45 protein-coding genes, 3 tRNA genes and 1 pseudogene (1 of these 49 only partly in view) are annotated in these 47,195 nt (G+C 69.2%); 20 read left to right on the forward strand and 29 right to left on the reverse strand.

Annotated elements, in window-relative coordinates; genetic code table 11:
* Positions 1 to 102 carry the 5' portion of a CBS domain-containing protein gene (locus J8J14_RS10545; protein WP_209379460.1) on the reverse strand. It extends 330 nt beyond the left edge of the window, so the window shows 102 of its 432 coding nt (coding positions 1-102); its start codon is at positions 100 to 102; the stop codon falls past the left edge of the window.
* Between the two features lie 114 nt (positions 103 to 216).
* Positions 217 to 1,998: a glucan ABC transporter ATP-binding protein/ permease gene (locus J8J14_RS10550; protein ID WP_209379461.1), complete on the reverse strand. Its 1,782-nt coding sequence runs from the start codon at positions 1,996 to 1,998 to the stop codon at positions 217 to 219.
* 193 nt (positions 1,999 to 2,191) lie between these two features.
* Between J8J14_RS10550 and J8J14_RS10555 the strand changes: the two genes are divergently transcribed.
* Positions 2,192 to 3,193, forward strand: coding sequence for a Bug family tripartite tricarboxylate transporter substrate binding protein (locus J8J14_RS10555; protein ID WP_209379462.1), 1,002 nt, complete (start codon positions 2,192 to 2,194; stop codon positions 3,191 to 3,193).
* A gap of 5 nt (positions 3,194 to 3,198) precedes the next feature.
* On the forward strand, positions 3,199 to 4,185 hold the full coding sequence (locus tag J8J14_RS10560) for a Bug family tripartite tricarboxylate transporter substrate binding protein (RefSeq protein WP_209379463.1): 987 nt from the start codon (positions 3,199 to 3,201) through the stop codon (positions 4,183 to 4,185).
* Between the two features lie 55 nt (positions 4,186 to 4,240).
* Here J8J14_RS10560 and J8J14_RS10565 read toward each other — a convergent pair whose 3' ends face one another.
* The gene (locus J8J14_RS10565) at positions 4,241 to 4,906 is read right to left on the reverse strand and encodes a glutathione S-transferase (protein WP_209379464.1); all 666 of its coding nucleotides are present in this window, start codon (positions 4,904 to 4,906) and stop codon (positions 4,241 to 4,243) included.
* A 237-nt stretch (positions 4,907 to 5,143) separates the two neighbouring features.
* On the opposite strand from J8J14_RS10565, the gene J8J14_RS10570 reads away from it, so the two are divergent.
* Positions 5,144 to 6,373 carry a polyhydroxyalkanoate depolymerase gene (locus J8J14_RS10570; RefSeq protein ID WP_209379465.1) on the forward strand — a complete coding sequence of 410 codons (1,230 nt, stop codon included), beginning with the start codon at positions 5,144 to 5,146 and terminating at the stop codon, positions 6,371 to 6,373.
* A gap of 108 nt (positions 6,374 to 6,481) precedes the next feature.
* On the opposite strand, the gene J8J14_RS10575 is transcribed toward J8J14_RS10570, so the two are convergent.
* Positions 6,482 to 6,673 (reverse strand): CsbD family protein, encoded by a 192-nt coding sequence (locus tag J8J14_RS10575; RefSeq protein WP_245215637.1) that lies wholly within the window; start codon positions 6,671 to 6,673, stop codon positions 6,482 to 6,484.
* Between the two features lie 101 nt (positions 6,674 to 6,774).
* Here J8J14_RS10575 and J8J14_RS10580 point away from each other — a divergent pair, with 101 nt between their 5' ends.
* Positions 6,775 to 7,521 carry an SOS response-associated peptidase gene (locus tag J8J14_RS10580; RefSeq protein ID WP_209379466.1) on the forward strand — a complete coding sequence of 249 codons (747 nt, stop codon included), beginning with the start codon at positions 6,775 to 6,777 and terminating at the stop codon, positions 7,519 to 7,521.
* Here the strand turns inward: J8J14_RS10580 and uraH are convergent.
* Positions 7,506 to 7,853 (reverse strand): hydroxyisourate hydrolase, encoded by a 348-nt coding sequence (gene uraH / locus J8J14_RS10585; protein ID WP_209379467.1) that lies wholly within the window; start codon positions 7,851 to 7,853, stop codon positions 7,506 to 7,508. The two genes, J8J14_RS10580 and uraH, sit on opposite strands and share 16 nt — an antisense overlap.
* Positions 7,850 to 9,286, reverse strand: coding sequence for a SidA/IucD/PvdA family monooxygenase (locus J8J14_RS10590; protein ID WP_209379468.1), 1,437 nt, complete (start codon positions 9,284 to 9,286; stop codon positions 7,850 to 7,852). Before J8J14_RS10590 ends, uraH begins: the two co-directional genes overlap by 4 nt.
* Positions 9,287 to 9,429: 143 nt before the next feature.
* Between J8J14_RS10590 and J8J14_RS10595 the strand changes: the two genes are divergently transcribed.
* Both J8J14_RS10595 and J8J14_RS10600 read left to right on the forward strand, forming a co-directional pair.
* Positions 9,430 to 10,698 carry a M20 family metallo-hydrolase gene (locus J8J14_RS10595; protein ID WP_209379469.1) on the forward strand — a complete coding sequence of 423 codons (1,269 nt, stop codon included), beginning with the start codon at positions 9,430 to 9,432 and terminating at the stop codon, positions 10,696 to 10,698.
* 133 nt (positions 10,699 to 10,831) lie between these two features.
* Positions 10,832 to 11,449, forward strand: coding sequence for an HD-GYP domain-containing protein (locus J8J14_RS10600; protein WP_245215654.1), 618 nt, complete (start codon positions 10,832 to 10,834; stop codon positions 11,447 to 11,449).
* Positions 11,450 to 11,526: 77 nt separating this feature from the next.
* Here the strand turns inward: J8J14_RS10600 and cysE are convergent, their stop codons facing one another.
* The 11 genes from cysE to J8J14_RS10655 form a co-directional block, all read right to left on the reverse strand.
* Positions 11,527 to 12,162 (reverse strand): serine O-acetyltransferase, encoded by a 636-nt coding sequence (gene cysE, locus J8J14_RS10605; RefSeq protein ID WP_209379471.1) that lies wholly within the window; start codon positions 12,160 to 12,162, stop codon positions 11,527 to 11,529.
* Between the two features lie 9 nt (positions 12,163 to 12,171).
* Positions 12,172 to 13,161, reverse strand: coding sequence for a cysteine synthase A (locus tag J8J14_RS10610; protein ID WP_209379472.1), 990 nt, complete (start codon positions 13,159 to 13,161; stop codon positions 12,172 to 12,174).
* A gap of 4 nt (positions 13,162 to 13,165) precedes the next feature.
* Complete coding sequence (locus tag J8J14_RS10615) at positions 13,166 to 13,807, reverse strand: peroxiredoxin (RefSeq protein ID WP_209379473.1); 642 nt, start codon at positions 13,805 to 13,807, stop codon at positions 13,166 to 13,168.
* Between the two features lie 148 nt (positions 13,808 to 13,955).
* Positions 13,956 to 15,266 carry a D-amino acid dehydrogenase gene (locus J8J14_RS10620; RefSeq protein WP_342452430.1) on the reverse strand — a complete coding sequence of 437 codons (1,311 nt, stop codon included), beginning with the start codon at positions 15,264 to 15,266 and terminating at the stop codon, positions 13,956 to 13,958.
* Between the two features lie 95 nt (positions 15,267 to 15,361).
* Positions 15,362 to 15,438 (reverse strand) — tRNA-Met (locus J8J14_RS10625).
* Positions 15,439 to 15,468: 30 nt separating this feature from the next.
* Positions 15,469 to 16,569, reverse strand: coding sequence for a tRNA 2-thiouridine(34) synthase MnmA (mnmA, locus tag J8J14_RS10630; protein ID WP_209379475.1), 1,101 nt, complete (start codon positions 16,567 to 16,569; stop codon positions 15,469 to 15,471).
* Entirely contained in the window at positions 16,566 to 17,258 is a 693-nt protein-coding gene (gene tenA / locus J8J14_RS10635) for a thiaminase II (RefSeq protein WP_209379476.1), read from the reverse strand. Before tenA ends, mnmA begins: the two co-directional genes overlap by 4 nt.
* Entirely contained in the window at positions 17,258 to 17,584 is a 327-nt protein-coding gene (locus tag J8J14_RS10640) for a ferredoxin family 2Fe-2S iron-sulfur cluster binding protein (RefSeq protein ID WP_209379477.1), read from the reverse strand. The genes tenA and J8J14_RS10640 overlap by 1 nt, the downstream gene beginning before the upstream one ends.
* 9 nt (positions 17,585 to 17,593) lie before the next feature.
* A complete protein-coding gene (locus J8J14_RS10645) occupies positions 17,594 to 18,817 on the reverse strand; it encodes a cysteine desulfurase family protein (protein WP_245215638.1) in 1,224 nt (407 codons plus the stop codon).
* A gap of 57 nt (positions 18,818 to 18,874) precedes the next feature.
* Positions 18,875 to 19,954 (reverse strand): cysteine desulfurase family protein, encoded by a 1,080-nt coding sequence (locus J8J14_RS10650; RefSeq protein ID WP_209379478.1) that lies wholly within the window; start codon positions 19,952 to 19,954, stop codon positions 18,875 to 18,877.
* On the reverse strand, positions 19,951 to 20,412 hold the full coding sequence (locus J8J14_RS10655; RefSeq protein WP_209379479.1) for an Rrf2 family transcriptional regulator: 462 nt from the start codon (positions 20,410 to 20,412) through the stop codon (positions 19,951 to 19,953). The genes J8J14_RS10650 and J8J14_RS10655 overlap by 4 nt, the downstream gene beginning before the upstream one ends.
* A 443-nt stretch (positions 20,413 to 20,855) precedes the next feature.
* Here J8J14_RS10655 and J8J14_RS10660 point away from each other — a divergent pair, with 443 nt between their 5' ends.
* A complete protein-coding gene (locus tag J8J14_RS10660; RefSeq protein WP_209379480.1) occupies positions 20,856 to 21,524 on the forward strand; it encodes an alpha/beta hydrolase in 669 nt (222 codons plus the stop codon).
* A 247-nt stretch (positions 21,525 to 21,771) separates the two neighbouring features.
* Here J8J14_RS10660 and J8J14_RS10665 read toward each other — a convergent pair whose 3' ends face one another.
* Positions 21,772 to 22,878: an anhydro-N-acetylmuramic acid kinase gene (locus J8J14_RS10665; protein ID WP_209379510.1), complete on the reverse strand. Its 1,107-nt coding sequence runs from the start codon at positions 22,876 to 22,878 to the stop codon at positions 21,772 to 21,774.
* A 55-nt stretch (positions 22,879 to 22,933) separates the two neighbouring features.
* On the opposite strand from J8J14_RS10665, the gene tyrS reads away from it, so the two are divergent.
* A complete protein-coding gene (gene tyrS / locus J8J14_RS10670) occupies positions 22,934 to 24,157 on the forward strand; it encodes a tyrosine--tRNA ligase (RefSeq protein ID WP_209379511.1) in 1,224 nt (407 codons plus the stop codon).
* A 64-nt stretch (positions 24,158 to 24,221) separates the two neighbouring features.
* On the opposite strand, the gene J8J14_RS10675 is transcribed toward tyrS, so the two are convergent.
* On the reverse strand, positions 24,222 to 25,277 hold the full coding sequence (locus J8J14_RS10675) for an SAM-dependent methyltransferase (RefSeq protein WP_209379481.1): 1,056 nt from the start codon (positions 25,275 to 25,277) through the stop codon (positions 24,222 to 24,224).
* A 227-nt stretch (positions 25,278 to 25,504) separates the two neighbouring features.
* Here J8J14_RS10675 and J8J14_RS10680 point away from each other — a divergent pair, with 227 nt between their 5' ends.
* Positions 25,505 to 25,672: a hypothetical protein gene (locus J8J14_RS10680; protein WP_209379482.1), complete on the forward strand. Its 168-nt coding sequence runs from the start codon at positions 25,505 to 25,507 to the stop codon at positions 25,670 to 25,672.
* Between the two features lie 142 nt (positions 25,673 to 25,814).
* Here the strand turns inward: J8J14_RS10680 and J8J14_RS10685 are convergent, their stop codons facing one another.
* Together J8J14_RS10685 and J8J14_RS10690 are read right to left on the reverse strand one after the other, a co-directional pair.
* Complete coding sequence (locus J8J14_RS10685; RefSeq protein ID WP_209379483.1) at positions 25,815 to 26,099, reverse strand: PilZ domain-containing protein; 285 nt, start codon at positions 26,097 to 26,099, stop codon at positions 25,815 to 25,817.
* Positions 26,100 to 26,301: 202 nt separating this feature from the next.
* A tRNA-Val gene (locus J8J14_RS10690) sits at positions 26,302 to 26,376 on the reverse strand.
* Positions 26,377 to 26,518: 142 nt separating this feature from the next.
* Here J8J14_RS10690 and J8J14_RS10695 point away from each other — a divergent pair.
* Positions 26,519 to 27,397 carry an N-formylglutamate amidohydrolase gene (locus J8J14_RS10695; protein WP_209379484.1) on the forward strand — a complete coding sequence of 293 codons (879 nt, stop codon included), beginning with the start codon at positions 26,519 to 26,521 and terminating at the stop codon, positions 27,395 to 27,397.
* Between the two features lie 230 nt (positions 27,398 to 27,627).
* Positions 27,628 to 28,410 carry a lytic transglycosylase domain-containing protein gene (locus J8J14_RS10700; RefSeq protein WP_209379485.1) on the forward strand — a complete coding sequence of 261 codons (783 nt, stop codon included), beginning with the start codon at positions 27,628 to 27,630 and terminating at the stop codon, positions 28,408 to 28,410.
* Between the two features lie 31 nt (positions 28,411 to 28,441).
* Here J8J14_RS10700 and J8J14_RS10705 read toward each other — a convergent pair whose 3' ends face one another.
* Complete coding sequence (locus J8J14_RS10705; RefSeq protein ID WP_209379486.1) at positions 28,442 to 29,347, reverse strand: LysR substrate-binding domain-containing protein; 906 nt, start codon at positions 29,345 to 29,347, stop codon at positions 28,442 to 28,444.
* A gap of 391 nt (positions 29,348 to 29,738) precedes the next feature.
* Here J8J14_RS10705 and J8J14_RS10710 point away from each other — a divergent pair, with 391 nt between their 5' ends.
* Positions 29,739 to 31,079, forward strand: coding sequence for a cytochrome P450 (locus J8J14_RS10710; RefSeq protein ID WP_209379487.1), 1,341 nt, complete (start codon positions 29,739 to 29,741; stop codon positions 31,077 to 31,079).
* A gap of 12 nt (positions 31,080 to 31,091) precedes the next feature.
* Here the strand turns inward: J8J14_RS10710 and J8J14_RS10715 are convergent, their stop codons facing one another.
* The 5 genes from J8J14_RS10715 to J8J14_RS10735 form a co-directional block, all read right to left on the reverse strand.
* Complete coding sequence (locus J8J14_RS10715; protein ID WP_209379488.1) at positions 31,092 to 32,546, reverse strand: N-acyl-D-amino-acid deacylase family protein; 1,455 nt, start codon at positions 32,544 to 32,546, stop codon at positions 31,092 to 31,094.
* A gap of 79 nt (positions 32,547 to 32,625) precedes the next feature.
* The gene (locus J8J14_RS10720) at positions 32,626 to 33,099 is read right to left on the reverse strand and encodes a YaiI/YqxD family protein (protein WP_342452431.1); all 474 of its coding nucleotides are present in this window, start codon (positions 33,097 to 33,099) and stop codon (positions 32,626 to 32,628) included.
* A 17-nt stretch (positions 33,100 to 33,116) separates the two neighbouring features.
* Positions 33,117 to 34,745, reverse strand: coding sequence for a hydantoinase B/oxoprolinase family protein (locus J8J14_RS10725; RefSeq protein WP_209379489.1), 1,629 nt, complete (start codon positions 34,743 to 34,745; stop codon positions 33,117 to 33,119).
* Positions 34,742 to 36,820 carry a hydantoinase/oxoprolinase family protein gene (locus J8J14_RS10730; protein WP_209379490.1) on the reverse strand — a complete coding sequence of 693 codons (2,079 nt, stop codon included), beginning with the start codon at positions 36,818 to 36,820 and terminating at the stop codon, positions 34,742 to 34,744. Before J8J14_RS10730 ends, J8J14_RS10725 begins: the two co-directional genes overlap by 4 nt.
* 18 nt (positions 36,821 to 36,838) lie before the next feature.
* The gene (locus J8J14_RS10735) at positions 36,839 to 37,627 is read right to left on the reverse strand and encodes an SDR family oxidoreductase (protein WP_209379491.1); all 789 of its coding nucleotides are present in this window, start codon (positions 37,625 to 37,627) and stop codon (positions 36,839 to 36,841) included.
* Positions 37,628 to 37,744: 117 nt separating this feature from the next.
* Here J8J14_RS10735 and J8J14_RS10740 point away from each other — a divergent pair, with 117 nt between their 5' ends.
* The 5 genes and pseudogenes from J8J14_RS10740 (at position 37,745) to J8J14_RS10760 (ending at position 40,999) form a co-directional block, all read left to right on the forward strand.
* Positions 37,745 to 38,713, forward strand: coding sequence for a 2-hydroxyacid dehydrogenase (locus J8J14_RS10740; RefSeq protein WP_209379492.1), 969 nt, complete (start codon positions 37,745 to 37,747; stop codon positions 38,711 to 38,713).
* A gap of 10 nt (positions 38,714 to 38,723) precedes the next feature.
* A complete protein-coding gene (locus J8J14_RS10745; RefSeq protein WP_209379493.1) occupies positions 38,724 to 39,377 on the forward strand; it encodes a flavin reductase family protein in 654 nt (217 codons plus the stop codon).
* A gap of 74 nt (positions 39,378 to 39,451) precedes the next feature.
* Complete coding sequence (locus tag J8J14_RS10750; protein WP_209379494.1) at positions 39,452 to 40,015, forward strand: nucleoside 2-deoxyribosyltransferase; 564 nt, start codon at positions 39,452 to 39,454, stop codon at positions 40,013 to 40,015.
* A gap of 46 nt (positions 40,016 to 40,061) precedes the next feature.
* Positions 40,062 to 40,152: transfer RNA gene (locus J8J14_RS10755), tRNA-Ser, on the forward strand.
* Between the two features lie 185 nt (positions 40,153 to 40,337).
* Positions 40,338 to 40,999: pseudogene (locus J8J14_RS10760) on the forward strand (IS6 family transposase).
* Positions 41,000 to 41,224: 225 nt separating this feature from the next.
* On the opposite strand, the gene J8J14_RS10765 reads toward J8J14_RS10760, so the two are convergent.
* Positions 41,225 to 41,884 carry a response regulator transcription factor gene (locus tag J8J14_RS10765; RefSeq protein ID WP_209379495.1) on the reverse strand — a complete coding sequence of 220 codons (660 nt, stop codon included), beginning with the start codon at positions 41,882 to 41,884 and terminating at the stop codon, positions 41,225 to 41,227.
* A gap of 460 nt (positions 41,885 to 42,344) precedes the next feature.
* The gene (locus J8J14_RS25610; protein WP_209379496.1) at positions 42,345 to 44,435 is read right to left on the reverse strand and encodes a sensor histidine kinase; all 2,091 of its coding nucleotides are present in this window, start codon (positions 44,433 to 44,435) and stop codon (positions 42,345 to 42,347) included.
* A gap of 665 nt (positions 44,436 to 45,100) precedes the next feature.
* Here J8J14_RS25610 and J8J14_RS10775 point away from each other — a divergent pair.
* From J8J14_RS10775 to J8J14_RS10785, 3 genes are all read left to right on the forward strand, one after another.
* Positions 45,101 to 45,517, forward strand: a complete 417-nt coding sequence (locus J8J14_RS10775; RefSeq protein WP_209379497.1) for a hypothetical protein — start codon at positions 45,101 to 45,103, stop codon at positions 45,515 to 45,517.
* A 58-nt stretch (positions 45,518 to 45,575) separates the two neighbouring features.
* Complete coding sequence (locus J8J14_RS10780; protein ID WP_209379498.1) at positions 45,576 to 46,703, forward strand: PRC-barrel domain-containing protein; 1,128 nt, start codon at positions 45,576 to 45,578, stop codon at positions 46,701 to 46,703.
* 127 nt (positions 46,704 to 46,830) lie between these two features.
* Positions 46,831 to 47,195: hypothetical protein (locus J8J14_RS10785; RefSeq protein ID WP_209379499.1), on the forward strand; the 365-nt coding region annotated here is incomplete at its 3' end.

Genomic DNA, 47,195 nt, shown 5'->3' on the forward strand with positions numbered 1-47,195 from the left:
ACGGTGGCGCACCAGGGTCCGGGCCACCTCCCCCAGCTTCTCGCCGGGCTTCACGTTCACCACCTCCCGGCCCTTGCTCCGCAGGATTGACGCGACGGTCATGGCTGCCTCCACCGGCATAACATGCAGGATGGTGGCAGCCGGCCAGGGGGCGCGGGCAAGCGGAAAGAGTGGCTCTCACAGCGGCGTGAAGGCGCTGCCGAACGGGGCGGCGCTTCACGTCGCCACGGGGTCGGGCTTCTTCGTCTCCGGGCCTGAAAGCTGGGTTCGCACAAGTTCCGCGAAGCGCCCGCCCAGCGCCACCAGCTCGCTGAAACTGCCGCGCTCGACGATCTTGCCATGCTCGAACACCAGGATCTCGTCGGCATCGCGGATGGTGGAGAGGCGATGGGCGATGATGAAGGTGGTGCGCCCGTTCATCAGCACCTGCAGCGCCTTCTGCACCCGCGCCTCCGTGGCCGCGTCCAGGGCGCTGGTCGCCTCGTCCAGAATGAGGATCGGCGGATCCTTCATCAGGGCGCGGGCGATGGACAGGCGCTGCTTCTGCCCGCCGGAAAGGCTCGCTCCGCGCTCCCCCACCCGTGTGTCGTAGCCCTGGGGCTGGCGGATGATGAAGTCATGCGCCTCGGCCATGCGGCAGGCCTGCTCGATTTCCTCCTGCGTCGCATCCGGGCGGCCGATCAGCAGGTTCTCGCGGATGGTTCGGTTGAACAGCATGGCATCCTGGAACACCACGCCGACATTCCGCCGCAGGCTCTCCAGCGAGATGTCCCGGAGGTCATGGCCGTCGATGGTGATCCTGCCATCCACCGGGTCCCACAGGCGCTGCAGCAGCGACATGGCCGTGGACTTGCCCGCGCCGGTCTGACCCACCAGGGCCACGGTCTTCCCGGGCGCCGCCTCGAAGCTCACATCGTTCAGGATCAACCCGCCGCCGGGATAGCCGAAGGCGACATGCTCGAACACCACCTCGCCCTGAGCCCGCGGAAGATCGAGCGCGCCGGGCTTCTCCGGCACGCTGGTACGGGCATCAAGAACGGAGAAGACCTCCCGCAGGCCGGGCACCTGCATCAGCAGCCGGGAAACGAAGCCTACCGCTCCCTCCAGCCGGCCGATCAGCATGGTGGCGAAGCCCATGAAGGTGACGATCTCGCCCACGCTGGCTTGGCCGTTCATGTGCAGCCAGGTACCGAGCATGAAAATGGTGATCACGCTGATCGTGCTCGCGGAACTCGTGAGCACCGACACCACCGCCCACCAGTTCAGCACGGGAAACTGGTGGTCCAGCACCTGCCGCATGATATCGCCGAACAGCTTCGCCTCGGCCGTTATGCGCGTGAAGGATTGCACCACCACCACGTTGGAGAGCGCATCCTGCGCATTGCCGGCCAGGCGGCTCTGGTAATCCTCCACCTTCTCCTGCGCTTCCTGGGTCCGGCTGACCACGAAGGCAGCAACGATGATGAAGACGATCACCAGCGCCAGCAGCACGAGAGCCAGCCGCCAGTTCATGAGGAAGGTCAGGGGCAGCAGCACAAGGCCAGTGATGAAGGTGACAAGGTGCTCGCGGAAGAAGGAAAGCCATATCGCGAAGAGGTGGTCCGTGCCCACCAGCATGATTTTCATCAGCCGGCCGGAAGCCGTGTCCCCGTGAAAGGAGAGCGGCATGGCGAGCACATGCTGGAAATAGCGGTGCATCACGGCCAGCCGGTTGCGGTGCGCCATGCGGTCCGCCAGGAGGCTGACCGCGACATTGGCCGCTATCCCGGTAAGGCCGACCGCCGCCCAGACCACGAGGAGGGAGATGGCCTGGCGCCACACCTCATCCTCGGGCAGCCGGCTCGCGCTGGAGAGCACGTCCACCACACGGCCGAACAGCACAGGCTCAAGGAACTGCAGCCCGGCGAGGGCCAGGGCGGCCAAAGCCAGCCCCATGGCCACCCACTTGTCGGGGGCAAGCAGCCCGAGCACCCGTGCATAGGTCTGCAGAAACCCCATGCCCTTCCGTTCCCCTTCGCAGGCCGCCGAACCCGAACACGGGGCGAACGCCACAGCGCGGGATCGGATGCAGCAGGGAAGGACGGTCGGCTTGCCCTTGCAAGGAGGGCCGAGGCACGGCACCTGTTCCCCCGAACGGCCGCGACTCGAAGAAGGGGATAACCCCGCCTGCGGCACCCTTGAGGAGGATGTCATGACCCTGTCCCGCCGCGCGGCCCTCGCCGCGCCCGCCCTCGCGCTCCTGCCCGGCCTCGCCCGCGCGCAATCCGGGGCCTCCGCCTATCCCACCCGGCCCGTGCGGCTCGTCGTGCCCTTCACCCCGGCCGGGACCACCGATGTGGCGGCGCGGATCATGGCCGAGCGGCTCCAGTCCCGCCTCGGCCAGCCCTTCACGGTGGAGAACCGCCCGGGCGCCGGCGGCAATGTGGGCTCGGACTTCGTCGCGAAGGCGGAGCCGGACGGCTACACGCTGCTGATGCAGACCGTCTCCAGCGGCGCGATCAACTACACGCTCTATGAGGGCCGCATCCCCTACAAGCCGGACGACCTGGTCGAGGTGGGGCTGGTGACGCGAGTGCCGAACGTGATCTTCGTCACCCCTTCCCTGCCCGTGAAGACCCTCCGGGAACTGGTGGCCTATGCGAAGGCCAACCCGAACAAGCTGAATTTCGGTTCCTCGGGCGCCGGCACCTCGCTGCACGTCACGGGCGAGCTGCTGAAGATGGAAGCGGGCGTGCAGATCGCCCATGTTCCCTTCCGCGGCGCCGGCCCCATGATGATCGACGTGATGGCCGGGCGCATCGAGGTAGGGGTGGACAACCTGCCCTCCGCCATCGGCCATATCCGGGACGGGCGCCTGCGAGCCCTGGCCGTAACCACGAAGTCCCGCACCCCGGCCCTGCCCGATGTGCCCACCACCGCCGAGGAAGGTTTCCCCGGCGTGGAGGCCACGGGCTGGTTCGGCATCCAGGCGCCGGCCCGCACCCCCCGCCCCATCGTGGAGAAGCTGGGGGCGGAGATCGACGCTATCCTCAAGGAGCCGGCCACGAAGGCGAAGATCGCCGATCTGGGCGGCATGACCCCCGACCTGACTCCGGATGGCGGCACCTCGCCCGCCGCCTACACCAACTTCGTGCGGGCCGAGATCCGCAAATGGGGTGACGTGGTCCGGAAGTCGGGCGCACAGGTGGAGTAAACCAGATGACGCTAGGACCCATCACGCGGCGCAGCACGCTGCTTGCCCTGCCCGCCCTCGCCGCCCCGGCAACGCTGCGGGCGCAGGGATCCAACTATCCAAGCCGCTCCATCCGCATGGTTGTTCCCTTCCCCGCGGGTGGCGCGACGGACCTGACGGCGCGGGTGGTGTCCGAGCGTCTGGCCACCCTGCTCGGCCAGCCCGTGGTGATCGACAATCGCCCGGGCGCGGGTGGCAACATCGGCAGCGACATGGTCGCGAAGGCCGACCCGGATGGCTACACGCTGCTGACCTGCACCATCGGCACGGCCAGCATCAACCAGTTCCTTTACACGCGCCTGCCCTATGACCCGGCCAAGGACCTGACGAGCATCGCGCTGATCAACGAGGTGGCGAACGTCATCGCCGTCAGCGCGAGCTCCCCGCACCGGACGCTGCAAGACCTCCTGACTGCCGCGAAGGCCAAGCCGGGGGAGCTGAACTACGGGACACCGGGCAACGGGACCTCCGGCCATCTGAGCGGTGAGTACCTGAAGACCAAGACGGGGGTGAACCTCACTCATATCCCCTATCGGGGCACCTCCCAGATCGTCCCCGACCTCCTGGCCGGGCGCGTGGACCTCTCGGTCGACAATCTTCCGAGCTACCTGCCCCATATCAGGGAGGGCCGCCTGCGCGCCCTGGCCGTGACCTCGGCGAACCGCTGGTTCTCCCTTCCGGAGGTGCCGACGGTGCAGGAGGCTGGCGTCTCGGGCTTCGAGGCGGTGGCCTGGTTCGGCTTCCAGGCCCCGGCCCGCACCCCGCGCCCGATCGTCGAGAGGCTGTCGGGGCTCGTGGCCCAGATCCTGGCCGAGCCGGCCGTGGTCGAGCGGTTGCGCGAGATCGGCAGCAACCCGAAGCCCCTCGGCCCGGCCGAGTTCGACCGCTACATCGCCGCCGAGAATGACAAATGGCGCGAGGTGGTGAAGGCGGCCGGGGCAAAGCTCGACTGATCCGGCAGGCGGCGGCCCGGGGAAGCGCCTTTCCCCGGGCCCCGTCTCAGGCGGCTCAGAACTCCGCCTCTACCTCCAGCTCATGGATCGGGGGCTCCGGCTCCTCCTTCGCGGCGGCCACCCACTCCGCCATCGGCGCCCATTCCATCACGGTCCGGGCATAGGCGGCGCAGCCCCCCTCCAGCTTCACGTCATAGGTGAGAAAGCGGGTCACCACGGGGGCGTACATGGCGTCCCCCATGCAGGGGCTCTCCCCGAAAAGCCAGGGACCACCCCAGTTTCCCAGGCAGTCCCGCCAGATGGAGAGGATACGGTCGATATCGGCCCGGGGCCCGGCCCATACCCGGAAGCCCTGCCGATGCGCCCGCAGATTCATCGGCAGGGAGGCCCGGAGCGCCTGGAAGCCCGCATGCATCTCGCCGGAGATGGAGCGGCACCGGGCACGCGCCGCCCGGTCCCGGGGCAATAGCCCTGCCTCGGGGCGGATCTCGTCCAGGTAGCCGGCGATCGCCATCGTGTCCCAGATCCGCAGATCCTCATGCAGCAGGCAGGGGATGCGGATCGAGGATGCCTGGAGGAGCAGTTCCGCCCGTGCCACGGCATCCTCGATGTCCACCCTTTCCACCCGGAAGTCGAGCCCGGCCAGCCGTGCCAGGAGAAAGCCGCGCAGCGACCAGGATGAGTAGTTTCGGCTGCTGATCAGGAGCCGGGCCTGTTCCATCGCGTAAATTCCCCTTGCCGGCGCCATTTCCCGCGGGCGCCCAGGGCTTTGCATGCCAGAACCGTTCCAGCCCTTCCTTGAGCCAGCGCAAGGGACAGAGAGGCTCCCGGCCCGGCAGCTGGAGCCTGGGCGTTGACCCGGACGTGCGAAGTCACCACCATACGGAACCGTGAGCAAACCAGAAGCGTGGTATGGCCGTTCCAATCACATGCGCCTGAACCGACCGTTCCCGACTGCATGATCTACCAGCTCTGGCAGGCGCAGCAGGATATCCAGTTCCCTATCCAGGCCTTCGCGGAAAGCGCTGGCCGGCTTCTGCGGCACTGGGAGCCACTGACGGCCACCTTCCCGCTCGCCGCCCCTCTCCTCCGCAGCGCCAGCGCCACCATGGAAATGGTTGCCCAGGCCCGCACCACCCACACCCGCCCCTCATACGGCTTCACCACCGCCCGGGTGGGAAACCGGGAGGTTGAGGTCACGGAGGAGGTGGTGGACGAGACGCCCTTCGGCAGCCTTCTCCGCTTCGCCAAGGACAGCCCGGTCCAGCAGCCGCGTATCCTGGTGGTCGCGCCGATGTCCGGGCATTTCTCCACCCTGCTGCGCGGCACGGTGGAGGTGCTGCTGCCTGATCACGATGTCTACATCACGGATTGGGTGAACGCCCGGGACATCCCCCTCTCCGCCGGGGAATTCGGCTTCGACGACTTCACGGACCACATCATCCGCTTCCTGGAGGTGATCGGGCCCGGCGGTCATGTCCTTGCCGTCTGCCAGCCCGCGCCCGCCACCCTCGCCGCCGTCTCCATCATGGCGGAGGACCGCAACCGCGCCACCCCCGCCACCATGACGCTGATGGCCGGGCCGATCGACACCCGAGTCAGCCCGACCAAGGTGAACGAGCTGGCGAACTCCAAGCCCATCGGCTGGTTCGAGCGGAACCTGATCGGCACCGTGCCGGCGCGCTATGCCGGCGCCGGGCGCCGGGTCTATCCCGGCGCGGTCCAGCTGCAGGCCTTCATGTCCATGAACATGGACCGGCACCTGAAGGCGCACCGGACCCAGTTCGACAACATCGTCGCCGGCAATACCGAGGCGGCAGAGGCCCACCGGCGCTTCTACGATGAGTATTTCGCGGTCATGGACCTGCCGGCGGAATACTACCTGGAGACCGTGCGCCGCATCTTCCAGGATCATGACCTGCCCCGCGGGGAGCTGATCCATCGGGGCCGGGTTGTCCGCCCCGAGGCCATCCGCCGCACGGCGCTGATGACGGTGGAGGGCGAGCGGGACGATATCTGCGCCGTCGGTCAAACCATGGCCGCGCTGGATCTCTGCCCCAATATCCCCCTGGCCAACCGCCACCACCACCTGCAGACCGGTGCAGGCCATTACGGGGTGTTCAGCGGGCGGCGCTGGAAGAACGAGGTCTATCCCAAGGTGCGCGCCATGATCGAGGCGCATTCCTGAGGCGCCAGGCGGTCCATCCCTCTACCTCAGGTGGGATTGGTGAGCGCAGCCATGGAAAAGGCGGGCCGTCCAGGGGACGACCCGCCTTCACCGATGGGTGCGCTGGTGTCAGCGAGTGTTGGTCGCGTCGCGCACCGCGTCCTTGGCGCCGCCAGCGGCGTTCTGGACCTTGCCCTCGGCGCGCTTGGCCGCGCCCTCGGCCTCCATCTTCTTGTCACCGACCGCCGCGCCAACATTCTCCTTGATGGCGCCGCCAGCCTGCTTGAGGGAACCCTCGACCCGATCCTTGTCGATCGCCATAACCGATCTCCTCTTGTTTAACCTGGATCAAGAACGGTCCGGACGGGCCTTGGGTTGCCCGCCGATACGTGTTGCAACATCACGGAGGGAAACGGGGCCAGATGTGCGGGCGGTATTTCCTTCAGCGCGATCCGGCCGGGCTGGCGCGCTACTATGACCTGCCGGCCGGCAGCCCGCTGCCGAACTTCGCCCCGAACTGGAACATGGCGCCGACCCAGGATGGGGCGGTGCTGCGCCGCCATCCTGAGACGGGCGAGCGGCGGATCGACTTGCTGCGCTGGGGCTTGGTGCCGCGCTGGGCAAAGGACGCGAAGGATGGCGCGCGGCTGATCAATGCGCGGGCGGACGGTGTGGCCGAGAAGCCCTCCTTCCGCGATGCCTTCGCCCGCCGCCGCTGCATCGTGCCCGCGGACGGCTTCTATGAATGGCTCTCCCCCAAGGAGGCGCGGCCAAGGGACCCGAAGCAGCCCTTCGCCGTGGCGCTGGCGAATGGGGAGCCGATGAGCTTCGCCGGCATCTGGGAGGGCTGGAAGGACCCGGAGGGCAACTGGCTCCGGACCTATTCCATCATCACCACCGAGGCGAACCCGAAGCAGGCGCCCCTGCACCACCGCATGCCCGTGATCCTGCCGCGTGAGGCCTGGGCGGCCTGGCTGGGCGAGGAAGCGGCGGAACCGGAGGCGCTGCAGGACCTGCTGCGTCCCTGCCCGCCCGAATGGCTGGCCTGCTGGCCTGTGGACAAGCGGGCGAACAAGGTTTCCGAGAATGACGCGGCGCTGATCCTGCCCGACCGGAGCGTGGGGGCACCGGAAGGGCTGGATGATCCCTCTCCCTATGAGCCCCGATAGGTGGAATAGGACCAGGGCGAGCAGAGCAGCGGCACATGGTAGTGCCCAGATCCCTCGCGCAGCCCGACATTGATCACCACCGTGCCGAGATAACCGGCATCCTCCCCGCGCGCGGCGAAATACCCGCCCACGTCGAAGCGCAGCTCGTAGCGCCCGGGGCGGAACCCTTCTGGGGAAAGCAGTGGCGCGTCGGTCCGGCCATCGGCATTGGTCACGGCCTGGGCGAGCAGCACGGGCACGGGCTCCATGCGCCAGAATTCCAGCGCCATGCCCGCGGCGGGGATGCCATTCGCCGTGTCCAGCACATGGGTGGAAAGGGCGGAGGGCTTCATTCGGCGGCCAGGGCAGGCAGTTCCTGTGGGATCACGCAGGTCAGCTCCTCTTCGGCATAGGTCAGCAGGCTTTCCAGGTGATGGCCGGCATCCTCCAGCCAGAGCCGGCGGGAGATCCCGTCCACCAGGCGCGCGGTGCCGTATTTCATGCCGCTGATCGAGGCGCCGGAAAGCCCCATCGAGGCCACGGAGCCGTAGTTGATCATGTGGATATGCTGCAGGAACGGCGCGGCACCCGGTGATTTCTCCCGCAGCGAGAAGTCCTCCCGCAGATAGGGGCAGGCACCCAGGGCCGCATGCTCCAGGCCCGGCGGCGGCACATAGGCATCGCGCCAGAGGAGCACCTGGTCCGCGAGTCCCGCCAGCTCCGGCCGGAGCGAAAGATCGAAGGCGGTGCCGGTGCCGATGATGACGTGATCCGCCCGATGCTCCCCGTGCGGGGTGGTCACCACCACCTCCCCCGCCTCCTCGCGCAGGTCGAGGACCGGGCTGCCCATGTGAAGCTCGAAGCGTGGGTCCTGGCAGATGCGATCCCAGGATTCCTGCGGCGGCGGCTGGTTCAGGGCGAAGATGTGCTGCATGAAGCGCCAGCGCAGCGCATCCGGCATGGCATAGAGCTGGCCGAGGAAGCCGGACTGCTCCATCCAGCGGAAGGGGTTCACCCGGGGCATCCGGGCACGGCGCACAAGCATGATGCCTCTGCCGGCACCCGCCTCCAGCGCCGTGGCGAGATTGTCGAAGGCCGATGCGCCCGCCCCGACGACCAGCACGCGCTTGCCCGCGAGCGCGGCGAAATCCACGGGGCCGGAGGTGTGGGAGACCCTGGCAGCCGGAAGCCTGTCGAAGGGCGCGGGAACCACCCAGCCGCCCATGCCATCCATTCCGGTGGCCAACACCAGCTTCCGGGCACGCAGCACCACCTCTCCCGCGGCCGTGCCGAAGACCAGCTCCAGCGGGTCCTGCGGACCCGTTCGCCCGATCCGCAGCAGGCGATGGCCATGCGTGACCGGCAATCCGAGGGTCGCCTGAAGCCAGTCCAGATAGGCCTGCCAGTCCACCCGCCCGATCTTGTGCAGCGCCTCCCAGGCTTCCGCTCCATCTCGGGCCGAGAAGAAGGCACGCGGGGTAAGCGCGGGGATGCCGAGATCCGGCCCGGTGACATGCTTGGGCGTCCGCAGCGTCCGCATCCGGGCAAAGGTGGTCCACACCCCCGTGCCGCCCTCTGGGGCGGCATCGAAGACCCGGACATGTTGCACCCTTTCCCGCAGCAGGCCGAAGGCGGTCACCAGCCCGGTCTGCCCCGCGCCGATGATCGCCACGTCGAGAACGTCCTCCCCATGGGACGGAACCCAGGGGTGGCGGGGATAGTCGAGCAGGGCGAGTTGTTGCCTTGCCTCCTCGGCCAGTCGGGAAAGGGCGGTCGGGTCCGGCATGCTGGTTTCCGGGTGTTCGGGTTACGGCCAGGGTCTAGCATGGCCCGTGCCGGGGGCGGCTTGCCCGAAAACGTCATGGGCGGGTTGATCTCGCGGGCTGGCGCGCCGCAAATGCCGGAACCCTACCCGCCGGAAGGACACCGATGAGCGCCAGCACCGCCCCCAACCTGATCGCGGCCGTGGATGAGGCCCGGCAATGGGACCGGCTGATGCAGATGGCCAAACTCGGCGCCATCACCGGCGCCGATGGCGCGCCGGGCGTGAACCGCGCCTGCCTCACCCCGCTGGACCGCGAGGCGCGGCGCCTTCTCATCGACTGGGCGGAAGGCCTGGGCCTTTCGGTTTCGGCCGATGAGATCGGCAACCTCTTTCTCCGGCACGAGGGCACGGATCCCGGCGCAGCCCCGGTGATGACGGGCAGCCATATGGACACCCAGCCGAATGGCGGCCGCTTCGACGGTATCTGGGGCGTGATCGCGGGGCTGGAGGCGGTGCAGGCCATCCGCGAGGCCGGCATCGCCACCCAGCGCCCGATCGAGATCGTGGCCTGGACGAATGAGGAGGGCGGCCGCTTCGCCCCGGGCTGCATGGGGAGCATGGCCTATGCCCATTACAAGCCCTCCAACAGCTGGGATGCCGTGACGGATCCCGAGGGCATTTCCTTCCGTCAGGCCCTGGACGAGCATCTGAAAGCCGAGGCCGACATCGCGCGCCGCCCCCTAGGCGGGAAGCCCTTCGCCTATGTGGAGGCCCATATCGAGCAGGGCCCGCGGCTGGAAGTGGAAGGCAAGGATATCGGCGTGGTCACCGGCATCCAGGGCAGCCGCTGGTTCCTCGTGGAATTGCGCGGCGAGACGGCCCATGCCGGCACCGCCCCCCTCTCCCTCCGCAAGGACGCGGTGCAGGACATGATCCGCGCGGTGACCGCGCTGAACGCGTTGATGACCGACCCGACGGATGTGCTGCGCTTCACCGTCGGCCGCATCGAGGTCCTGCCCAATACCTCCAACACCGTGGCCGATATCGTGCGCTTCACAATCGATTTCCGCCACCCGGACAAGGACATGCTGATCGCCAATGGCGACGCGATCGAACCGACGATCCGCAGCGCCATCAAGGGCTGCGAGGTGACGGTGACCGAGCGCTTCCACGCCCTGCCCGTGGAGTTCGACGGTCTGGTGACCGATGCGGTGGAGGATGCGGCCGCCGCCCAGGGTCTCTCCAGCATCCGCCTGCCGAGCGGCGCCTTCCACGACGCGCAGTTCATGGTGCCGATCTGCCCCACCGGCATGATCTTCGTGCCCTGCCGGAACGGCGTGAGCCACAATCCGGCCGAGTATTCGGAACCCGGTCAGCTGGCGGCGGGCGCGCGGGTACTGGCCGCGACCCTGGCCAAGCTGGCCAACAGCTAGGTGGCGGGGCGGCTGCCGCCCCGCCATCCGATCCTCTTAAGTAGATGTCCTGACTTGGCCGCAGCAAGCGGTCGCAGGCAGAGGGGTGGCGCGTGGCGACAGCGTGTCGCCCCGGCCTGCCGAAAGCAGCGTGATGATATCAGACTTCGCAAAGGCCGTTCGGGGCTCCCTCGCCGCGGCTGAGCGCCTCCGTTCGCGGAAGCTGCTCGACCATGAGGAGCGCGTCGGTCGGCTTTGCGGCGTCCTCGGCGGCCTGCTCGGGCTGGAGGCAGGGCATGTGGAGGTGCTGGCCTTCACCGCCAGCCTGCATGACATCGGCAAGCTGGTGATCCCTGAATCCGTCCTCTCCAAGCCAGGCCGGCTCGACGAGGAGGAATGGCGGATCATGCGCCGGCATTCCGCCTTCGGGGCGGAGATCCTGCGGGAATCCGGCGATCCCGTCGGGATGCTCGCGGCCGACATCGCGCTGCAGCACCATGAGTGCTGGGACGGATCCGGCTATCCCGACGGGCTGCGCGGAACGGGCATCCTGCGGGAGGCCCGGATCGCCGGGATCTGCGACGTGTATGACGCGATCCGGGAGGAGCGCCCCTACAAGGCGCCGGTCTGCCACGAGCAGGCCATGCGCCTCATCCTTGAGGGCGATGCGAACGGGCGGACGCTGCCCGCGAAATTCGATCCTGAACTCCTGGGCGTGTTCGCGGCCCATTCCGAGGTCTTCCGCAGGACCTACGAAGCCGGGCGAAGCTGATACCAAGGGCGGGCTGGCGGGAGACGGACGGCGCCGGCCTCCGGGAGCGGAGAGGCACCGGCGGCGTCCCGTGCCCGTCAGGCGCGGAGGGAATCCCGCTCCCTCATGGCCGCGATTTCCGCGCGCAAGGCCGCGATCTGCTCGGCCACGGGATCGGGGATACCCGGTGCGATCCCATAACCCGCCGTGGGATCCGTGCAGGGGCGGCCCGGTGGCCGGGCGGGGATGCCCACCACCGTCACCCCGTCAGGCACGGCATCGACGCAGACGGCGTTCGCCCCCACGCGCGCGTGGCGCCCGATGCGGATCGGCCCCAGCACCTGCGCCCCGGCGCCGATGATCACGCCATCTTCCAGCGTGGGGTGCCGCTTGCCGGGCTGCGTGGTCAGGCCGCCCAGGGTCACGCCGTGATAGATCAGCACGTCGTCGCCGATCTCCGCCGTCTCCCCGATCACGACGCCCATGCCGTGGTCAATAAAGAGCCGCCTTCCGATCCGCGCGCCCGGATGGATCTCGATGCCCGTCAGGAAGCGGGAGAAATGGGAGACGCAGCGTGCCGGCGCGCGGAAACCCGCGCGCCAGAGCCGGTTGGCAAGGCGATGCCAGATGACGGCGTGCAGTCCCGCATAACAGAGGATGGACTCGGCGAAGGTCGGCTGCGCCGGATCCCGTGCCCTGATGCTGCGCGCGATATCCAGCGTTTCGCGGAACATGCGGGAAGGTCAGGCCAGCCAGGACGGAACGGGCAGGTTCCGCTCGCGCAGGAAATCCGGGTTGAAAAGCTTGGACTGGTAGCGCGCCCCGCCATCGCAAAGCACCGTCACCACCCTGTGCCCGGGCCCCAGATCCCTGGCCACGCGGATCGCCGCGGCGACATTCAACCCGGCCGAGCCGCCAACGCTCAGCCCCTCCTCCTTCAGAAGGGAAAAGCACTGCTCCAGCGCCTCCGCATCGGAGATGCGGACGGCGTCGTCGATCGGCGCGCCCTCCAGCACGCCGGGCACCTTGCTGGCCTGGCCAATGCCCTCGGTGATGGAATTCCCCTCGGCGGAGACGGTGCCGTTCTTGACCCAGGAATAGAGGCCAGAGCCATGCGGATCGGCCAGCACGATCTTCACGCCGGGCTTCTTCGCCTTGAGCGCGCGAGCCGTGCCATGCAGCGTGCCGCCCGTGCCGCAGGAGCAGGTGAAGGCATCGATCTTCCCGCCCGTCTGCTCCCAGATCTCAACGCCCGTGGTCATCTCATGCGCCGTGGCATTGGCGCTGTTGCCGAACTGATTCGCCCAGACCGCGCCCATCTCCTCCGCCAAGCGGCGGGAATAGTTCACGTAGTGGTTCGGATCGGCCAGCGGCTTCGGGTCCACCAGCCGCAGGTCGGCGCCGATCATGCGCAGGAAGTCCAGCTTCTCCTGGCTCTGCGTGCGCGGCACAACGATGACCGACTTCCAGCCCCGCGCATTGGCCGCGAGCGCCAGCCCGATCCCGGTGTTTCCCGCCGTCCCCTCCACCACCGTCCCGGGCTGGAACGGGGTGAGGAGGCCCCGCTTCACCGCCTCCCCGAGAATCCCGATGGCCGCGCGGTCCTTCACGCTGCCGCCGGGATTCATGAACTCGGCCTTGCCGAGGATCTCGCAGCCCGTTTCCTCGGAGGCGCGGCGGAGCCGGATGAGCGGCGTATTGCCCACCGCGTCCCAGAAGTCGGTTGCGATCACGGTTTCAGGCCTTGCTCTCGTTGATGTCCACCCAGCGCAGATAGGGCTTCTCGGCGGTGAAGCCCTGGGGGAACTGCTTCTTCGCGTCCTCGTCGGACAGGCTGGCGAGCACGATGGCCCTTTCGCCCGGGCGCCAGTTCACAGGGGTGGCCACCTTGTGCCTGTCGGTCGTCTGGAGGCTGTCGATCACCCGCAGCACCTCATCGAAGTTGCGGCCGGCACTGGGCGGATAGATCAGCATGAGGCGGATCTTCTTGTTCGGGTCGATCACGAAGACCGTCCGCACCGTCACGCTCGCATCCGCCTCGGGATGGATCATGCCGTAAAGGGTCGCGACCTTCTTGTCGGGGTCCGAGATCATGGGGAAGTTCACCGGCGTCCCCTGCGTCTCGGCGATATCCTGGTTCCAGCCCTCATGCCGGTCCAGCGTATCGACCGAGAGGCCGATCACCTTCACGCCGCGCTTGTCGAATTCCGGCTTCAGCTTGGCGGTGTAACCGAGCTCGGTCGTGCAGACCGGCGTGTAGTCCTTCGGATGGCTGAAAATCACGCCCCAGGCGTTGCCAAGCCACTCATGGAACCGGATCCGGCCCTCCGTGGTCTCGGCCTCGAAATCCGGTGCGACCTGCCCGAGCTGAAGCGTCATGCGAAATTCCTCCGTGGTTCCGGCGATTTCACGACGCTAGCACGGGGTCAATCCACTTTTCCACCCGCCGCCAGCGCGCAACTCCGGCTCCTCGGCCCCGGATGTCGGCAGTCCGGACGCGCCTTCCAAGGGGCGCGCCCTGGCCGGATCAGCCGTAGCGCGAGAGGCCGAGATCCGTCACATCGATGTCAGGGCTGCGGCCGGAGACGATATCGGCCAGCACCCGCCCGGAGCCGCAGGCCATGGTCCAACCCAGCGTGCCATGGCCGGTATTGGTGAAGAGATTGGCCAGGGGGGTCTGGCCGATGATGGGGGTGCCGTCCGGGGTCATGGGCCGCAGCCCCGTCCAGAAGCGGGCGGCACCGATATCGCCCCCATCGGGGAAGAGGTCGCGCACGGAATGCTCCAGCGTCTCGCGCCGTGGCTTGCGGAGCGATGTGCTGAAGCCCGCGATCTCCGCCGTGCCGCCGACGCGGATCCGGTCGCCCAGCCGGGTGATGGCGATCTTGTAGGTCTCGTCCATCACCGTGGAGACGGGCGCCGCGGCCTCTTCCGTCACGGGCAGCGTCAGGGAATAGCCCTTGATCGGATAGACCGGCAGATGCAGCCCCAGGGGACGCAGCATGGCCGGGGTGTGGCTGCCCAGTGCCGCCACATAGGCATCCGCGGTGAAGTCACCATGATCGGTCTCCACCGCCACCACGCGGCCGCCCTCGGCGCGGATTCCGGCGATGCCGACGCCCAGATGGAAGGCCACTCCCTTTTCCCGCGCCCTCTCCGCCAGGCGTTGGGTGAAGAGGAAGGCATCGCCGGTTTCGTCCTGCGGCAGGCGCAGCCCACCCACGAAACGGTCCTTCACGCGGGCCAGGGCGGGCTCGGCCGCGATGCAGGCGGCGGGGTCCAGCAATTCCCAGGGCACGCCATACTCGTCCAGCACGGCCGTGTCGCCGCCCACATGGTCCAGCTGCTTCTGCGTGCGGAAAAGCTGCACCGTGCCGCGCGCGCGGTGGTCGAACTCGATCCCGGTCTCGGCGCGCAGCGCGGCGAGGGCCACGCGGCTGTACTCGGCCACGCGCACCATCCGCCCCTTGTTCCGGCGATAGGCGCGCTCCGTGCAGTTCGCCGCCATGCGGGCGAGCCAGGAGAGCATCTCCCAGTCCGGGCGCGGCCAGAGGACGAAGGGGCGGTGATGCATCAGCAGCCACTTCACCGCCTTCATCGGCACGCCGGGCCCTGCCCAGGGAGAGGAATATCCGTAGGAGAGCTGCCCTGCATTGGCGAAGCTCGTCTCCTTCCCGGCACCGTCCTGGCGGTCGATCACCACCACCTCGTGTCCCGCCTGGGCGAGATACCAGGCGGTTGTGACGCCGATCACCCCGCTGCCGAGGACCAGGACCTTCATCGACGACTCCCGCAGTCTGACAAGCCGGCAGGTTGCGGGTTTCGGGGCGGAAGGCAACCGCACCCGGCCGACCGTTCGCCGCGAGGGTGTTACCGGCCGAGGCACAAGGCCGCCAGGATCGATGATGGGGAAATCCGGCAGGTGGCTGAAGGTGGTAGCGGGAACCGGACTTGAACCGGTGACCCCGGCATTATGAGTGCCGTGCTCTAACCAGCTGAGCTACCCCGCCAGAAACAGCCACCTGCCGGGGTGCCGCGAATTAGGCTGCCGGCGCTTCCGCGTCAACCACCGGGGCGCGGGTTGCACGAATGAATCCGCCGCAGAGAACCCGGTCCCCATCATAGAGGACGCAGCCCTGGCCGGGGGCGGAGATCACCGGCGTGTCCGGGCGCACCAGCAGGCGCCCGGAAGCCGCGTCCCATTCGGCGGTGACGGGCTGCGGCACCTCGCGGGCGCGGAACTTGGCCTCGGCCCGGAACGGCGCCGCGGGCGGATCCATCAGCCAGTTCACCTCCGCGACCGGCACTTCGGCAACGGGGATGGAGGCGGCAGGCGCCACGACGATGCGGCGCCGGCCGGCATCCAGCGCGGCGACGCGGAGGCCGGCATCGCCCGGCAGGCCGAGTCCCCTCGCCTGCCCCACCGTGTAGCGGGCCATGCCCTGGTGCTGGCCGAGCACGCGGCCCGCGGTGTCCACGATCTCCCCGGCCTGTGCCGCCTCGGGCCGAAGCTTGGCGACGAGGTCGTGGTAGCGACCGGTTGGCACGAAGCAGATATCCTGGCTGTCAGCCTTCTCGGCCACGGCGAGGCCGAGCCGCGCCGCCTCGCGCCGCACCGCCGCCTTGTCGGGCATGTCGCCCAGGGGGAAGCGGGCGAAGCCCAGCTGCTCCCGCGTGGTGGCGAACAGGAAATAGGACTGGTCCCGGGCGGGATCGGCTGCGCGGTGCAGCTCGGGCCCTCCGGGGCCCTCCACCCGGCGCGCATAATGGCCGGTGGCCAGCGCGTCGCAGCCAAGATCCCGCGCCAGGGCCACCAGGTCCTGGAACTTCACGGTCTGGTTGCAGCGGACGCATGGAATGGGCGTCTCCCCGCGCGCGTAGCTGTCCGCGAAATCGCCGATCACCGCATCGCGGAAGCGGCTCTCCCGGTCCAGAACGTAATGGGGGATGCCAAGCCGGTCCGCCACGTCCCGCGCATCATGGATATCCTGGCCGGCGCAGCAGGCGCCCTTCTTCTGCACCGCCGCGCCATGGTCGTAGAGCTGGAGCGTGGCGCCGATGACATCATGCCCCTGCTCCGCCAGGAGCCCGGCGACGACGCTGCTGTCCACGCCGCCGGACATGGCGACCATGATCCTCATGGCGCTGCGTTCAGCCCCATCTGCCAGAAATCGGCTTCCAGGCGGGACGCCTCCGCGAAGACCCGGGTCAGGGAGGCGATGCGGGCCGCCCCGCCATGGCTTTCGCCCAGCCGGTCCAGCCGATCCGCCGCCCCGCGCGCCACGGCCTGGTAATCGGCCCCGGCATACTGGGTGATCCAGTTCTCATAGGGGTTGCCGTCGCGCACCCGGCCGGGATGGGCCTCGATCCGCATGGCCACCTCGCCATAGCCGATGGTGCAGGGCGCCAGTGCCACTTCGAGGTCCAGGATATCGCCCCGGAAACCCTGGTCCATCACCCAGCGGGTGTAGCAGACCGTCTCCGGCGCCTCCGGCTCGGCCAGCACGGCGGCCTCGTCCAGGCCCCATTCGCGGCAATAGACAAGGTGCAGCTTTGTCTCGTCCAGGATGGCCTGCACCACGGCACCCTTGGCCCGCATGGCCTCCAGGCTCTCGGCCTTCACCACCGCCAGGGCCTGGGCCCGGGCGAACTGCACGAGGAAGAGATAGTCCTGGACGAGGTAGCGGCGGAAGGCGGCCAGGGGCAGCGTGCCCTCGGCCAGCCCCTGCACGAAGGGATGCCAGCAATAGGCATCCCATTGCCGCGCGGCCCCGGTGCGCAGGGCCCGGAACAGCCCACCTTCGGCGCCGTAGGGCGCGATCCTGTTCATCAGCCCGCGTTGCGGCTGCCGGCGGGCAGCTTCACCACCAGCCCGTCCAGCTTGTCCGTCATGATGAGCTGGCAGCCCAGCCGGCTGGTTTCCTGGAGGTCGAAGGCGAGGTCGAGCATGTCCTCCTCGTCCTCGGTCGGGCTCTCCAGCTTGCCGAACCAGGACGCGTCCACGATGACGTGGCAGGTGGAGCAGGCCAGGCTGCCCTCGCAGGCGCCCTCGATGTCCACGCCATGCTTGTGGGCGATCTCCAGCACCGAAAGACCCAGCGGCGCATCCACTTCGCGGCGCGTGCCGTCACGCTCGACGAAGGTCATCTTCGGCATCGATCTCTCCTACTCGGCGGCCGCGCGTTCGCGAACCAGATTCCAGGCACGCGCCAGCTCCGCCGCCGCCCTGTCCACATCGGCGGGCGAGGTAAAGCGACCAATCCCGATCCGCAAGGTTGCGCGTGCCTCCGCCTCCGGCAAGCCGAGGGCCCGCAGGACATAGGAGGGTTCGATACTGGCGGAAGAGCAGGCGCTGCCGGTGGAGACGCAAACCCCCGGCGCCGCCGCCATCACCGCCTGGGCATCCACGCCGCCGGGCAGGGTGATATTGACATTCCCGGCCACGCGCCGCTCGGGATGGCCATTCACGCGGAGCCCGGGGATGCCGGCCGAGAGCGCATCCAGGAAGCGCTGGCGCTGCCCGGCGATCCGGCCCTCATCCAGCGCCATCTCCAGCCGGGCGACCCGCGCCGCCTCCCCGAACCCGACCACCAGCGGGGTGGCGAGGGTGCCGGAGCGGAGTCCCCGCTCCTGCCCGCCGCCGGAGATCAGCGGCGCCAGCCGCACCCGCGGGCGCCGGCGGACATACAGGGCGCCGATCCCCTTGGGGCCGTAGAGCTTGTGGGCGGACAGGGAGAGTAGATCGATCCCCATCGCCTCCACATCCAGCACGACGCGGCCAGCTGCCTGGGCGGCATCGGTATGGAAGAGCGCCCCCGCTTCCCGCGCCACGGCGGAAAGGGCGGCGAGGTCCTGCACCACCCCGATCTCGTTGTTCACCGCCATGATGCTGACCAGCAGGGTGGGCACCTCCAGCGCCTCCCGCAGCGTTCCCGGCGCCAGCATTCCGTTCCCGTCCACGGGGAGGATGACGGGTTCGAAGCCTTCGGCCTCCAGGTCCCGCACGCTCTCGAGCACGCATTTGTGCTCGGTCGCGACCGTGACGATCCGGCGCCGCTCCAGACCCTGGGTGGCGGCGAAGCGCGCTGCGCCCTCGGGCGCAGCGAAGCGCGCTGCGCCCTTGATCGCCAGGTTGTTGGCCTCCGTCGCGCCGGAAGTGAGGATGATTTCCCGCGCCTCGGCCCCAATCAGTGCGGCGATGTGGCGGCGGGCTTCCTCCACCGCCTCCTCGGCCTCCCGGCCCATCGCATGCTCGATGCTCGCGGGGTTGGCGTAGTTCAACTCCCACCACGGGCGCATGGCGGCCAGCACGCGCGGGTCCACAGGCGTGGTTGCGTGATTGTCCAGATAGGCGGGGCGGTTGGCGGCATCCCTCATGCTGGCGAACATGGGCGATCCGCCCGCCCAGGACGAGGCCCAGCGACGCAGGCCCGGTGCGCTCCCTGTTCAGCCCTGGCGAGCAAGCCGTGCCCGCATTTCCGCATGGGCGGCCAGGAAACGCGCCGCCGTATCCTCCGGGGCGTTCCAGGGCAGGGAGATACGGATGGCCTCTCCGGCCAGTTCCTCCAGCCCCATGGCCTCCAGCACGGGGCTACGGGCCACCTTGCCCGAGGAGCAGGCCGCGCCGGCCGAGACGCGCATGCCCGCCAGGTCCAGCGCGATGACCTGGGTTTCGGCGCTTGCTCCGGGCAGGGCAACGCAGCTGGTATTCGGCAGCCGTGGCGCCCCTGCCCCCGCCACAGGCAGGCCCAGCCCGGCCTCGATGGCGTCCCGCAGGAAGGCCAGCCGTGCGGCCGCGGCAGGATCCGCCGCCGCCGCCGCCGCGCCGAGCCCGGCAATGGCGGGAAGGGCCTCGGTCCCGCCGCGGCGCCCCCTCTCCTGCCCGCCCCCGGCCAGGAGCGGCGCAAGATCGAGCCCGGGGCGGAGAAGCAGCGCCCCGGCGCCCTTGGGCGCGCCTAGCTTGTGGCCGGAGATGGCCATGGTTTCCGCACCGAGGGCGGGGAAGTCCAGCACCATCCTTCCGGCAGCCTGCACACCATCCAGGTGCAGGAGAGCGCCGTGCCGCCAACAGATCGCCGCCGCCTCCGCCACCGGATGGATCACCCCTGTCTCGTTATTGGCCACCATCAGGCAAAGCAGCGCCGGGCCCCCGGATGCCAGCGCCGAGTCGAGCGCCCCGAGGTCCAGCCTCCCATCGCCCAGGACCGGGATGGCCGTGGCGTCCCCGGCCGCGCGCATCACCGCGGGGTGCTCCGTGGCCCCCACCAGCACCCGGCGCCCGCGCCCCAGGGCGGCGATCGCCATGGCATTCGCCTCCGTGCCGCCGGAGGTGAAGACGACATCGCGTGCCTGCGCGCCGAACCGGGCCGCCACACGCGCCCGCGCCTCCTCCAGCACCCGCCGCGCCGCCCTTCCGTCGGCGTGGACGGAGGAGGGATTGCCCGGCAGGTCCATCGCCGCGATGGCGGCCGCACGGGCCTCCGGCCGCAGCGGCTCCGTGGCGTTCGCATCCAGGTAGAGGTTCACCCGGGCTCCTCTCCGGCGGGCGGGGTGCCTCCCGGCACGGGAACGGCCCGGCCCGCCGTCCGGCCTTCCGCCACGTCCTGCAGGCTGATCGCCGAGAGGAAAAGACGGACCTGTTCGGCCAGGGCACGCCAGAGATCGCGTTGGTCCTGTGCCATCTCGTCCGAGTCTCCTGCCTCCGGCGCGGCGGAAATGGTGTCCTCCACGGCCTCCACCACCTCGGCCACGCTGATGGCCGAGGCCGGGCGGGTGAGGCGGTAGCCGCCCCCGGGACCACGGGCGGAACGCACCAGGCCGGCACGGCGCAGCCGCGCGAAAAGCTGTTCCAGATAGGCGACCGAAAGCCCCTGCGCCCCCGCGATCTCGGCCAGGGCGACCGGGGCGCCGCTGCCCTCAGCATCCCGGCGCGCCATCTCGGTCAGGGCGGTGACAGCATAGCGGCCACGGGTGGACAGCCGCATCCTAGCCCTGCCGCCGGCGGGTCAGGAGAAGGCCCGGAAACTTGCCACCGGCAGCCATGCGCGCCGAAAGGTGATGCCCTGCCATGATTTGGTTATGAAATCCGCCACGCACTGCCTATATTGCGCAAGTCCTCTCGGCTGAAAGGCCGTGTGGGGCACATGGTATCCCAAAGGCCCGGTCCGGAACCGCGATAACTGCCGCGAGGCTTCCCCTCGCGCAGGACGGTATCCGATATGCCGTGCTTCCTGGCCGGGGATCCATTCGGCGGAACGGGTCCCGCCCGCAAGCCCCCTCGGGGCGCGGATGGGTCCCGATCCGCCCGGATCCGGTCTGCGGCAGTGGGATGCCAGCGGTGATGAAACAGGTGGGGCGGCTCCTTTCGGTTGATTCCGCGGGGATCCGGCCCGCCCCAGAAAAACGCCCTACGGGGCGGAAGGTGATGATGCCCGAGGTGATGTTTGCCGGCCCTGATGGCCGGCTCGAGGGTCGCTACCACCACGCCAAGCAGCCCAATGCTCCCACCGCGCTGATCCTGCACCCCCATCCGCTGCATGGCGGGACGATGAACAACCGCGTGGTGCATGCGCTCTATGAGCGTTTTCGCGGAATGGGCTTTTCCACACTGCGTTTCAATTTCCGCGGAGTGGGAAAGAGCCAGGGCCGGTATGACGGTGGAATCGGCGAGATCTCGGACGCGACGGCGGCGCTCGACTTCCTGCAGGCCGTGAACCCCGCTGCTTCGATGCTCTGGGTCGCGGGCTATTCCTTCGGCGCCTATGTGGGCATGCAGGTGCTGATGCGGCGCCCCGAAATGGGGGGCTTCGTCTCCATCGCGGCGCCGGCCAGCCATTACGACTTCGGCTTCCTGGCGCCCTGCCCCTGCTCCGGCCTGATCCTGCATGGCGAGGCGGATGAGCTGGTGCCGGAACCCTCCGTGCGGAAGCTTGTGGACAAGCTGAACACCCAGAAGGGCATCAAGATCGACTACCGGACTATGCCCGGCGCGGGCCATATCTTCACGCCGGAGCAGACGGAGAAGGTGGCTGATGCCGCCCAGGACCATGTGATGACGGTGCTGAACCGCGCGCGCATGTCCATGGCGGCGGACTGAGCGCCAGCCGGTCCCAACCGGACCGCACGAAACAGGGGCGGCACCCGGCGACGGGCGCCGCCCTTCTCTTTTGGTGGCCGGCCGCCTCTCTTTGCGCGGGTGGTTCCTGCCGCATCGAGCGGGCGCGGGCAGCCGGGCGGCGCGCCGCGGCCATAGCACCTGTCGCGACGTGCTTCCGCCCGGATCTGCGGGGCGGCACGCCCGCATGGCGCCTGCGCCGCGCAGGTCGCCAGTACTGGGAGAATGGTCAGGCGTATGCCGGCACCCGCCGCCCGCCTGTCATGGGCCGGGGGGCACCAGTGGTGCCCGGAAAGGTCAGGGGCAGGCCACGGGCCACGCGGGCCGCGAGCACCCCGAAGGCCTGGGCCTCCAGCGCATCGCCGTCCCAGCCCGCCACCTCGACCGGACGAACCGGCGCCTCCAGCATGCCGGAAAGAGCCCGCATCAGCGCCGGATTCCGCCTGCCCCCGCCCGCGACGAGCCACTGAACCGGCGGATCGGGGAAGTGCCGTGCGGCCGCGCCAACGCAGACCGCGCAGAAGGCCGCAAGCGTCGCCGCGCCATCGGCCGGGGAGAGCGCCCCGGCCCCGGAGTCTCGGAGGGCCTGATCGAAATCCAGCCGGTCCAGGGATTTGGGCGGCGGTGCTGAAAGATAGGGATGAGCCATGAGTCGCCCGAGAACGGCACCATCGGCCTGGCCGGCCAGAGCGAGCCGGCCATCCCGGTCGTAGTCCTGGCCCAGGGAGCGGCGGGCCCAGTCATCCAGCGGGCCGTTGGCGGGCCCGGTGTCGAAGGCGATCAGCTCCCCGTCCGGTCCGATCCAGGTGACATTGCCGACCCCGCCCAGATTCAGGATGGCGACCGGCTTGGGCAGGGATTCGGCCAGCACTCGGTGAAACACCGGCACCAGCGGCGCCCCCTGCCCGCCCGCCGCGACATCGGCCGAACGGAAGTCATGCACGACATCCACGCCCACCCGCTTCGCCAGCAGGGCGGGATCGCCGATCTGCCAGGTATGGCCCCGCTCTCCCGGGCGGGTGGACGGGCGGTGCAGGATCGTCTGTCCGTGGAACCCCAGGAGATCGGCGGGCATGCCCAGCTTCTCGACGGCCTCGGCATGGCGCTCGGTCAGGCGGCGGGCGCAGTCGAGCATGCCCGGGTCCTCCGCCAGGCGTCCCTCGGCATGCAGGCCGGGGGCCGCGTCCAGCAGGGCCCGCAGATCCCGGCGCAGGGCGGGCGGGTAAGGGAGGGTCACGGAAGGGCCGAAGCGGCCGATCCTTTCCCCATCCGTCTCGACATAGGAGGCGTCCACCCCGTCCAGCGAGGTGCCGCTCATCAGCCCGATGGTTCGCAGCATGGCGACACTTGTGCTACGGCCGGCCCGCTTTGGGAACCTGAGCGACCTTTTGATGAACGACTTCCTGCATCTCGCCCGCGAGCGCGGCTACCTCCATCAGGTCACGGACGAGGCCGCCCTCTCCGCCCGCATGGCACAGGGGGTCCTTCCGGCCTATTGCGGCTTCGACTGCACGGCGGACAGCCTGCATGTGGGCCATCTCCTGCCCATCATGCTGCTGCGGCTGCTGCAGAAATGCGGCCACAGGCCCGTGGCGCTGCTGGGAGGCGGCACGACGAAGATCGGCGACCCCTCCTTCCGCGATACGCAGCGCCCGCTGCTGAACGACGAGCAGATCGAGGTGAACAAGGCCGGCATCCGCCGCAGCTTCGCCCCGTTCCTGAACTTCGGCGACGGCCCCTCGGACGCCATCATGCTGGACAATGCGGAATGGCTGGACGAGCTGGCCTACATCCCCTTCCTGCGGGAGGTCGGGCGGCATTTCAGCGTGAACCGGATGCTGACGCTGGACAGCGTTCGGATGCGGCTGGAGCGGGAGCAGGCCTTCTCCTTCCTCGAATTCAACTACATGCTCCTCCAGTCCTACGACTTCCTGGAGCTGCGGCGGCGGCATGGGGTGGCGCTGCAGCTGGGCGGCAGCGACCAGTGGGGCAACATCATCATGGGGGTGGAGCTGAACCGCCGCGCCGATGCGGCGGAGGTTTTCGGCGCCACCACGGTGCTGCTGACCACCGCCTCCGGCGCGAAGATGGGCAAGACCGCCTCCGGCGCCGTCTGGCTGAACCCGGAGCGCCTCTCGCCCTATGACTACTGGCAGTTCTGGCGGAACACCGAGGATGCCGATGTCGGCCGCTTCCTCCGCCTTTTCACCGAGATGCCGATCGGCGAATGCGACCGGCTGGCGGCGCTGCAGGGCGCGGAGGTGAACGAGGCGAAGAAGATCCTGGCGACGGAGGCCACCGCCCTGCTGCATGGGCGCGATGCCGCCGAGGCCGCGGCCGAGACCGCGCGGGCCACCTTCGAGCAGGGCCAGGCGGCCGAGACGCTGCCGAGCATCACGGCCACGCTGCCGGCCAGCCTGCTGGACCTGGCGGTGGCCGCTGGGCTTGTGGCCAGCAAGGGCGAGGCCCGCCGCCTGGTTGGCCAGTCCGGACTGCGCCTCAACGACGAGGTGGTGACCGACATCGCCCGTGAGGTGACCGGCGCGGATCTGCGGGATGGCGCGGCGAAGCTCTCCGCCGGGCGGAAGCGGCACGTGCTGGTCCGGGCCGGATGAGCATCGGCCAGGGGGAGGCACGGCCTCCTCCTGTCCAGCCGGGGCCCGGATGCGGGAGGCCGCGTCAGCCGCCCCGCTGCACCACGATTCCGACCGAGGTGCTGACGCAGCCCAGCGCCTCCAGCTTGATGTGGGGAAGCGCATAGGGCGGCGTGTCGATATGGGCATCCAGGGGCGAATCGCCCGGATGCAGGTTCAGCGGCCAGATCATGTGCCCGCGTGCCGCCAGCCGCTCGAGCAGGCGCTCGATGTCCTTTCGGCGGAAGTAGGACAGGCCTGGGGTTTCCAGCGTGGCGTCGTTCGAACCGAGGTTGAACTCGGTGGTGTGCACCGCCACGCCGCCGGGCCGCAGCGTTTCCAGGCTGTTCTCCACGAAGTCCAGCCCTGCCTCGATCCCTCCCAGATGCTCGAAACAGCAGGACGACCAGCAGGCATCGAACCCGCGCAGATCCGGCGGGATGGCGTTCATGTCCACGGGGCGGAAGGCCACGCGCTCGCGGAAGGCGCGTTCCTCGACCAGGCCAGGGCGGAACAGCGCCATCAGATCCGACGCGTGCTCATTCGTGCTCTGCCACCCCTCCCCGGCGATCAGATCCACCGGTGCGTCGGTGGCGGTCACCTGAACGCCCTGCGCCGCGAGCATCGCAGGAAGCGGCTCGGTCCCGACGCCGAAGCCCAGGGCACAGGCGCCAGGCCGGATCGCACCCGCGGCCTGGAGTGCGGCCAGGATCCAGCAGAACTCCCATTGCTTTCGGTGCGGGCGCGGCGCCTCCCCGATGGCCGCGCACCAGGCGGCATATTCGGGTTCGTCGAACTGCGCGGCGGTGCAGAGCTGGCTGACCGGGCGCCCCAGGGATGGTGGCTCCAGCCGCCAGGGAATCAGCGGGGATGAGGGCCGCGCGAGCAGCCAGAGCGGTGCCGAATAGGCCTCCGGCAGCAGGGCGCGCCTGAGCGCGGCCGGCGAAGCGTGGCCACGATGCGCGTGGATCTCACCCGGGCTTGGTTCCCTCCCGAGAAGCAGGCGGAAGGCCCAGATGACAGCCTCAGGCGGCAGAGGCGCTTCGGCGTCAGGGTTGCCCAGCTCGGCCCATTCCAAGCCCTGCCTCGGGTAGCTGCTCATGTCGCGACCATACCCCGGCCCGCGTAGGACGGTCGATATGCGTGGTGTGGCATCGATAGGGGCCGTGATGGGCGAGGTGATCCTGCTGCGGCCCCAGGAGCCACAGCAATCTCAATTTTGGCACTTCGTTGAAACTTTTTCGTTTCCCACGCTCGTTTTTTGGTTCAGAACATCAGCACGGAAACGTCGCGGCTTGCTGTCCAGCACCGCTAAACGGAGTGCGCGCCTTGTCCTTTGTGGTCGATGAATGGAATCAGGCGAGCATCGCGACCGATGAGGCGGCCGTTGGCGGAGTGGAGCGCTACCAGCCCTGGCTTTGCACCTGCGCGATCGCCGGCCTCTCCACCATGCTCTGGACCTTGATCTACCTGGCCCATCTCTCCCTGCAGGCCTGAGGCTATCCTTCGCCGCCAGGGAAGGACTGCCCGTAGGAGGGAGGATGCAGGGAAGGCGTTCAGGCAGCCTTCCTGAGTTCAAACCATTATCAGGGATGATGGGCGCGAAAAGTCAGCGAGTTGGCTGCCCCGCGGTGCTCTGTCAGTGCAGGACAGCTTCGCTAGACTGTACCGGCTCAAGGAATTCGAAGCCCGCCTGCTCGTCGCGTTGCCAGCGACGCTGCGCCTCGCGAACCGTGCCATCGGGAAGGCGCAGCAGAACGGCATCCGAGACAGAGCATGGCGTGCCGAGGTGAACGCGGGCACCCCGCGGCGAAAGATCGAACACCACGCAGGGCATCCAATCCTCGCCCAGCCAGAGCCCGCCCAGCTTGATCATCAGCTGCCGGTTGCCATGCCGCCGTTCGCCCTGGAAGTGCTCCGTCATTTCCAACCGCCGATTTCAAAAATGGGATTCGTTGCCGCATCTTGTCCCACGAAACGACGTCGTTTCCCAGTCGCAAAGGCGCGATGGAGATGAAAATTCTCAGAGTCGGGAGACGGGAAACGCATTCTGCGCGCAGGAGGCGGTCGGCCCCGTGCGCTTCGGTGCTTCGGGCAGAGATGAAGGATGGGGACGAGGGGGCGGATGGTGGGCGCAACAGGGATTGAACCTGTGACCCCCACCGTGTCAAGGTGGTGCTCTCCCGCTGAGCTATGCGCCCATCCGCCGGGTCCGCTCCGATGGCTTCAACCATCGTCGTGGGCGGCCCCTTTAACCTGCCGCATCGGGCGCGGCAACCCCGAAGGGGCAAATTTTGGTTCGGCGCGTGACAGCGGCGCGCCGCTGTGGTGATTCGGGGGGAGATGGACCTGCCGATCCCCGCCCCTGCCGAGGCTGCCTCTCCGCCACCCTTCCTGCTGCAACGGCCATTGGTCCAGGCCTCGCCGGTCATCCTCGCCTCGCCCCATTCGGGGCGCCACTACCCCCTGGCCTTCCTGGCGGAGAGCCGGCTGGATCCCGTGGCGCTCCGCCGCTCCGAGGACGGTTTCGTGGAGGAGCTTTTCGCCGGCGCTCCTGCCCTCGGCGCGCCACTGCTGGCGGCCACCTTCCCGAGGGTCTACTGCGACGCGAATCGCGAGCCCTGGGAACTGGACCCCGGGATGTTCGACGAGCCGCTGCCGGATTTCGTCAACACGGCTTCGCCCCGGGTTGGCGCGGGGCTCGGCACCATTGCCCGCGTGGTGGCCAGCGGCGAGAGCGTCTATCGCCGCCGCCTCTCCTTCGCGGAGGCCGTGGCCCGGATCCGTGACCTGTGGGAACCCTATCATGCCGCCCTGGACGGGCTGATCCATGAGACGGTGCAGCGCTTCGGCTGCTGCCTCCTGATCGACTGCCATTCGATGCCCAGCTTTCCGGGCGAGAATGGCAGGGCGGCGGAAATGATCCTTGGCGATGCCCATGGCACCTCCGCAGCGCCGCGCGCGACACGGATCCTGGAGGAGACGCTCACGGGCCTAGGCTACCGCCTGCGCCGCAACGATCCCTATGCTGGCGGATATGTCACGCGCCATTACGGGCGCCCGCGAGAGGGGGTGCACGCGATCCAGCTGGAGATTGCCCGCAGCCTGTACATGGATGAGCGCCGCATCCAGCGCCTGCCCGGCCTCGATCACCTTCGGGCCGATATGGACCGGCTGGTGTCGCACCTGGTTGCCGAGGACTGGTCCTTCCTCCGCGCCTGAACCGGGGCTGCCCACCGGAATTGCCGGAAACCGGGCAAAAAAAGAGGCGGAGCCAGAGGCTCCGCCGAGTTTAGGGAGGAAACGTCCAAGAAAGACAGCAGCGCGACAAGATCGCGTTGCTGCGATGCACAACGTAGTCACCGCCCGAAGGTTGCACAAGAGCTTTTTTGCAGCGCAGCATCACGGAAATTCGATAGCGGGTGTGGCACGCGGCTTGAGCAGGGATGCCCATGCCACAGCGCAATCTGCTCCCCCTCCTCCTGATGCTTCTCGCTTTTCCGGCGTTGGCGCAGACCTCGCCTACCGCCCTGTGCCGGGCTGCCATTGTCACGGCGGAGCGGGAATACGCCCTTCCCGCCGGATTGCTGGCGGCCATCGGCCGGGTGGAATCCGGCCGGCGCGACCCGGCCACCGGCGAGACCGGCCCCTGGCCCTGGACCATAAATGCCGAAGGGGCCGGCAGGTTCTTTACCACTAAGGAGGAAGCGATTGCCGAGCTGCGGCAATTGCGGGCCAGCGGCATGCGGCTGATTGATGTCGGCTGCATGCAGATCAACCTGCATCACCACCCCCAGGCTTTCGCCTCGCCCGAGGAAGCCTTCGATCCGCTGGCGAATGCGCGCTACGCCGCACGCTTCCTGTCCGAACTGAAGGCGGCCTCGGGAGACTGGATGGTGGCGGCCGGGCATTACCACAGCCACACGCCCGCGCGTGCGGAGAGCTACCGTGCCCAGGTGGCGCTGCGCTGGCCCGAGGAACAAAGGAAGGCCGGCACCGTCCCGGCCTGGGGGCCGGCCGGGCAGGCCGACGGGCTGGCCCCGCCCCGATCCGCCCTGGCCAGCTCCCCAGGGACAAGCATCCGCGCCGCCCCTCCGCCCAGCCTCATCCGCATGCCCGGCGCGGCTCCGGAGGGAATGCGCGGCCGCGGGCTCGACTCCTATCGCGCCACCGCCATTCCGCTGGCTACCGGATCCACCCCGCTCCTTGCCCGGCCGAACGGGGGGCGGGGTTGAAGGGCCGTTCATCCCCCCGCAGGGGCCCGCTTCAGGTGAAGGTGACCCCTTTCAGCCCGGCGACCGCGCGCCGGAAAATGTTGGCGAGGCTGTCCAGCGCCGCCTCGCGCGGATCGGAGGCGCGCAGGAGGAGCACCACGTCGCGCCCGACCTCGCCAGGCAGTGGCGAATAGGTCACCAGCCCGGAAACAGGGCCCAGCGCCTCCGCCGCGATGGCGGGCATGAGCGACACGCCCTCGCCCGCCGCCACCATGTGGCGCAGTATTTCCAGCCCCGTCGCGTGGCGGGTTCCCGGAGGCTGGGCGATCCCGCAGGCGGCCAGGGCTTGGTCGCGAAGGCAATGCCCCTCCTCCAGAAGCAGCAGCTCGCCCGGATCCATAAGGGCTTCGGGGACCCGTGGCACCGCGCCGGGCGGATGGATCAGCAGGAAGGCCTCGGTAAAGAGGGGAACTGCCCGCAGCCCTGCATCAGCGGGCCCCGCGCAGCACAGCGCGGCATCCAGGCTGCCGGATTTCAACGAGTCCCGCAGCTCGGCCGTCCTTGCCTCGGAGAGAACGGCCCGCATGGCCGGAAAGCCCTCCCGCATCGGGCGCAGCAGATGCGGCAGCAGATAGGGGCCAAGGGTCGGGATCGCGCCGAGGCGGAAGGGGCCGGAGAGCGGCGTCTCCTCGGTCCGGGCGAGAAGGAGGAGCGCCTTCGCCTCCCGCACCACCACGGCGGCGCGCTCCAGCAACATCTCGCCGCGAGGGGTCACCAGGACGCGGCCTGGCAGCCTCTCGAACACGGCGACGCCGAGCAGGCCCTCAAGCTTGCGGATCTGGGCGGAAAGGGCGGGCTGCGAGACGCCGCAGCGCTCGGCCGCCCGCCCGAAATGCCGGTGCTCGGCGACGGCGAGGAGATATTCGAGATCGCGCAGGGAGAGGCCGGCCAATGACATGGCCGCACGATAAACGATGCCTATTGGAACCAGAACATACCTGTCCTGGCTTTTATCCCCGGCCACGATAGGGCGGGCATGTCAGCGCCGGCGGACAGGCCGCGCCGGGCAGCAGGAGCAGCGCGATGACCGCCCCGAGCAGAACGACGCCATCCACATCCGCGCGGTGCCGCCGGCCACGCGGGCAGACGCTTTCCCCCGCTGGCCGGGCCGCACTTCGGCTGTTGCTGCAGATGATTGCCGCGCGGCGCGACAAGGGCTGAGCCCACCAGCCCTGCCGCCAGGGGCGGAACGACGTTCCCGCCGGGAAACCCACCGGTCTGCGAGACGCTGAAACCGCCGGACCACCCGGTGGCCACCTCCGCCGCCGTCCGGACAGGCGGAGTGCAGCATGGCGAACCGATCCTCCCTCCCCCGCGCGAGCTTCGCGGAAACGGCCGGCTTCCTCTCATCGGTCGTGCTGCCACTGCTTGGCAAAGGCGTGATCCTCCGGCGCCCGCCCGTGGTGGCGATGGCGCAGCGGCTGGAACTGGACCGCCGCGCGGTGGAGACGGTGCAAGGCCTGCGGGAACGGCATGGGGATGGACCGCTCCTGCTTCCGGTTCCAGGCCATCCCTATGCGCTGATCCTTTCGCCCTCCCATGTCTCCCGCGTGCTGGAGTTGTCGCCCCAGCCCTATGCCGCCGCGAGCGATGAGAAGCGTGCCTCGCTCTCCCATTTCGAGCCGCACGGGGTGCTGGTCTCCGATGACAAGGCGAGGCAAGCGCGACGGCCCTACAACGAGGCCATCCTCGATGAGCCATGCCCCATGCATCGCCTGGCCGAACGCTTCCTGGCCGTGGTGGAGGACGAAGCCCTCGAGCTGACGGATGCGGCGGACTACTTCACCGAGCTGAACTGGGACCGCTTCGCCGTGGGATGGTGGCGCATGGCGCGGCGCGTGGTGCTCGGCGAGGGCGCGCGGGATGACCACAAGGTGACGGACCTGCTGGCGCGGCTGCGGGCGGATGCGAACTGGGCGTTTCTCTTCCCCCGCCGCCGCTGGCTCCATGCCCGTTTCCTCGAGCGGCTGGACGAGCATCTGCGCCGCGCGGAGCCCGGCAGCCTTGCCGCCGTGATCCGCGAGACCCCCGCTGCGAAGGGAACGGACCCGCTGGGGCAGGTTCCGCAATGGCTCTTCGCGCTGGACGGCCTGGCGCGTGCCACCTTCCGGACCCTGGCGCTGCTTGGCACCCACGCCTCCATCCGGGCCAGGGCGGAGGCGGAGATTCAGGGCTCTGGTCCGCGCGAGCTGCCTTTCCTGCGGGCCTGCGTGCTGGATACGCTGCGGCTCTGGCCCACCACCCCCGTCATCCTCCGCCAGGCGCAACGGGACGTGGAGTGGGAAGCCGGGACGCTGCGCAAAGGCACGGGGATCATCATCTTCTCCCCCTTCTTCCACCGGGACGAGACACGCCTGCCGCAGGCCCATCGCTTCGCGCCGGAGGAGTGGCTGGAGGGCCGCCCGGAGGACCAGGGTCTTGTACCCTTCAGCGATGGCGCGGTGCGCTGCCCCGGGCGCCACATCTCGCTCATGCTCTCGAGCATGATGCTGGCGGCGCTGCTGCGGCGGCGAGCCTTCGTCCCGGTCGGGATGGAAGGGATCGGGCCGCAGGACCGGATGCCCGGGACCTTCAGCCCGTTTGCCCTGCGGATGAGGCCGGAAGCCCCGCCTTCCCTGCCCCGGGCCTGAGGCGCTCCAGCCTCAGCGGTTACGGGTGACGAGGCGGCCCGGCTTCTCGCCCGATGCGCCCTTGCCCGCGCTGTAGGTGGGCACGCCGTTGCACCACACTTCCTCGATCCCCTCGGAGATCTGCTTCGGATCCTCGAAGGTGGCGCGGTCGCGCACGTTGTGCGGGTCGAAGAGCACGATGTCGGCGAAGGCGCCCTCGCGCAGCACGCCGCGGTCCACCATGCCGAAGATCTCCGCCGCGCGGCCCGTCATCTTGTGGATGGCGGTTTCCAGGCTGAAAAGCTTTACGTCGCGCACATAATGCCCGAGCACGCGCGGGAAGGTGCCCCAGAGACGGGGATGCGGATGCGCGTCATGCGGGATGCCATCGGAGCCGATGACGGAGAGCGGGTGCGCCAGGATGCGGCGCACATCCTCCTCGTCCATCTGCCAGGTGACCTGCCCGGCGGGAAGCAGGCGGGCGGCGGCGGTCTTGATATCGGTGTTCCAGCCGCGCGCCACGTCCCGCAGGTACTTTCCGGCCATTTCCGGGTGCGGGACCGACCAGGTGATCATCACCTCCACGTCGTCGCGCAGCTTGTCCGGCATCAGTACGGTCGAGCCGGCGGGATAAGGATAGACATCGAAGGCGAGGTCCTGCGTGCGCGCGTATTCGGCAAGCAGGGGCAGGGTCTGGGTGGAGCGCCCGTAATTCTCGGGCATGGAGCATTTGTGGTGGCTGACATGCACGGCCACGCCGGCGCGCTTGCCGATCTTCGCCGTCTCCTCGATGGAGGCGAGGATGCGGTCGGCCTCGTCGCGCATATGGGTGCAGTACAGGCCGCCGAAGGGACGGATGGCCTCGGCCACCGCAATCACCTCCTCCGTCGTCGCCTGGGCATTGGGCGGGTAGTAGAGGCCGGTGGAGAAGCCGCTCGCGCCTTCCTGCATGGATTGGCGCACGAGATCATGCATGCGCGCGATCTCCGCGTCCCGCGCGGGGCGATACACGTCGCCCTCCATGGTGCGGGCGCGCAGCGTCTGGTGGCCGACGAAGGCGTAGGTGTTCACCTCCGATCCCCTGGTCTTCAGCGCATGCGCGTAGTCGCCGAAGCTGTCGAAGGTCCACCAGGCCTCCTCCCCCAGCAGGTCCAGCGGCGGGATCGGGCGGGTGGCCGTGTTGCGGTAGGGCGCGAGGCTGACGCCGCAATTGCCCACGACAACCGTCGTAACCCCCTGGCTGGTCTTGCAGGTGGTGCATTCGGGGCCGCAGAGCACGGCGCGGTCGTCATGCGTGTGGCTGTCGATGAAGCCCGGCGCCACCGCCTTGCCGGTGGCGATCACCTCGCGGTCCGCCGTCGCGCCGCCAAGGTCGCCCAGGCCCACGATCCTGTCGCCCAGCAGCCCGATATCGCCCACGCGCCGGGCCGCGCCCGTTCCGTCGAAGAGGGTGGCATCGCGGATGATCGTGTCGCAGCGCAGCGCCATGTTGCAGCCTTTCCAACAGGGTTCGCATTCTGGCGCCGCGCGGCGCCGTGATCCAGGCCCCGCGCGGCCGGCCCGCGGCCTAATCCGAAAAGAAGTCCGGCATGGGCGGGGGCGGCTTCGGGGCGCCCCGCATTGCCCTCTGCACCACCGCCTCCATCGCCTCCAGGAAGCGCGAGCGGTTCTGGGTGGTGAAGCCGGCATGCCGGGTCTCGTGGCCCATCTCCCGCATGTGCCGCGACACCTCCCGGCCAGCGAGGGCGCCGCCGATATTCTCCTGGTCCCAGATCCGGCCGCCGGGGGCGACGGCATGGCCGCCCGCCTGCAGGCAACGGGAGGCTAGCGGGATATCGGCGGTGACGCATATATCGCCGGGCCGGATCGCCTCCGCGATCCAGTCATCCGCCGCATCGGGCCCTTCCGCCACGATCACACGGCGCACCCCGTCCGGCAGGCGCACGCCGCGGGAGCCGTTGGAGACGACGGTGACGCCGAGCCCGTGGCGCGCCGCCACGCGGAAGGCCTCGTCGCGGACGGGGCAGGCATCCCCGTCCACATAGACATGCGGCGCGCTCAGACGAGGCCGTCCGCGATGTCGCGCTTCACCAGGGCCGGGTCGCGCTCGGCCGGATCGCCCATGCCGCCGCCGCCTGGCAGCAGAAGGCGCAGGCGCTTGCCCCGGGGGATGACCTGAAAGCCCTTGGTGCGCAGCAAGGTGCCATCGGTCAGGCCTACCCAGCCCGGCGCACCGTCCCCGCCGCCATCGCGCCCGCGGGGCGGATGGGCCACGCGGTCGAAGATGGCGTTCACGGCGAATTCGGCATCGTTCTTGGCGCCGATCTCCATAACCTGCCCCAGCCCGCCCCGCATGCGGCCCGCGCCGCCGGAGCCCGGCCGCAGTTCCTTCTTCCAGAAGATCACGGGGGCGACGTTCTCCGTCGCCTCCACCGGCATGGTGCGAACGCCCGAGGGGAAGGCGGTGCCGTCCAGCCCATCCTGCCCTGGTCGTGCGCCGGTGCCGCCGGAGTTGAAGGTGATGACCTCGAAATCCGGCAGTTCCGCATCGGCGCCGCTCACCTGCCCGCCGCCGCGCAGGGGCGGGTTCCAGAGGCAGGAGGAACCCTCCGCCGTCACCCGTTCCGGCACGGCCTGGTGCAGGCAGCCCATCATCAGGTCCGGTAGCAACTGCCCGACGACATGGCGTACCGCCACGGGGAAGGGCCGCGGCGCGTTGAGGATGCAGCCCTCCGGGATGTCCATGCGAAAGGGCAGCAGCGAGGCCCAGTTGTTCGGCACCTCGGGCGCAACCACGCATTTGATGCCGAAGCAGGCATAGGCGCGGGTATAGGCTGCCGGCACGTTGATGCCGCGCCCCGAGAGCCCGGAGGTGCCGGCATAGTCCACCGCGATATGGTCTTCCGCAATGGTCATGCGCGCCTTGAGCGTGACCGGTGCCTCATAGCCGTCCGAGCTGATCTGGGCCGCGTATTCGCCAGGCGGCAGCCTCGCGATCTCGGCCAGCGTTGCGCGGGAGGAGGCCTCGAAGATGGATTCCGCCAGTTCGTCCAGGCTGTCCATCGCGAACTCGTCCATCATCTCGACGAGCCGCCGCGCGCCCGCGTCGTTGCAGGCGCAGAGGGAATAGACATCGCCCTCCAGCTCCGCCGGCGTGCGGGTGCCGGCGCGCAGGATGTCGAAGAAGGTCTCGTTCGCGCGCCCCTGGTCGAAGCACTTCACGATGGGAATGTAGAGGCCTTCCTCGAAGACCGAGCGGCCCTCGGGGCCCATGCCGAGGCCGCCGACATCGATCACATGGGCGGTGTTGGCGAAGAGGCCGACGATCCTGCCGTTGCGGAAGGCGGGCGTGACCACGGTGAGGTCGTGCAGGTGCCCGGTGCCGAGCCAGGGATCATTGGTGATGTAGTGATCGCCCGGCTTCATTCCCTCGGCCGGGAATTTGGCAAGGAAGTGGCCGACGGATTCCATCATGGAATTCACATGGCCGGGCGTGCCCGTCACCGCCTGGGCCAGCATGCGGCCGCGCAGGTCGAAGATGCCGGCGGAAAGATCGCCTGCCTCGCGCACCGTGGTGCTGAAGGCGGTGCGGATCATGATCTGCGCCTGCTCCTCCACCACGGCAATCAGGCGGTTCCACTGGATCTGCCGCTGGATGGCGGCCAATGCCTCAGGGGCGTCAGTCATCGCGTCAGCTCCAGATAGCCCAGCCCATCCATGCGGCAGGTCCAGCCCGGGCCTACCAGGGTGCTTGTCTCCGCCTCGGCCACGATGCAGGGGCCGGAGACCGTCGCGCCCGGGGCCAAGGCTTCGCGGTCATAGACAGGCCATTCCGAAACCTCGCCCTTGGCCGTGTCACGCACGGCCTGGCGGCGGATCGGCGCGGGACCGGGCGCGGGCTCCACCTCGGCCATGGGTTCCGGCATGTCCACCTCGGTCGCGACCGTCACGGCGAAGGAGAGGATCTCCACATCGCTGCCGGGCACGGGGCGGTCGTAGAAGGTCGCGTATTCGCGGTCATAGGCGGCGCGCACGGCCGCCACATCCCCCGCATCCAGTGCCTTGACCGGCAGTTCCACGGCAATCTCATGGCCCTGGCCGACATAGCGCATATAGGCGATGCGCCGCTCCACCAGCCCCGCCCCGAAGGCGCCATCGGCCACCACGCGCCGCGCCTCGGCCGACATCTCGGCGAGCAAAGCATTCACTGCCCCGACATCGAAGGTCCGGAAGCGCTGGTAGAGGCTGCGCACCACCTCGTAGCCCACCGGCGCACGCAGGAAGCCGATGGCCGAGCCGACCCCCGCGCCGGAGGGCACGAGCAGCCGGTTCACGCCGATCTTCTCCGCCACGCGGTAGCCATGCACGGGCCCGCCGCCGCCGAAGGCGATCACGGCGCGCCCGTCATAGCCCTTCCCGCTCTCGATCGCATGGACGCGGGCCGCGTTGGCCATGTTCTCGTCCACGACCTCGACGACGCCGAGCGCGGCCATGGGCGGCTCAAGACCCAACCCGCCCAGCGCCCCCGCCATGGCATCGGCGGAATTGGCCGGGTGCAGCGCCAGGCTGCCGCCCGCGAAGCTGGCCGGGTCATAGCGGCCGAGAAGCAGGTTCGCATCCGTCACGGCCGGCTTCGTGCCGCCGCGCCCGTAGCAGGCCGGCCCGGGATCGGCACCCGCGCTTTCCGGCCCCACCTGAATGCGCCCGAGCGCATCGACGGAAGCGATGGAGCCGCCGCCCGCGCCGATCTCCACCATCTCGATCACCGGGATGCGCAGCGGCAGGCCGGAGCCCTTCTTGAACCGCCCTATCCGCGCCACCTCGAAGGTCCGGGCGGTCTGCGGGGCGAAATCGTCGATGAGGCAGACCTTCGCCGTGGTGCCGCCCATGTCGAAGGAGAGCACGCGGTCCCAGCCCTTCTGGCGCGCGACGAAGGCGGAGAAGATGGCGCCTCCCGCCGGTCCGCTCTCCACCAGCCGGATGGGGAAGCGGGCGGCGGTCTCCAGCGTGGTGAGCCCGCCGCCGGACAGCATGAGGTAGAGCGGGCAGGAAAAGCCAGCCCCGGCCAGACCGGCCTTCAGCCGGTGCAGGTAGCCCATCATCAGCGGCTGCACATAGGCATTGGCGGCCGTGGTGGAGAAGCGCTCCCACTCGCGCATCTCCGGGCTCACCTCGGAGGAGAGGGAGACCGGAAGGTCCGGCCATTCCTCCCGCACGATCTCGGCGGCCCGGCGCTCATGCACCGGGTTCACGAAGGCATGGAGGAATCCGATGGCGAGGCTTTCAATGCCCTCGGCCCGCATGAAGCGTACGCCATCGCGCACCGCGCCTTCGTCGAGGGGCAGAAGGACCCTGCCCTCGTTGTCCAGCCGCTCCGGCACCGGCAGCCGCCAGCGGCGGGGCACGAGCGGCTGCGGCAGGGTGATGTTCAGGTCGTACTGGTCGTAGCGGCTCTCATTGCCAAGGGCGAGAACGTCGCGGAACCCTTCGGTGGTCAGCAGCGCCGTCCTCGCGCCCTTGCGCTCGATGACGGCGTTGGTGGCCAGCGTCGTGCCATGGATGAACAGCGCGACGTCCGAGGGCGCCTTTCCAGCCTTGTCGAGCACCACGCGGATGCCATCCAGCACGCCCTGCTCGGGTGCGGCCGGCGTGGTGAGCACCTTCGCCGTCCAGCGCTCGAACCCGCCTTTGTTGTCGGCGCGCTCCAGCGCCAGGTCCGTGAAGGTGCCGCCGATATCGGCGGCCAGCCGCAAACCCGTCATGCGCTCAGAAGCCCCCCGTCAGAAGCCACGGACCACGCCGCCATCGACGCGCATGATGGTGCCGGTGATGTAGGAGCCGGCCTCGGAGGCAAGGAAGGCCGCGGCCTTGCCGAACTCTTCCGGCGTGCCGTAGCGGCGCATCGGGATGGTCTTCTCGCGGTCCGCGATCACCTGCTCCGGCGTCTTGCCCTGCTTGGAAGCGGCGGCGCCCGCCAGCTCGATGCTGCGATCGGTGCGGATCGCGCCGGGGGCGATGATGTTCACCGTCACGCCATCCGGGCCCACCTCATCGGCCAGGGTCTTCGCCCAGCCCACGATATTGGCGCGCAGCACGTTCGAAAGCGCCAGGTTCGGCAGGGGCTGAACCATGCCCGTGCTGCCCACGGCGATGATACGCCCATAGCCCTGGGCGCGCATGCCCGGCAGAAGCTTGTTGGCGATCCGCACCGGGGAGAGGACGATGCGGCGGAACCAGGTCTCCAGCGCCTCCTCGGTCAGGTCCGAGGCCGTGCCGGCAGGCGGGCCGCCATGGTTCAGCACCAGGATGTCCACCCCGCCCAGGGCCTTCACGGCGCCCTCGGCCAGGGAATCCATGTCCTCGCCCTTGGCCACATCGGCCGAGAAGGCGTGGGCGGCGGTGGCGCCCATCCCCTTCAGCGCCTCGCAGACGGGCTGCAGGCGCTCCACCTCACGGCCGGAAATCGCCAGCGCCGCACCATCGGCCGCCAGCGCCTCGGCGATCGCCCGGCCCAGGCCCTTCGAGGCGCCCATCACCAGCGCCCTCTTACCACGCAGCCCGAGTTCCATCGCACGTCCTCCAAGAATCAGCGGCCGGGGACCGTGAACCGCCCCTCCCGCCCTGGCAAGATCGGGCCCGCGCTTCCCCGTTTGGCAAGCCGCGCCGGGCCGGGCATCCTGGCTTCCATGCCACGCCCGACCCTTCTCCAGACCCGTCTCCTCCCCCCGGCCGTCGAGGCCCGCGCTGCCCGGGACTATGCCGTCCGGCGGCCGGAAGGCCCGGACCGCACCCTGGATTCGGCAGCCCTGCTGGCCGCGGCCCAGGGCTGCGACGGCATTCTCTGCGCCGCCGGGGATGCACTGGATGCCGCGACCATCGCCCAGCTGCCCGGGAGCGTGAGGGTCATCGCCACCTTCAGCGTCGGCACGGACCATATCGACCTGGAGGCGGCGCGGTCGCGCGGCATCGCCGTGACGAACACGCCGGATGTGCTGAGCGTGGCCACCGCCGAGATCGCGATGCTGCTCATCCTGATGTGCGCGCGCAGGGCGGGCGAGGCGGAGCGCCTTCTCCGGGCCCGGGAATGGACGGGCTGGGCGCCGACCCAGTTGATGGGCGTGACGCTGGAGGGCAAGCGCCTCGGCATCCTCGGGATGGGCCGGATCGGGCAGGAACTGGCCCGCATGGCCCGCGGGATGGGCATGGTGGTCCATTACCGAAACCGCACCCGCCTGGCGCCGCAGGAGGAAGGCGGCGCCATCTTCCACGGCGATGACGAGGCGTTCCTGGCCGCCTGCGACGTGCTGTCAATGCATATCCCCGGGGGCGCGGCGACCAAGGGCTGGCTGAACGCCGCCCGCATCGCCGCCCTGCCCCGCGGCGCCATCGTGGTGAACACGGGCCGCGGCACCACGGTGGATGACGAGGCCTTGTGCGAGGCCCTTCACTCCGGCCATCTCCGCGCCGCGGGGCTCGACGTCTTCACCGGCGAGCCGAACATCTTCGAGGGCTATTACGCCGCCCCGAACGTCACGCTGCTGCCCCATCTTGGCAGCGCCACGATCGAGACGCGGGATGCCATGGGTTTCCGCTGCCTCGAAAACCTGGACGCCGTGCTGGTCCATGGCACCCAGCCGCCCCATCGCGTGGCCTGAGGACATCCCGATGCTGTTCGATTTCGAGGCGCTGCCGAAGAAGGACCGGTACAAGCTGGTCGTCTCCAGCATCGTGCCGCGGCCGATCGCCTGGATGGTCACGCAGGACGCCCAGGGACGCACCAATGCCGCGCCCTTTTCCTTCTTCAACGTGTTCAGCAATGACCCCGTCGTGGTCGGGATCGGCGTCGGCGCCCGCGGAATGGGCGGCGAGGAGACGACCGATTACAAGGACACGATGGCCAATATCGAGGCCACGGGCGAATTCACCGTCTGCATGGTGAGCGAGGATACGGCGGAGGCGATGAACATCACCGCCGCCGACTACCCGCCAGGGGTGGACGAGTTGCAGATGGCCGGCCTGACCACCGCCCCCTCGGCCAAGATCAGGGTGCCGCGCATCGCCGAGAGCCCGGTGGCGCTGGAGTGCAGGATCTGGCAGGTGGTGCCCATCGGCACGCACCGGCTGGTGCTGGGCGAGGTGCTGGCAATTCACATCCGTGACGACTGCATGCTGGACCCCCAGCGCCTCTATGTGGATACGCCGAAGCTGGGGCTGGTCGGGCGCATGCACGGGTCCGGCTGGTATGCCCGGACCACCGACCGCTTCGACCTTCCGCGGGTGACGCCGGAACAGGTGGCGGCTCGCGCCAGGGGCGGTTAGGGCCGCCCCTGGTCTCCCGGCCTGCCCCGGTGCCGCGCTGGCCGGCGGGGGCCGGCCTGTGCTAGTTTTGTTCCATGCAGATCTATCTCGCCGGCCCCGAGGTCTTCCTGCCGGACGCAAAGGCCCTGGGCGAGGCCAAGCGTGCCATCTGCGCCCGGCACGGTGCCACCGGCATCTTTCCACTCGATCCCGTCCACTGCCCCGAGGCCGATGCCTGCGCGGAGCCCTGGCTGTCCATCTACCTCCGCAACGAGGCCCATATCCGCCGGGCCGACGCGCTGATCGCCAACCTAACCCCCTTCCGCAGCCCCTCCGCGGATGCCGGGACGGTCTATGAACTGGGCTTCATGCGCGCCCTGGGCCGCCCTATCGCCGCCTATGCCAACAGTGTCACCCCCTTCACCGAGCGAACCCGCGCCTTCCTGGGGAATGCCGCCCGCCAGCGCCCGGACGGCGAGTGGGAGGATTCCGAAGGCCTGCAGCTCGAGTCCTTCGGCCTGCATGACAACCTGATGATCGATGGCGGCATCCGAGCCGCCGGGGGAGTGCTGGTGCGCCAGGCCGTCCCAGAGGCCGAGCGCTGGCGAAATCTCGACGCTTTCGAGGAAGCCTTGCGCGCTGTCATGAAATCGTCCTGACCCGGCTTGCCGACCCGGCCGGCACCCCGTATATCCCGCCGCCGCGGGACAGGTGGCCGAGTGGTCGAAGGCGCGCGCCTGGAAAGTGCGTATAGGTCAAAAGCCTATCGTGGGTTCGAATCCCACCCTGTCCGCCAGCGATGCACCTCAACTATTTGAAGTTATTATCCGTTTCCTGCACCCAGGAGAAGCATCTCGGCCGCGATGCCCGTGCCCGGCACTGGCAAGTTGAGGGTCAGTGGCCGGGCCGACCTAGTCGGTGCAATCTGACGAGATGACGTGAGACCCCGCCACCGATCCTGGAAACGGCTTTCAGGCAGAGATCATCAGCCACGCGGTCTGGCTCTATCATGTGTTCAGCCTGAGTGTGAGGGACGTTGCGCTGATCCTGGCGGAGCGGGGCATCACCGTCACGCACGAGAGCATCCGGAGCTGGTGCCGCAAGTTCGGCCCGGAATTCGCCCGCAGGCTTTAGCGTCGCCGGGCGAAGCCGGGCGCCCCCTGGCACTAAGATGAGGTGTTCCTGCGCATCAAATGGCGAGCTGCATTACCTCTGGCGAGCAGTGGCCAGCACGGCGTGGTGCTCGACATCCTCTTTCAGGACCGGCGGAACGGAAGTGCGCCAGGCGGTTCGTCAAGCTTTTGCTTGCGGGCCTCCAGTACCGACCGCTCCGGCTCGTCACGGACCGGCTGAAGAGCTACGGCGTGGCGAGGCGCGAGATCCTGCCCGATGTCCGGCATCGGAGCAGCCGGCACCTGAACAACCGGGCTGAGAACTCGCATCGACCTACCCGCCGTCGAGAACGGCAGGTGCAGCGCTTCAAGTCGGCCGAGCAGGCACAGCAGTTCCTCTCGGCGCACAGCGTGACCTATGGCCACTTCCGTCCGCGCCGGCATCTGATCACAGCCGGCGAGTACCGGCGCGCCAGGGCCAAGGCCTTCCAGATCTGGCGGCAGGAAACTCGCGCCCAACTGGCCCCCTGATGCTGCTGCCGCTTCGCCCACGCAGCCAAGCTTGCCCTTGCGGCGAACAACTTGCCAATGCGCGACAGCGCCAGCCGGCGTGCGACGGTAGTTCCGGCGCGGGAGCTGGCAGAACCACCCAGGATAGGTGGCAGGATCTGACGCCATTCCGTGAGCCTGCCCTGGCTCTGATCATTCCGGCCACTGCCCGCCAGCTCGCCAATACCCCAGCTGTGTCGGAGGGCGCTATCCGTTCCCTGTCTCGTCGAGCCATCCCCGCGCCGCGCCGAAGCGCACGATCTCCGCCCGCGTCCGCAATCCAAGCTTCTCGGCCCCACGCGCCTTGTAGGTCTCGGCTGTCTTGACGCTCAAAGCCAGCTGCCCCGCGATCTCCTTGTTGCTGAAGCCCTGGGCTGTGAGGCGCAGCACCTCCAGCTCCCGCACGCTGAGGGCTGCCTCGTCAGGTGCGGAGCGCGCATCGGCCAACGCGGCGGGCATTGCCTTCTCCGCGACGGCCGGGTCGAGGTAAAGGCCACCCGCCGCGACGGCGCGCACCGCCCGCGGCAGGTCCTCCGCCGCCGAACGCTTGAGAAGGTAGCCCCGCGCGCCGGCCGCGAGCATCGGGCCGACATAGGCGCGGTCCTCGTGGACCGTCAGCGCCAGCACTCGAACAGTCGGACACTCCGCTGTCAGCTGCCGGGTCAGCTCCAGACCGTTCATCCCCGGCATCGAGAGGTCCACCACCGCGACGTCCGGACCTGCGGAGCGGATCACGTTGAGCGCCTCGCTCCCGCTCGTCGCCTCGCCGACAAGTTCCACCTCCGGCAGCGTCAGCAGCAGGGCACGGATGCCTGCCAGAACGATCGGATGGTCGTCCGCAACGACAACGCGGATCGCGGGTGTCACGCCCGGCCCACGGCGATGAGGCCGACACGGAGGACCGTGCCCCGGCCCGGCACCCGGAGTGTGACCAAACCGCTGAAGAGGTCCACCCGTTCGCGCTGTCCGATCGGTCCACAGCGGCGAATCCCCGCCTTCAAGGAGTGACAGGGAGCGGACCTGCCTGAGGCCGAGGCGACCATCATCCGGCAAACCCTGGGACGTCTGGGTGTCGCGCCGGGAAACCTGTGCGCCGGTTCACTGGCCCGCATCGTGCCTACCATACCCCAGGACGCCCCGGTCGGCCCGGCGCTCGCATTGGCCAAGCACCGCGTGCCTCGTCCAGGCGCATTCTCGACGGGAGTCATTGCCTGCACAGCAACACAGAAGCCGCCCCAACGAGAGCACCGATTTCGCTCCCCTCACCCGATTATGATGCGCGTTGGTTCTTCAACCTACTCCGGAGGCCACGCAGGCTTTCTGCCCTTCAAGCGCCCCCGCCACGCAGCGGGAGCGTGAGAGAAAGCGTGGTCCCTCGTCCTGCCTTCGATGCGAGGGACAGGGTTCCACCCGCGAGCGCGACACGTTCCCTAAGGCCGGCAAGCCCGAGGCGCGGGCGGTGCGGCGGCCCCTCTCCGGCCGCCGCCTCCGGGTCGAACCCGCGCCCGTCATCCTCCACGGCCAAGCGTAGCGCGCCGTCGCGAAGTTCGAGCAGGATGCTCACCGCCCGCGCCCCGGCGTGGCGCAGGATATTGGTGAGCGCCTCCTGGATCACCCGATAGGCCACCGTCTCGATGTCCGGTGGGAGCCGCTTCCCCTCCAGGCCCTTCGCCCGCACATCCACCGCGATGCCGTGATTCGCCTGCCAGTCCACCACGAAGGATCCGACGGCATCGGTGAGACCAACGTCGTCGAGGGCCGTCGGGCGCAGGGCTGCGGCCGTCCGGTGCAGGTCCCGCCCAATCTCCGCCACGATGTCCCGAAGCCGCCGTATCGCGGCCCGCTGGTCCCCGGCGTCGTTGCCCCCGGCTTGGTAGGACCGCTCCAGGGCACCGAGGCCTAGGGACAGGCCGGTAACGGCCTGGCCAATCCCGTCATGGAGGTCGCGGGCGATCTGGCCGCGCACCTTCTCCTCCGCATCGGCGAGGCGCCGGCGCAGCCCGGCCCGCTCCGCCTCGGCCCGCTTCTGCGGGCTGATGTCCGCGAGGACTCCGCGAATGGCGCCGGGCTCACCCTCGGCGGGGTCACCGTAACGCCCGCGGGCGCGAAGCCACCGCGCCTCGCCTGATGGGAGTACGGCTCGGAATTCGAGGTCGATCGGCTCGTTCGCTTCCAGGCACCGCCGCGCGGCGGCCTTCAAGACCGCGCGGTCATGGCGGTGAACGCGCGCGAGGAGCGCTGCGGCAGGGTAGTCCCGCTCCCCCGCAGGCGGCCCCGCGAGGCCCAGGAGCTCCCGGCTGCGCGGCGACCCGGTGAGCACGTCACGCGCCGCATCGAACTGCCAGGCTCCCAACTCGGCCGCTTCCAGCGCGAGACGCTCTCGCTCCTCGCTCGCCCGCAGCGCGAGGTCGGCGAGGCGTTCCCGCTCGTCGCGCCGGCGCGCAAGATCGCGGGAGACGGCCGCGGAGAGCCCCGTCGCCACCGCCAGCGATAGGAGCACGACCGCGCCGAGCACAAGCAGCGAACGCGATACAGGCGTGTCGAGCGCATCCGCGGGCATGCCGAAATGCACCGACCATCCCCCCGTTCCCGGGATGATGCTGTAGGCTGTCTCGACCTCCACGCCTTCCAGCGTGCGCCCGCGATACCAGCCGTGGCTCTGCTGGCTGGCGACCACGGCCCGGACCGACGTGGAAGCCGGGCGGCCGAACTCGAATCGTTCCGCAAGCGTGCGGGCGAGGATGTCTCCCCTGGCATCCACGACGACGCCGACCCAGTCCGCGGGGCTTCCGGCTTCGCGCAGCACCGCACTGATCGCGGCCGGGGCAAGCGCGACGGTGAGGACGAGCCGCACGGCACCGTCCCGCACGACCGGAACGCGCAGGGGAACGAGGCGGCGGCCTGAAACCGGACCGACCGGACCGATGCCGCCAACCGTTGCCTCTCCCCGCAGCGCTGCCTCGAAGCTCGGCTCGTCGGCCGTCGGCCCGAGCGCTTCTCCCGGCGGGCGGAGAAGGTTCAGGATCTGCTGCCCGGAGGGGGCCGTCAATTCCACCGTATACCACAGCGGCTGGACGGTCTGGACGCGCTCGGCCTCCGTCCTGAACGCCCCGAGATCATCGCCGTCGAGCGCTGTCGAGGCGGCGAGCGTCTTGGCTACCCCGAGCTGGGAGTGGATTTCCTTCGAGACCCGGCCGGCGACCCGTTCGACCGTTGCCGCGGCGGCTTCGCGGGCGGCGCCACGTTCCCGCTCCGCCGTTTCGTATCCGACCCACGCTCCGAAGAGCAGGATGGGAATCGCGGCCGCGAGCAGGAGGGCGGCAAGCGGATGCCGCGTCGCCTCCGGCCCGAGGCGCGCCCAGCGCGTGACCGGCGCTGCGCCGGGGCGGCCATCGGTGGCGGCGTGGGCACGGAACACGGTGGCGGAGCTCCTGCGAACCGGGTTCTTCCCCTCATGCGCGGTCGGTACACCCGTATGACCGGTGGATGGGGCGCTTGTCCAATTTCCGCATGTAGATCGCTCGGACCGTCAAGGCTTGCCAGGGTTTACCTGACACAGGCGCGGTCAACCCCGACTGCAAGAGGTCGGCCACGAGAACCAGATTAGCCTCCATGCTTCGAGGGAGCGATGCGGAGGAGGCCGGACATGCACGTCGCTCCATTCAGCGGCACCGTCGCGCACGACGCTTTCCTCCTGGCGATCGGGAGAAGGTGCCACGCAGGTCATCGTGCTGGGAAAGGTGCCGGAACACCCGAAGCGCTCTGACCCGTCCTCGCCCGGACGGGTCACGCGGTGGACCGCGCCCCGATGCCGCCGCCGGATAGGTCCGGGAGCGGAAGAGCGCGACCGCCGTGCTCGTGGCCCTCGACCATGTGGGTCGCCGCCATCCTGAAAAGGTAGCGCGGCCACCCGAAGCCGCCCGACGGAAACCGTCCCCGTCGTGCCGGACCGCGCAAGAGCAGGACGGATCGAACGACAGAGAAGGCACAATCCAGATGAACACGCTCCACCCCGTGCACAGCCCCCGCCTAGCCTCGAACTCCAGCCTCCCCCGCGACGCCGGAAGGAATTGCCTGACGCGCATGCTGGCGGCCACGGCGATGCTCGCCGCCTCCATGGCTATCGCGCCTCCCGTCCTGGCCCAGCAAAGCCAGAGCCAGTCCAGCCAGGCTTCCCCCGCCCAGAGCAGCAACCAGAGCGGCGGCCAGAGCAGCAGCCAGGGCACCAGCCAGGGCAGCCAGATGCCCGCCCAGCAGCGGCTCCGCCAGCAGCTCACCCAGGCCGGCTTCACGGACGTGCAGATCATCGACGCCGCTTACCTCGTCCAGGCCAAGACGCAGGACGGCAACACGGTCGTCATGATGATCAATCCGCCCGGCCCCGCTGGGCAGAACTCCGGAACCATGGGCTCGAACTCCCAGAACTCCAGCGGGCAGCGCTCCGGCTCCGGCTCCACCTCCGGCAGCAGCCAGTCCGGTTCCGGCAGCAGCAGCCGCTAGGGCAGCAACGCTCCCCTTCCGCAAACCAGCCCCTGAACGGGGCAGCGAGGACAGAATCATGCAGAAGCTTCTATCCACCACCGCGCTCGCCGCCGTGCTCGCGCTCGGCGTCGCCCCCGCGGCAATGGCCCAGAGCCAGCAGGCGAGCCAACCCGCGAGCGGCCAGTCCCAGCAGCCCCAGTCCCAGCAGCCACAGCTCCAGCAGGCGGAACAAGCCCTGAGGCAGGCTCAGCAGGGGCTCTCGGGCAGCGCCCAGGGTAACCAGCAGCAGACCCTGCAGCAGGCCCGGCAGGCGGTGAGCCAGGGCCAGCAGGCGCTCGGGCAGGTGCCGACGGGCATGCAGGGCCAGGAGGCCTACAGGAAGGCGCAGCAGCAGCTCTCCGAAGCCCAGAGGGCTGTGCAGGGCGACCAGCCCGACCGCCAGAAGGCCGCGACCGAGCTGCGCGAGGCCGCCGATGCCGTAGCCTCCCTCCACGGTGGGATGAACAGCGCCAATGCCTCGTCGGGCGACGCATCCGGCGCGCGCATCGCGGTTCAGCAGCAGGCGCCGCAGGTGACGGTGCAGCAGCCTGCCCCGCAGGTGACGGTACAACAGCCGCAGCCGCGGATCACCGTGCAGCAGCCGCCGCCCCAGGTGACGGTGCAGCAGCCGCAGCCGCAGGTCACCGTCCAACAGGCTCAGCCGCAGGTGCATGTGCAGCAGCAGGGCCAGCCGCAGGTCACCGTGCAGCGCCAGGGTGAGCCCCAGGTGACGGTGCAGCAGCAGGGTCAGCAACAATCGTCCAATCAGGGCAACACAAGCACCACCACGGACCGGCGGCAGAGCGCGGCGGACCAGCAGGCGACCGCAACGAATGCGGGTGTCCCGCTTACCCGGGTGCAGTCCCTGATCGGTACCAACGTCGTCGGTGCGGACGGCAAGGACACAGGCGAGGTGCAGAACCTGCTGATCGACAGCAAGGGCCAGGTCCGTGCCGCAATCATCCAGTGGGGTGGCTTTCTCGGCCTCGGCGAGAGCAGCGCAGCCGTGCCCATCGAGCGCATCCAGCTCGGCGCTTCAGGTAACGAGCGCGCCCGGCTGAACATGACCAAGGAGGAATTGGAGCGACTGCCGCGCTACGAGCCGGGCAACGTTGCCACCTACGGCCGCGAGCAGGGTTGGGGCGACGTCCGCCCCTACAGCTGATCCCCGGGGAGCGCCGTGCAGCGCACCCGCTCCCCGTCACTCCTCGAACAATCCAGTACGCGAGGCAGCACGCGTTGCCGCCTCGCGCCTTCGGCGAACGAACAACCATCTGAAGAGGAACACGGTCATGCGCAACAACCTGCTCACTGCCGCAGCGCTTGCAGCGATCATCGCCAACCCCGGCATCGTTCTCGCTCAATCCAGCCAGTCCGGATCGAACCAGTCCGGTTCCAGCCAATCCGGGTCTAGCCAGTCCGGGTCGAACCAGTCCGGGTCGAACCAGTCCGGGTCGAGCCAGTCCGGGTCGGGCCAGTCCGGGTCGAGCCAGTCCGGGTCGAGCCAGTCCGGGTCGAACCAGTCCGGGTCGAACCAGTCCGGGTCGAACCAGTCCGGGTCGAACCAGTCAGGGCAGAACCAGGACGCCTTCCGCCGGGCTCAGACGTCCGGCAGCCCTGCGGTGCCGAACAGTGACGCCGAGTACAGCCGGGCGAT

It is taken from the genome of Pararoseomonas baculiformis, assembly GCF_017813395.1.
Lineage (GTDB): Bacteria > Pseudomonadota > Alphaproteobacteria > Acetobacterales > Acetobacteraceae > Roseomonas > Roseomonas baculiformis.

What these genes read in the sequence shown, in the direction of transcription:
- J8J14_RS10655 (WP_209379479.1), bottom strand. Translation starts at nt 20,412, where the DNA reads ATGCGGCTGTCCACCCGTGGCCGCTATGCTGTCACCGCCCTGACCGAG.
- J8J14_RS10740 (WP_209379492.1), top strand. Translation starts at nt 37,745, where the DNA reads ATGCCACGCCCGACCCTTCTCCAGACCCGTCTCCTCCCCCCGGCCGTC.
- J8J14_RS10595 (WP_209379469.1), top strand. Translation starts at nt 9,430, where the DNA reads ATGAGCGCCAGCACCGCCCCCAACCTGATCGCGGCCGTGGATGAGGCC.
- J8J14_RS10730 (WP_209379490.1), bottom strand. Translation starts at nt 36,820, where the DNA reads ATGACGGGTTTGCGGCTGGCCGCCGATATCGGCGGCACCTTCACGGAC.
- J8J14_RS10550 (WP_209379461.1), bottom strand. Translation starts at nt 1,998, where the DNA reads ATGGGGTTTCTGCAGACCTATGCACGGGTGCTCGGGCTGCTTGCCCCC.
- tyrS (WP_209379511.1), top strand. Translation starts at nt 22,934, where the DNA reads ATGAACGACTTCCTGCATCTCGCCCGCGAGCGCGGCTACCTCCATCAG.
- J8J14_RS10775 (WP_209379497.1), top strand. Translation starts at nt 45,101, where the DNA reads ATGCTGGCGGCCACGGCGATGCTCGCCGCCTCCATGGCTATCGCGCCT.
- J8J14_RS10695 (WP_209379484.1), top strand. Translation starts at nt 26,519, where the DNA reads ATGGACCTGCCGATCCCCGCCCCTGCCGAGGCTGCCTCTCCGCCACCC.
- J8J14_RS10735 (WP_209379491.1), bottom strand. Translation starts at nt 37,627, where the DNA reads ATGGAACTCGGGCTGCGTGGTAAGAGGGCGCTGGTGATGGGCGCCTCG.
- mnmA (WP_209379475.1), bottom strand. Translation starts at nt 16,569, where the DNA reads ATGAGGATCATGGTCGCCATGTCCGGCGGCGTGGACAGCAGCGTCGTC.
- J8J14_RS10700 (WP_209379485.1), top strand. Translation starts at nt 27,628, where the DNA reads ATGCCACAGCGCAATCTGCTCCCCCTCCTCCTGATGCTTCTCGCTTTT.
- uraH (WP_209379467.1), bottom strand. Translation starts at nt 7,853, where the DNA reads ATGAAGCCCTCCGCCCTTTCCACCCATGTGCTGGACACGGCGAATGGC.
- J8J14_RS10645 (WP_245215638.1), bottom strand. Translation starts at nt 18,817, where the DNA reads ATGTTCGCCAGCATGAGGGATGCCGCCAACCGCCCCGCCTATCTGGAC.
- J8J14_RS10725 (WP_209379489.1), bottom strand. Translation starts at nt 34,745, where the DNA reads ATGACTGACGCCCCTGAGGCATTGGCCGCCATCCAGCGGCAGATCCAG.
- J8J14_RS10745 (WP_209379493.1), top strand. Translation starts at nt 38,724, where the DNA reads ATGCTGTTCGATTTCGAGGCGCTGCCGAAGAAGGACCGGTACAAGCTG.
- J8J14_RS10600 (WP_245215654.1), top strand. Translation starts at nt 10,832, where the DNA reads ATGATATCAGACTTCGCAAAGGCCGTTCGGGGCTCCCTCGCCGCGGCT.
- J8J14_RS10750 (WP_209379494.1), top strand. Translation starts at nt 39,452, where the DNA reads ATGCAGATCTATCTCGCCGGCCCCGAGGTCTTCCTGCCGGACGCAAAG.
- J8J14_RS10580 (WP_209379466.1), top strand. Translation starts at nt 6,775, where the DNA reads ATGTGCGGGCGGTATTTCCTTCAGCGCGATCCGGCCGGGCTGGCGCGC.
- J8J14_RS10715 (WP_209379488.1), bottom strand. Translation starts at nt 32,546, where the DNA reads ATGGCGCTGCGCTGCGACACGATCATCCGCGATGCCACCCTCTTCGAC.
- J8J14_RS10675 (WP_209379481.1), bottom strand. Translation starts at nt 25,277, where the DNA reads ATGAGCAGCTACCCGAGGCAGGGCTTGGAATGGGCCGAGCTGGGCAAC.
- J8J14_RS10615 (WP_209379473.1), bottom strand. Translation starts at nt 13,807, where the DNA reads ATGACGCTTCAGCTCGGGCAGGTCGCACCGGATTTCGAGGCCGAGACC.
- J8J14_RS10555 (WP_209379462.1), top strand. Translation starts at nt 2,192, where the DNA reads ATGACCCTGTCCCGCCGCGCGGCCCTCGCCGCGCCCGCCCTCGCGCTC.
- J8J14_RS10560 (WP_209379463.1), top strand. Translation starts at nt 3,199, where the DNA reads ATGACGCTAGGACCCATCACGCGGCGCAGCACGCTGCTTGCCCTGCCC.
- J8J14_RS10590 (WP_209379468.1), bottom strand. Translation starts at nt 9,286, where the DNA reads ATGCCGGACCCGACCGCCCTTTCCCGACTGGCCGAGGAGGCAAGGCAA.
- cysE (WP_209379471.1), bottom strand. Translation starts at nt 12,162, where the DNA reads ATGTTCCGCGAAACGCTGGATATCGCGCGCAGCATCAGGGCACGGGAT.
- J8J14_RS10685 (WP_209379483.1), bottom strand. Translation starts at nt 26,099, where the DNA reads ATGACGGAGCACTTCCAGGGCGAACGGCGGCATGGCAACCGGCAGCTG.
- J8J14_RS10660 (WP_209379480.1), top strand. Translation starts at nt 20,856, where the DNA reads ATGCCCGAGGTGATGTTTGCCGGCCCTGATGGCCGGCTCGAGGGTCGC.
- J8J14_RS10705 (WP_209379486.1), bottom strand. Translation starts at nt 29,347, where the DNA reads ATGTCATTGGCCGGCCTCTCCCTGCGCGATCTCGAATATCTCCTCGCC.
- J8J14_RS10565 (WP_209379464.1), bottom strand. Translation starts at nt 4,906, where the DNA reads ATGGAACAGGCCCGGCTCCTGATCAGCAGCCGAAACTACTCATCCTGG.
- J8J14_RS10640 (WP_209379477.1), bottom strand. Translation starts at nt 17,584, where the DNA reads ATGCCGAAGATGACCTTCGTCGAGCGTGACGGCACGCGCCGCGAAGTG.
- J8J14_RS10780 (WP_209379498.1), top strand. Translation starts at nt 45,576, where the DNA reads ATGCAGAAGCTTCTATCCACCACCGCGCTCGCCGCCGTGCTCGCGCTC.
- J8J14_RS10570 (WP_209379465.1), top strand. Translation starts at nt 5,144, where the DNA reads ATGATCTACCAGCTCTGGCAGGCGCAGCAGGATATCCAGTTCCCTATC.
- J8J14_RS10575 (WP_245215637.1), bottom strand. Translation starts at nt 6,673, where the DNA reads ATGGCGATCGACAAGGATCGGGTCGAGGGTTCCCTCAAGCAGGCTGGC.
- tenA (WP_209379476.1), bottom strand. Translation starts at nt 17,258, where the DNA reads ATGAACAGGATCGCGCCCTACGGCGCCGAAGGTGGGCTGTTCCGGGCC.
- J8J14_RS10710 (WP_209379487.1), top strand. Translation starts at nt 29,739, where the DNA reads ATGGCGAACCGATCCTCCCTCCCCCGCGCGAGCTTCGCGGAAACGGCC.